Here is a 56572-nt window from a genome sequence, read left to right as displayed (position 1 = left end):
GGGAGAGTTCGGGGTGCGCGTGGATGTGCCGGAACCAGGCCACGACGTCCGCCGCGTTGGCCGCCAGCCACTGGTCCAGCCACTCCGGTCCGCGTCCCGCGCCGAGATCTTCCACAGTGGGCATAGTGACCCCGCCCGGGGTGATCAGCACGGCAGAATCGGCGGCCGGGGCGGCGGCGCGGCTGCTGCGGCCGCTGTCGAAGGGCAGGTCAGGCCGGGAATCAAGCACTGTCACGCGGCCCTCCGGGCGTCGGGTCGTTCTCGGTTGCTGTCTCCATTTGCACTAATCGTGCCGCATCGGCACTACAGGTCCCTACGGACTGTGCCCCCTAACCGGTCCGCGGTAGCGCATCTGCGGTAAACGGACGCGTGGCGTTCGGCTTGGCTATCAGGGTGATCAAGACGATCGGCGCGGACTCTGAGCCAAGCTGCGCTGGACGGTGCGTAAGCGAGCGAACGTGGTATCACGGTCGGCCGACGCCTGCCTGCACTCGTTCGGGTTGCCGCGGCGGGCAACCGGCGGCCGGGGACCCGCGAGCGCCACGACCCGCCCCGGCTTCCCCTGGTCGCGCGCGGTTGCCGCCACCCGGGTGGCGGCAACCGGTGACCGGCGGGGTCAGCCCTTGTTCTTGCGTTTGGCCCGGATTTGGTGGCCGTAGACGACGATGCCCAGCAGCACGACCGCCACCACCCCGATGACCAGCTTGTTCTTGCTCTCGGCCGCGTCGGCCTCGGAGGGCTGGCTGGGGAGGTCGACGCTGGGGGCGGTCGTGGTCGGCGGCTGCGCCAGGTCGGTGGCCGAGGCCATGGGGGCGGCACCGAACAGTACGACGATGCCGAAAAGGGCTGCGAGCAACAGCCGAGTCGCGCGGACGGACAACTGCCGGCCCTCCTGGGTCAGGGAAGATGAGGCTCGCACCAGGTTAGTCGGACCGCTCCGGCTCCGCGAAGGCCGAAAGGATCTTCTCGGCCGCCAGGGTCGCGGTGAGCTGCCCGGCGCGCACCTGGCGCTCGACCTCCGGGGCGAGGGCGCGCACGGCCGGGTGGTCGCGCAGGCGGGTCAGCAGGGTGTCCTGGACCATCGCCCAGGTCCAGTCGACCTGTTGGCGGGTGCGCTTCTCGGCCAGTTCCCCGGTCTCGGACAGGGTCCGGTGGTGCTGCTCGATCTGCGTCCACAGCGCGTCCAGACCGATGTTCTCCTGGCCGCTGCACGTCAGCACCGGCGGGTTCCAGCTCGCGTCCGGGGAGCGCAGCAGCCGCAACGCCCCGGCGAGCTCACGCGCGGCCTTCTGCGCCTCGCGGGCGTGGTCGCCGTCAGCTTTGTTAACCGCGATGACGTCGGCAAGCTCAAGGACGCCCTTCTTGATGCCCTGGAGCTGGTCGCCGGTCCTGGCCAGGGTCAGGAACAGGAAGCAGTCGACCATGTTGGCCACCGTGGTCTCGGACTGGCCGACGCCGACCGTCTCGACCAGCACGATGTCGTAGCCCGCCGCCTCCATCAGCACGATCGTCTCGCGGGTGGCCTTGGCGACCCCGCCGAGCGTGCCCGAGGTGGGCGAGGGGCGGATGAACGCGGCCGGGTCGACCGCCAGCCGCGCCATCCGGGTCTTGTCGCCGAGGATGCTGCCGCCGGTCCGGGTGGACGACGGGTCGACGGCGAGCACCGCGACCTTGTGCCCGGCCGAGGTCAGGTTGCTGCCCAGCGCGTCAACGAAGGTCGACTTGCCCACGCCGGGGACGCCGGTGATGCCGACCCGGTGCGCGCCGCCCGCGTGCGGGAGCAGCTCGACCAGCAGCTCCTGGGCGAGCGCGCGGTGGTCGGGGCGGCGGGACTCCACGAGGGTGATCGCCCGGGACAGCAGGCCGCGGTCCCCGGCGAGCACCCCCTTGGCGTACTCGCTGACGTCGATTGTTTTAGCCAAGCTCGTGCCCGTGCTGCTCAGCGAGCTTGCGCAGCAGTTCGGCGGCGGCGTCGGCGATCACCGTGCCGGGCGGGAAGATCGCCGCCGCGCCCGCCGCGCGCAGCTCCTCGAAGTCCTGCGGCGGGATGACGCCGCCGACGACGATCATGATGTCGTCGCGGCCCAGCTCGGCCAGCTCCGCGCGCAGCGCGGGCACCAGGGTGAGGTGGCCCGCGGCGAGCGAGTTGACCCCGACGATGTGCACGTCGGCCTCGACGGCCTGGCGCGCGACCTCGCCCGGGGTGGAGAACAGCGGGCCCACGTCGACGTCGAAGCCGAGGTCGGCGAACGCGGTCGCGATCACCTTCTGGCCGCGGTCGTGGCCGTCCTGGCCCATCTTGGCGACCAGGATGCGCGGGCGACGCCCTTCGGCTTCCGCGAAGGCGTCGACAACCTTGCGCGCTTCCTCCACATTGGACACTTGGCCAACCTCGTCCCGGTATACCCCGGAGATAGTCCGGATCTGCGCGGCGTGGCGGCCCCAGACCTTGCCCAGCGCCTCGGAAATCTCGCCGACCGTGGCCTTCTCCCGAGCGGCGTCGATGGCCAACTCCAACAGGTTCCCGTCGGAATCCGCGGCCCGGGTCAGCGCGTCGAGCTTGCGCTCGACGGCGTCGTTGTCGCGTTCCTCGCGCAGCCTGCGCAGCTTCTCGATCTGCTGCGCCCGCACGCCCGCGTTGTCGACCTTGAGGACGTCGATCTGCTCCTCTTCGGCCACGCGGTACTTGTTGACGCCGATGACCGGCTGCCGCCCGGAGTCGATGCGGGCCTGGGTGCGCGCGGCGGCTTCCTCGATGCGCAGCTTGGGGATGCCCGCGTCGATGGCCTGCGCCATGCCGCCCGCGGCCTCGACCTCGCTGATGTGGCCCCACGCCTTGCGGGCGAGCTCGTAGGTCAGGCGCTCGACAAAAGCGCTGCCGCCCCACGGGTCGATGACCCGGGTGGTGCCGGATTCCTGCTGGAGCACCAGCTGCGTGTTGCGGGCGATGCGCGCGGAGAAGTCCGTGGGCAGAGCCAGCGCCTCGTCCAAGGCGTTGGTGTGCAACGACTGCGTGTGCCCCTGGGTGGCGGCCATCGCCTCGACGCAGGTGCGGATGACGTTGTTGTAGACGTCCTGCGCGGTCAGCGACCAGCCCGAGGTCTGGCAGTGCGTGCGCAGGCTCAGCGACTTCGCCGACTTCGGCTCGAACTGCTTGACCAGCTTGGCCCACAGCAGCCGGGCCGCGCGCATCTTGGCGACCTCCATGAAGAAGTTCATGCCGATCGCCCAGAAGAACGACAGCCGGGGCGCGAACCGGTCCACATCCATGCCCGCGCCTCGGCCAGCCCGGATGTACTCCACGCCGTCGGCCAGGGTGTAGGCCAGCTCAAGGTCGGCAGTCGCCCCGGCTTCCTGCATGTGGTAGCCGGAAATCGAGATGGAGTTGTACTTGGGCATGTTCGCCGAGGTGTAAGCGAAGATGTCGGAGATGATCCGCATCGACGGCCGCGGCGGGTAGATGTAGGTGTTGCGGACCATGAACTCTTTGAGGATGTCGTTCTGGATGGTCCCGGCCAGCTTGTCCGGCGTGACCCCCTGCTCCTCGGCCGCGACGACATAGAGCGCGAGCACCGGCAGGACGGCGCCGTTCATGGTCATCGACACGCTCATCTTGTCGAGCGGGATGCCGTCGAAAAGCTGGCGCATGTCGTAGATGGAGTCGATCGCCACCCCGGCCATGCCGACATCGCCCGCGACGCGCGGGTGGTCGGAGTCGTAGCCGCGGTGGGTCGCGAGGTCGAACGCGACCGACAAACCCTTCTGTCCCGCGGCGAGGTTGCGGCGGTAGAAGGCGTTGGACTCCTCGGCGGTGGAGAACCCGGCGTACTGCCGGATCGTCCACGGCTGGTTCACATACATCGTCGGGTACGGGCCGCGCAGGAACGGCGCGATGCCGGGGTAGGTGTCGAGGAAGTCCAGGCCCTCGGTGTCCTCGGCGGTGTAGACCGGCTTGACGCCGATGCCCTCCGGGGTCTCCCACGCCAGCGCGTCCGCGTCCTTGCCGGTGCTCGTCAGCAGGGCTTCCTGCCATTGCGCCGCGGCGCCCTCGGTGGGCTCGCCAAGCTCGACGGCGGAGAAATCGGGGATGCTCATGCGGGTACTCCCAGCGTCTCCAGAGTGGCGCGCAGGACCTGCAGCGCGTCGCAGCCGGTGAAGACGAAATCGTCCACTCCGGACCGCAGGTGGTCGTCGGACGGCTTGCCCGCCAACAGGACGCGGGTCGCGCCCGCCGCTTTCAGCGCCTCGGCGACCGGCCCGGCCAGCTCGCCGTAGGACTTCTCCGAGCCGCACAGGCACGCGATCGCCGCGCCGCTCTCGGCCAACCGCGCCACGGCGGTCTCCGCGTCGGCGATCACCCCGCCCGCCACGGTCTCGATGCCGCCCGCCTGGAACAGGTTGGCCGCGAAGGTGGCGCGCGCGGTGTGCGCGGCGACCGGGCCGAGCGTGGCGAGGAAAACCTTGGGGCGCGCGCCAGTCTCCGCGAGTGTCCTATCGGAACGGTCGCGCAGTTCCTCGTACGCCTCGGCGTAGCGCACCGCGGGGAGCCCGCCGGTCGGCGCGGGCGGCTCCGGCTCGCGCACCGGGGACTTCTCCGCCAGGTTGGGGAACTCGCTGACGCCGGTGATCGCGTCGGCGCGGGTGGCCAGGTTCGCCGAGCGGGCCTGCCAGGTGGCGGCGAGCCGGTCGGCGACCAGGCCGGAGTCCAGCGCGGCGAGCAGCCCGCCCGCGCGCTCGATCTCGGTGAACCAGGCCCACGCCGCCTTGGCCAGCTCGTCGGAAAGCGTTTCCACGTACCAGGAACCGCCCGCCGGGTCGATGACACCGGCCAGTTTGGACTCTTCGAGCAGCACCGACTGGGTGTTGCGGGCGATGCGCCGGGCGAACGCGTCGGGCAGGCCGAGCGCGGCGTCGAAGGGGAGCACGGTGACCGCGTCCGCGCCGCCGATCCCCGCGCCGAAGCAGGCGAGCGTGGTGCGCAGCATGTTCACCCACGGGTCGCGGCGGGTCATCATCGCGGGCGAGCTGACCGCGTGCTGCCGCTGGGCCGCTGACGCGCCGCTCACTCCACTCACCGTGGCCACGCGCGCCCAGAGCCGCCGCGCCGCGCGGAACTTGGCGATGGTCAGGAACTGGTCGGCGCTCGCCGCGTAGCGGAACTCAAGCTGCGCGGCCGCGGCGTCGACGCTGAGCCCGGCCGAGGTGAGGGCGCGCAGATAGGCGACGCCCGCGGCGAGAGACGCGCCCAGCTCCTCGGCGTCGGACCCGCCAGCCTGGTGGAACGGCAGGCCGTCGACCACGATCGACCGCAGCCGCGGGTACTCGGCCGCGGCGACCGCGAGCGCGGCGGCCCCGTCGAGGTCGGCGCCGGAGTTGGTGCGGGCGTGGTGGCCGATCGGGTCGGCGCCCAGGTTGCCCTTGACCTCGCTGGCCGGGATGCCCTTGTCCGCGTGCAGCCGCAGCAGCTCGTCCGCGGCCTCCCGGAACTGGGCGCCCGCGTCGAGGGTGACCGGCGCGAGGTCGAGGTAGACGTCCTGGAGGACGTCGCCGAGCGCGCCGACCGGCAGGCCGCCGTCGCCGACGACCAGCCACAGCGACGACACGCCGTTCTCCAGATCGGCCAGCACCGCCTTGCGGGCGGCCTCGGAGTTCGGGTCGGCGTGCCGCTGCCGCACGTCCCACCCGGTCGCCACATAGCCCTCCGGGCGGCTGCCGCGCAGGAACGGCGGCAACCCCGGGTAACCGGCCGGGGGCGCGGCGTTGTCCGCGGTGTAGAGCGGGTTGACGACGATGCCGTCGTAGGTGCGGCTGCTCAGCAGCGTCTCGACCGGGTGGGCGTAGCCCTCCGGGATCGCGTCGGACTTGCGCAGCACGCCCTCGACCAGCTTTTGCCACTGCTCACGCGCGGCATCGTCGAACTCACCCGCGAGGATCAGGTCGTCCGGCTCGGCGTGCGGCGCGGAGGGGGGTGTCATGCCCCGCAATGCTACGGAAACCCGCGCTCAACACCAGGCGACGGACGTGTGAGGCTGATCGCGGTCTCACTTTCACCCCGGCCCCACCGCCGGGTCGGCGACAATGGCCGTGTGTCCACCCCGGATCCCGCCGATCGCCTGGTCGCGGGCAGATACCGCCTGCGGCGGCTGCTCGGCCAGGGGTCGATGGGCATGGTCTGGGAGGCTTACGACGAGTATCTGCGCAGACCCGTCGCCGTGAAACAGGTGCGGCTCCCACCCGGGGTGCCCCCCGCCCAGGCCGACGAACTACGCGAGCGCACGCTGCGCGAGGCGCGCGCCATCGCGGTCGTCTCGCACCCGAACGTGATCACCCTGCACGACGTCGCGCTGGAGGACGACGAGCCGTTCGTCGTCATGGAGTTCATGGCCGCCACCAGCCTCGCCGAGCTGCTGACGGCCAACGGTCCACTCGACACCACCCAGGCCGCGATCGTCACGGACGCGGTGGCCGCGGGTTTGGAAGCCGCGCACGGCGCGGGCATCACGCACCGGGACGTCAAACCGGGCAACGTCCTCGTCGGCCCGGACGGCCGGGTCAAGCTGACCGACTTCGGCATCGCCCGCAACGTCTCCGAGCGCACCCTCACCCGCACCGGCGTCATGCTCGGCTCCCCCTGCTACATAGCCCCCGAAATCGCCTCCGGCGGCGAAGTCACCCCCCAGGCGGACCTGTGGGGCCTGGGCGCCACCCTCTTCGCCGCCGTCGAGGGCCACGCCCCCTACGACCCGAACGGCGCCGTGGTGGAGACCATCGCCAAAGTCGTCGACGGCGACGTCCCCCAGCCCGCGCACGAGGGTCCGCTGCGGCCGATCATCACCGGCCTGATGGTGAAGGACCCAACCGCCCGCCTGCCGCTGCGGGAGGTGCGGGAGCGGCTGTTCCCGCTGCTGCCCGCGCCAGGAAGCCCGGCATACCGAAGCTTCGCGGTGACCGAGGACACCCCGACGGTGGTGACCAAGCCGATCACGCCGCGGCCCACGCCCCCCGGGGAGACGAGCGCCCCACTGGCCCCCGCCCCCGGCCCCCTGCCATTCGCGGCGCCCCCGCGGCGGCCGGGAACCACGGCGCTGGCGATCGCGGCGGTGCTGCTGTTCATGGTGGCCGCCGCCGCGGGCTTCGCCCTCACCCGCGTGGTCGGCGGGCAGCCCATCCTCCCCCCGGACCCGCATCCCACCTCCCCACCCGCCTCCGCTCCCCTGCGCGACTTGGTGCCGCGGACGGCGGACGCCGCCACTCTCGCGGGGGAACAAGGTGGGGGATTCACTGTCCCGGTGCCCGCGGACTGGGTGAAGTTCGTGGAGCAGCGCACGGCTAAAACGCTGCCGAACAGCACCCGGGTGCACTGGGTGTCGCCGGACGGGGCGGCGGAACTGGTGGTGGAACGCTTTCCGAACTTCTATCCGAAATACACGGTCGAAATATACGTCCGCGCTATGGCCGATCGTGTTCCCGGATATCGGGTCGTCGGAGACATGCCGCTTCCCGATCCCGCCGTCCCGGAACCCGCCCGGCAAATCACTTACCGGAGCGTGGAAACAGCCACCACGGGGAGCGACGTGAACCGGGTTTCGTTCGCGAATATCCTTCCCCGATCCCAAGACCTCTGGGTAGTCAGCGTCACGGTCCCCATTGACCAGGAAGACTCCGGCAGACGGGACCTGTTCGCCCGCATCGCCCCGGAGTTCCAGCCAAGCGGCTGAACTTCCCGCCCAGTTTCCGGATTCCTGCCCGCGACCTCCTGCCGGTTGCTACTTTCGCGGCTGACCAGGGGAGGACACTTGTACGTGGACAGAGGCAGCTCCGACTTCAACGCCGTCGGTTCGGGCATCACCAACTTCCTCAACGCCGCCAAGAGCGGCAGCTTCGCCATCAACGAGCACGGCGGCCAGGCCCTCCTGCGAGCAGCCCGGGAGATGCGCGACTGGTACGACGAGAACCAACACCGCATGAACCTCCTGACTCAGGAGCCACGACTGGGGTCCAGCAACAACGCGCAGGTCATGAAGCCTTTCATGGTGAAAGTGGCCACTGACGAGCAAGGATTTCTCACACAGCTGGTGGCCTTCAAAGACACACTGCTCAAGTTTGAGGAAGCAGTGAAGATCGCTATGGCAAACTACAAGCAGGCCGACGACGACGCCGCGAGGACGCTCGACCAAGACGGGTAGGACGACCACCACCGATGACCGCACCACTATCCGCTGTCCGAACAGCGGTCTTCGCCATGTTGCTGACCGTCGCGGCGTGTTCCACCGACACCCCGGGAAGCCCGGTCCCTGGAGTGTCGACCTTCCCCACCGACACGACAACCGTGTCCAAGCGGCCCACCAGCACCACACCAAACCCGGCCAACAGCCCACTGGCCGAGGTCGACCCCTGCGACCTGCTCACCGAGGACGGCAAGACCCAACTCGGCGTCAGTGGCCCAGGCGAACCAGACGACACCGGATCAGGGCGAAACTGCGTCTGGCGACTCCGAGGACCAGAACGCACCTTCATCTTCAGCGCAGGGGTCAACGACAAACACGGCCTCAAAGACCTACCCCCCGATATCAACAACAAAGACCTCACGCCCATCGAAGGCCGCAAGACCGTGCAGACCAGCCTCGGGCATGGCACAAGCGCCTGCACGGTCCATCTGTACGTCACTGAAACGACCAGAGCATCTGGGTCCGCTGTCACGGGCGACGACCAGGCCAAAGCCTGCGGAGTCGCGCTCCAGATAGCGCAGCTCATCGAGCCCCAACTGCCCCGATGACCAGCACCCGAGTCCGCGGCTGTCCCACTGATCATGCGGAATCCGGTTTCCGCCTGCCATAGCGCTTGCCGGATTCGTTCGCCTCGGCCAACCTGCGCAAGGCCATCATCGCGGAGTCGCCCAGAACTGTGCCGATGACGACGCTTTCGAGCATGTCGTCCACGGTTTGGGCTTGGGCGACGTAGTCCAGGTCGATCGCCGCCACTGATTCCATGGCTTCGGCGTAGCCGCGGACGGCGTCGAGGAAGCGGCTGTGGCCTAGGGCCTGGGCGGTGACCAGGACGGTGGCGAGGGCGCCGACGGCGGGGTGTTCTGCGCCGCAGTTCCAGCCGCGTTCGGCGATGAGGTCGACCACTTCCTGTTCCGCGGCGGCCTGGATGGCTTCGTCGGCGGGGTCGGGGACAAGAAGGACGGCTTTTTGGACGGTGCCCATGAGGCGGTCGAGGTCGCGGGCGGGCATGTCCTCCGAGGACGAGTCGACGGTGGCGAGGACGTCGCGGACGGCGGCGACGGACAGGCCGCCGACGTCGATGAGGGCGCGGACGAGGCGGAGGCGGTGGACGTGGGTCTCGTCGTAAAGCGCCTGGTTGGGGCTGGTGCGTTCGCCGGGGGGCAGCATTCCTTCGCGCAGGTAGTACTTGATCGTCGGCACGGCCACGCCGCTGCGCCTGCTCAGTTCCGCTATCCGCACACCGCTCCCCACGCTGGACACCCCTCGCCGACTAGTGTACTTATGGATAACAGACAGTGCTGCTATCCATTTGAGGGGGAGTCATGCTGAAGACCTGGAACCGACCGTTAGTGCTCTTCTCCGGGTTGATGGCCGTGTGGGCCCTGGCGTCGGTGATCGGGCTGATCGTGGACGACCGGATGTTCCTCGGCGCGCCGATCTGGGCGAAGCCGCTCAAGTTCAGCGTGTCGTTCGCCCTCTTCGGGCTCAGCTGGGCGTGGCTGGTGTCGCTGCACCCGACGCCGCCGCGCGCGCTGAACCGGATCTCGGTCGTGCTGGCGACCACGTCGCTGATCGAGATGGTGATCATCACCGGGCAGGTGGTGCGGGGCACGGGCAGCCACTTCAACAACCTCACCCCCCTCGACGCGACGCTGTTCCGGATCATGGCCATCACGGTCGCCGTGCTCTGGGTGAGCACGCTGCTGCTGGCGCTGAGCGTGGGCGCGCGGCGGCTCGCACCCGCGCCGGAGCTGCTGGCCATCCGGTTGGGGATGGCGATCTCGCTGGTGGGGATGTTGCAGGCCGGGCTGATGGTGGTCAACGTCAGCGGCGTCGACGGCTTCCAGGGCGGGCACAGCGTCGGCGTGCCCGACGGCGGCCCGGGGATGTTCCTGACCGGCTGGAGCACCACCGGCGGCGACCTGCGCATCGGGCACTTCCTCGGACTGCACGCGCTGCAACTGCTGCCGCTGGCCGCGATGCTGCTCCGCGGCCGGGCGAGCGAGCAGGCGTCGGTCCGGGTGATCTGGTCCCTCGGCCTGGGCTACGCGGGCCTGGTCGCGCTGGTCACCTGGCAGGCGCTGCGCGGGCAGCCGCTGATCGCGCCGGACTGGATCACCGGGACGGCCTTCGGCGTGCTGGCCGCGGCGGTGGCCGCGGGCCTGGCCAGCGCGCGGGCGAAGGCGGTCGTGTGATGGGGATGATGTTCGACCTGGCGTTCTGGCTCGCCGCGCCGTTCTGGGCGCTGATGGTCCTCGCGCCGAAGTGGCGGTGGACGCGGACGATCGTGGGGTCGCCGTGGATCGTCGCGCCGACGCTGGTGGTGTGGGCGGTGCTCGCCGTGCCGCGGTTCCCGGAACTGTGGGCGGAGGTGACCTCACCGTCCCTGACGGGGTTCGCCGCCTTCCTGCGTGACGACGGCGCGGTGGCGCTGATCTGGGCGCAGGTCATCGCGTGGGACCTTTTCCTCGGGCGGTGGATGTACCTGGAGAGCAGGCGGCGGGACATCCACCCGCTGATCATGGGGCCGCTGCTGGTGTTCACCATCCTGCTGTCCCCGATCGGCTTCCCGATTTTCCTTGCCCTGCGTAGCCGCTTCCCGACGCGGGAACCCGCCGCCGCGTAAGCTCCCGTCGTGACCGGTACCGACTTCGACACAGATCCCCGCGCGGTCGCCGACCAGGCGGCGAAAGCGCTTGCCGAGCGCACCGGGGCCGACTCCCACGATCTCGCCCTCGTGCTGGGCTCCGGCTGGCGGCCCGCCGCAGACCAGCTCGGCCCCGCCGAGGCCGAGGTGCCGATGGCGGACCTGCCTGGTTTCATCCGGCCGACCGTCGAGGGCCACGGCGGGACGATCCGCTCGGTCCAGGTGGGCGACAAGCGGGTGCTGGTCCTGTTGGGCCGCACCCACGTCTACGAGGGCCACGGCGTGGCGCGCGCGGTGCACGGGGTCCGCACGGCGGCCGCGGCGGGCGTGCGGACGGTCGTGCTGACCAACGCGGCGGGCTGCCTCAAGACGGGCGTCCGGGTGGGGCAGCCGGTGCTGATCAGCGACCACCTGAACCTCACCGCGAAGTCGCCGCTGGTGGGCGCGGAGTTCGTGGACCTGACCGACCTATACTCGCCGCGCCTGCGGCTGCTGGCCCGCGAGATCGACCCGTCGCTGATCGAGGGCGTCTACGCGGGCCTGCCTGGGCCGCATTTCGAGACCCCGGCGGAGATCACCATGCTGCGGGTCCTGGGCGCCGACCTGGTGGGCATGTCGACGGTGCTGGAGGCCATCGCCGCGCGGGCGGCCGGGGTCGAGGTGCTGGGGCTGTCGCTGGTGACGAACCTGGCGGCGGGCATGACCGGCGAGCCGTTGAACCACATCGAGGTCCTGGAAGCGGGCCGTGAGGCGGCGAGCACCATGGGCGGGCTGCTGCGCGAGCTGGTCGTCCGGTCGTGACCCGGCTCGCCCCCGACCTGCGCGACCGCGCGTTCCGCTGGCTCGCCGACGACCCGGACCCGGATAGCAAACTGGAGCTTCAGCGGATCGTCGCGACGGCGATGGGCGGCGACGCGGCCGCGGTCGGCGAGCTGGCCGACCGGATGGCGGGGCCGTTGACGTTCGGCACGGCGGGCCTGCGCGGCCCGGTCCGGGCTGGGCCCAACGGCATGAACCGCGCCGTGGTCATCCGCACGACGGCCGGGGTGGCGGCGTGGCTGGCGGCGCGGGGGCACGCGGGCGGGGTCGTGGTCGTGGGCCGCGACGCCCGGCACGGGTCGGAGGCGTTCCACGCGGACGCGGCCGGGGTGCTGGCCGCCGCCGGGTTCGACGTGCGGGTGCTGCCCCGGCCGCTGCCGACGCCGGTGCTGGCGTTCGCGGTGCGGTCGCTGGGCGCGGTGGCCGGGGTGATGATCACCGCGTCGCACAATCCGCCCGCCGACAACGGGTACAAGCTGTATGTGGACTCCGGCGCGCAGATCGTCCCGCCCGCCGACCGCGAGATCGAAGCCGCCATCGCGGCCGCGCCCGCGGCGATCTCGGTGCCCCAGGCCACGAGTTGGACGGCGTTGGGCACGGAGGTGCTGACCGCGTACCTGGACCGGGTGGCGAGCCTGCCCCGGGGCAGCGCGCGGGAACTGCGGATCGCCGCGACAGCCCTGCACGGCGTTGGCGCCGGTCCACTGGCGCTTGCCTTGCACCAGGCGGGTTTCACCGACGTCAGCATGGTCGCCGACCAGACCCAGCCCGACCCGGATTTCCCCACGGTTCCGTTCCCGAACCCGGAGGAACCCGGCGCGACGGACCTGCTGGTGGCCACGGCGTCCGAATTGGACAGTGACATCGCGATCGCCCTGGACCCGGACGCCGACCGCTGTGCCATCGGCGTCCGCGACCGCGACGGCGCGTGGCGGATGCTCTCCGGCGACGAGACCGGAGCCCTACTCGGCCAGCACATCCTGTCCACTTCGGACAGTGCTAACCGGTTGGTAGCCAACACAATCGTGTCATCGTCGCTGCTGGCGTCGATCGCCACCGCCCACCACGCCCGCCACGCCGCGACGCTGACAGGCTTCAAATGGCTGGTCCGCGCGGGCGAAGGCTTGGTCTACGCCTACGAGGAAGCCCTGGGCCACTGCGTCGACCCGGATTTCGTGCGCGACAAGGACGGCATCTCCGCCGCCGTCCTCGCCTGCGACCTCGCCGCCACCCTCCGCGCCCGCGGCCGCACCCTGCTCGACGCCCTGGACGACCTCGCCGTCACCCACGGCCTGCACCTGACCCGGCAGGTCTCGCTGCGCGTGACCGACCTCGGCCGCATCACCGCCCTCATGGCCGCCCTGCGCGCCGCACCCCCCGACGAGCTGGGCGGCGTGGCCGTGACAGCGGAAGACCTACTCCCCCAGGCCGACGTGCTGCGCTACACGGGCGAGGGCGTGCGGGTGATCGTCCGCCCCTCGGGCACGGAGCCGAAAGCCAAGGCCTACCTGGAAATCGTCGCCCCCGTCCCCGACGCCGCCGCCCTGCCCACGGTCCGCGCGGAAGCCTCCCAGCGCCTCGCCAGCCTGGCGGCCGAGGTCGAAGACCTGCTGAGCACCTAAGAGAGACCTCCACGTTGAGGGGAACCCGGTCCAATTGCGGTTTCGCGCTGCCCAGGTCACGGCGTGTGCAAGCTTGACGCCTCAAGCAGCCAGTCCACGGCGTCGACAGATGTGCGGTCGGCGGGCTTCGAGGACAGCGTGACCGCTACGCACCACTCATCCTGGGCGGTAGGTCACATGAGAACCGGTGCTGGGGCAGCCTCGTGGCGAGTACGATCCAACCCGATCGTGTTGCAGGTGCAGCGCGGTGCGCATGGGGGGACGGGGATGTCGTTCAAGGTCGATTCGTTTTATTTGGGTATGTACGCCGGTATCCTACGCAACCATCATGAGGATGTGGTGGCAGCGAAGGAGTTCGCAACGAAGAACGTGCATATCGGTAGCCAGCCGGGATGGTTGTTGCCTTTCGCGGGAAGCCAGGAGCAGATCCAGGGTGAAATCGTCACGGCACTGGGTGCACTAGCCGCGGTGTGCGAGGTTTGTGCGGCCGAATTGGATCGCACGTGGCGAATGTATGACAGTGTCGACAGGGCTGAGGCGGAGCGCCTGGACGGCACCTACCCTGACCCTGGCGGGCCCGCGCAACCTCTGCCACTGCCTGGTCATTCCGTGGAACCGATACCTACAGCAGTTCAGCAACACCATTATCCAACTGGCAGATTGAGCGAACCGACTCCGCTGGGTAGTTTTTCGAACCCATTGCAGCCGATCAATGACATCGGCAATATGATCAGCGTAGGATACTGGGCGCAAAAGTTTCTTGAACTCACGATCCAGGTAAACCCTGTTCAAGAGGCCGCACAATGGGTGGCTGGCGACTGGGAACAATTCGCGAAGGCCGCTGCCGCACTGAATTCGTTGTCGTGGTTCTGCGCCGATGTCGCCAACGATCAGCGCGTCAACATTACTGCCCTGCTCGACCACTGGCAAGGCAACGCGGCCAATAACGCGTTCCATTACTTCAATAACCTCGGTCTTCGGGTCGAGGAATACAGCAGTGCGCTGGCCACACTACGAGACAAGTACATGGAAGCCGCGAAGGGCGCCTGGGAAGCGTCCGAGGCGCTCGCCGACATCATTCAGAATATCTTCGACAACATCTTCTGGGCCACCATGGCCGCAGTTGCGGGCGGCGTATTGGCCGAGACCGTCGTCGGCCCGGCTTTACTGTGGAGCGTGGCCGCTTTCGAATGCAAGAATATTGTCGAGTTATGGCAGGACGCCACGAGGTTGCTGATGCGCATCCAGAACACTATCCGCCTGATCCACGGCGGCGTACTTGAAGTCGTCGGCACGAATGGCGCCTTCCAAGCCCACCCTTTGCCCGCTGGCTATGATCATCCGGGAGTGTGATCATGAGCCAAGACGGTCTCCGTTTTTCCGATGATCCGGTACGCGATCAGGCACGCGCACAGTTGCTCGCTCGGCTGACAACGAACACCGTTAACCCCGCTTTAGCGGAACTTGCCCGCGAGTTGCTTGCAGGCAACCTCACCCCTCGTGCGATCGTCGAGTCGTCCACCTACGATGAAGTCCTCCACGTCGGGGTGGAGAAATTCGCCTCCTGGTACAACGATCTCTCCGAACAGGACAAGGACACCGCCGCAGCAAACGGCGAACAAGCAGTCCATGACCTGGCTCAAGATCCCGACATAGTGCCTGCCGCTCAACCCTTTACCCGCCAGTCCCGCCATAGGAACTCGACCGAGGACTACGGCGAGGACTTTTCCGAACGGACAACCTGGCTCAGTGACCGATAACCGACGACTCGATAACGACGACAGCGAAGTCCCGTTGATCTGGCAAGACGCGCTCGTCAAGAACGGCAGCTTCAATGCCGCGCTCTTCGCCTTGGTTCTTGGCGGACTTGCTGCCTTCGGACTCTTCAAAGCTCCCCATTGGCTTTGGGCCGCGCCTCTTGCCTGCGTCGCCGGGGCCCTCGCCGTCAACCACCGTCTGCGGTCGGCGACCCGCTACTCCCAAGTCGCCATCCTCGGTGCCACCACTCTCATCCTGCTCGCCGGAGCTGTCGCACTCGGCACACTCACCATCAACACCGTGCGCTGAGCAAGGCGCGTCGGAAGTCAGGCTCCCGCCGGGTCGGCGAACCGCTGTCCCCGTTGGCCGGGCTGGGTGACCACACTCGCGCTGGCGGCACGGCACGCGACCTAGTCGGGGACCGGCCCGGCCGTCTTCAGTCGGTGGTCACCGGAGTGGTGAGTACAACGGCACGTTGGGCGCCAGGCCGGGTTTCATCCCTGTGTCGCTCTTGTCCGCGCAGGTGGTGCAGAGCCGGACCATGACCGTGACCTCACCGGGGGGCGGCGCGTCCGGGGTGTACCCGGGTGGCTCGGAGACCAGGTGTTTCGCGTCGGCTTCGGGCACGCCCACCACTATGAGTCCGGCTATCGCCCACTCGCGGGGGCCGCGCCAGCCGATGCCGGTGTCGGTGCCTGTCGAACACACGACGCATGAGCCCCTGAAGGTGCCGTCCAGCCCGGCCATATGGCGTTCCCCTGGTATCCAGTCGGATTGTCGTCGGTTGTCGCGAGAGTTGAGAGTACCGGTATCAGGGTCTCATCGGTCGTGGCCCACGGCCTGTACCCGACCGGGTGAAGCGCTCGATCGGCCGGGCGCCTAGACCTGGCCGACGAACACTGCTTTGTCGGCCCCGAAGGCGGGCTGGAACACCAGTTGCATCTCGCCTGGTTGCGCCCCCACCGCGTAGGCGACGTCGTAGCTGTAGGTCTTGCCAGGCAGGACCGTGGCGCTCTCGAAACCGGCCGAGCGGCACCCGCCGCCGGAGTCGAAGACGGATTCGGCCTTCTTGCCCGCGAATTGGGCGTCGCCACCGATGGCCAAAGTGCCCACGGAGAACGGTTTGTCGGTGCCGTTGACGACGAGGACGGTGAACTTCACCGCCCGCTCGACCTTGGCAGGTATGGCGTTTTCGCCGGGAGTGCAGGCGACCGGGGTGGAGACCTCGACGGCCAGGCCGTCCTGCCAGGTGTAGCGCTTGCCCCAGGTCGGGGCTTCGGCTGGTCCGCCGCCGCTCACCGTTCCGCTATTGGCGGTGCCGGAGAGGGCGTCGTTCAGGGAATCCACAGCGGCGTTCTGCGCCATGACGGTGAAAACGATCGCCAGCACACACAAGACGACGCCGATGCCAGCGAGGATCTTCTTGCTGCCGAACAGCGCGATGACCCCGAGCACCACCCCCACCCCAGCGGCTACCGCTGTCACGATGTTCAATATGATAATCCATGATCCGATCACTCCGATGATTCCCAGAATGAGCGCTGACCAGGCAAGTCCGGCGAACTTGCGGGGTGCCGCGACGGCGGGTGTGGACTCGGTGGGCGGCGAGGTAGTCATATTTCTCCTTTCACGGCGTTACCCAGAGCGTCGCGGAATCCGAAATGATCGTTACCCAGGGAGCGCGACTCAACGCAGAGAGTAAAAATCTTGAGGAATCCGTGACATACCGGCAAGAAAGGAAAAGCCCCCGAACTTCGGAGGAGTCGGGGGCTTCTCGGTCGCTGGGATCAGCGGGCGAGCCTGCTGATCAGCTCACGCACAGCGTCATGGGACAGCGGCAGGGACACGGCTGGGTGCTTGCTGTCGCGCACCGCACCGAGATCCTGCCGCACCTCGACACAGTTGATCTCGTTCGAGCGGGACGACTTGCGCCAGTCCATCATCACAACCTCTCCATCAGTGCCTTGATCATACGGCGACTCTCCGCGCCCGAGAGAGCTATGCGGTCCAACTCGGCGAGGACAGCCTCGTAGGGGGCGACCTCGGCGTCGTGGAGGTACACACTGCTCCTCAGCAACTCGATGTGCACCACCGGCGGAGCCTGCGGGAACTCCAGCAGCATCCACGAGTAGAGCAGCGCGGCGTTCGGAACGTGCTCCCGCACGACGCGGACACTGTGTCCCCGGAGATGCGCCTCGTGCAGGTGCTGCAACTGCGTTTTGAGGGCTGCCCACCCGCCGAAGGGCGTCCGGAGCGCGCCTTCATAGACGTAGGCGACATAGTCGACCTTGGTCAACACCTGTTGCCGCCGCAGCCGCGCGTTCCACCGCGCCTCGATGCCCTCCGGGCTGACGCCTTGACCACGCATCAGTCCGGCCGCGTAGTCGTAGGTCTGCATGAGGCCGGGGACCACGGCCACGGACCAGTCCGTCAGGGCGCGGGCGGTCGACTCGTAGCTGGCCAGGGTGCCGACGTCCGGCAGGATGCCGGGGACCGGCCGCGACCACCAGCCCGCCTGCGCCGCCGCCTTGGCGGTCTCGATGAGCTGGGTGCGCTGCGCCACGGGCACGTTGTAGATGGTGAGCAGCACCGCGACGTCATCGCTCGTGACGTGCCTGCTGCCGGTCTCCGTGCGGCTCATCGTGGCCAGGGACCACTGGGCGAGGTCCGCGGCTTCCTGGAGGCTCAGCGAGGTCTGCTCTTCCCGGATCGCCCTCAGCTGCGCGCCGATGGTCCTGTCCCTCGCCCGTGACGGCTTTCGTTCACCAGACACGACTACCTCTTTTTCCGCATTCGCAACGGTCAGCGCCCCGTTCGCCGCGGCCCTACCGTTGACGTGAACCGAAGGGAGGCTCGGCCATGGCCGAGGACAGCAGCGACGTCGACTACTGGTTGACCAAGCTTTGTGAGCGTAAGTGGTACATGCATTTCTTCGGAGAGCGAGACGACACGCGAGAAGTCGGGGCGATTCTCACCTGGCCGGACGTATGGGACGTTCTCGTTCTCCTGGGCGAGCAGCACGCGCTCGCCTACCGGATGCCCCGCGCCGACGGGGTGGATCCGTTCTGTCCCAACCATATTCTGGATTCCTACGCGGGTCCGGCCACCTGGACTCTCCGCTGGGTCTTGACGCTCCCCGCCCCCGGTGAGCACTTGCCCCCGTTGAAACCGGTGCCCGCCGACTTCGCGATCCCGCGCGAACTGCGGCGGCCGGTCACCATCCGGGCCGTACGCCCACGCCACTGAGATTGCCATCAGAATCCGCAATTTGAGAAATCACAGAGAAACCACACCTGATGCCCCAGCACGAACCCACCCCGTATGCCCGGCGACTCGGGCAGCGCCTGGCGCGGCTGCGTGAGTCAGCCCGCCTGACACAAGAGGAAGCCGGTAAACCACTGCGTTTCGGCTTCCGCAAGATGAGTCGGATCGAGAAAGGCCAGATCCCGGACTACGCGGGTCTGACCGCGATGCTCGACGTCTACCAGGTGCCCGTCAACGAGTGGGACCCGTATGTCCGCTTGTGGGAGCAGGCAAGGGAAAGAGGCTGGTGGCACGGCCTCGGCCTGGCCGACGCCGGGTACGTCAGCCTGGAACACCACGCCACCTCCGTGCGGGTCTACTCGCTCACCGCCATTCCCGACCTGCTCCAAACCCCCGAGTACACCCGCCGCACCCTGACCGACCCCGTCACCGGACACCAGCGCTGGAACAGCGAGAGCGAAGCCACCGCCCGCGCCCAACGGCAACAGCGCCTCACCGACGACCCGCCGCTGGCCCTGCACGCCGTCATCCCCGAACACCTGCTCCACGCCCCCGACCCCGTGCTGGACCGCCAGCTCCGGCGCCTCGCCGATCAGGCCCGCCTGCCGACCGTGACCATCCAGATCCTGCCCAGCGCGGTCGGCGGACACGACGGCTCGTTCACCATCCTGTCCTTCCCCGACGACGAGGACACCGACACCGTCCACGCCCACCACGCCTTCGGCGCGATCACCACCGACAACCGCGACCGCGTCACCGCCGCTGCCCGCCGATTCCGCCACCTGACCAAACAAGCCCTCAGCGAACCCGACTCCCTCGCCCTCATCGAGCGCAGGACCAGCCATCGCCTGCCCGACACCGGGTGAGGCGATACGATCGCGGGCGGCCGACACCGCTGGATGGGGACCATGCCGACACTGCTGATCGTCCACCACACGCCCTCACCCGCGTTGCAGGCGATGTTCGAGTCGGTGCTGGCAGGCGCGAACGACCCGGACCTGTCCGAGGTCGACGTGGTGCGGCGCCCCGCGCTGTCGGCCACCGCGTCCGACGTGCTGGCCGCCGATGGTGTCGTGCTGGGGACGCCCGCGAACATCGGCTATATGTCCGGCGCGTTGAAGCATTTCTTCGACACCATTTACTACCCGTGCCTCGACGCGACGCAGGGGCGGCCGTTCGGGTTCTACGTGCACGGCAACCAGGGCACCGAAGGCGCGGTGCGCAGCGTCGAGTCGATTGCCAAGGGGCTGGGGTGGACACCGGTCGCCGAGCCGGTCGTCGTCTTGGGTGAGACAAGCAAGGACGACCTCCAGCGGTGCTGGGAGCTGGGGGCCACCGTCGCGGCCCGGCTGCTGCCGTAAAGGTTTCCACCAAGCGTTCCGGCAGTCGGTGACCGCGCGCCGTCACCGTCCGAATCGGACAGAGCACGCAGCGAAGGAGTGCGCCGGGATCGGAAACGGGCGCGGCGCGGGGAACGATGGGGCGGTCAGCGGCAGTTCACCGCCGAACTGGAGGTTTCCCCGATGACCACTCGCGTCCGAGTGCTGTCCGTATTGGCTATCGCGGCCACGACGCTGGCCGTGACGGCCGTTCCGGCCTCGGCCGCGAACCCGATCACGTTCGCCCCGCGCGTCGACTACTCGACCGGGAACCACCCGGAGGCGGTGATCGACGCCGACCTCAACGGCGACGGCAAGACCGACCTGGTCACCGCGGACCGCTACCAGTGGGAACTCACGGTGCTGCTCGGCGCGGGCGCGGGCACGCTCGGCGCCCGCGCGTCGGTGTTCCCCGGCGAGGAACCGACCGGCCTGGCCGCGGCCGACTTCAACCGCGACGGCAAGACCGACGTCGCGGTCACCGTGGCGGGTGGCGTCTCGATCCTGCCCGGCAACGGCGACGGCACCTTCGGCGCGCGCACCGTCTTCCCGGTCAGCGGCGGCGCCGAGGGCATCGCCGCCGGTGACGTCAACGGCGACGGCAAGGCCGACGCGGTGATCAGCAGGCCCACCGGGGTCACCGTGCTGCTCGGCGCGGGCGACGGCACGCTCGGCGCGGGCGTCGACTTCCCGGCGGGCGGCTACTCGCGCGGCGTGGTGCTGAGCGACCTGACCGGCGACGGCAAGACCGACATCGCGATCGGCGGCTTCTTCACCGGCACGGTCTCCGTGCTCGCGGGCAACGGCGACGGCACGTTCGGCGCGGCCACCGCGTTCCCCACCGGCACCAACCCGATCGACATCGCCGCCGGTGACTTCGACGGCGACGGCAAGACCGACCTCGCCACCGCCGACTACGGCGCAGGCACCGCCTCGGTCCTGCTCGGCGCGGGCGGCGGCGTCTTCGGCGCGCCCACCGCGCTGCCCATCGGCCCGAACCCGTTCGGCGTGGCGGTGGCCGACCTCGACCTCGACGGCGACCACGACCTGGCGGTGTCGGTGTCCGGCGCGGACTCCGTCGCGGTCCTCGGCAACGGCGACGGCACGTTCGTCGCGGCCGACTCCCTGGGCACCGGCACCACCCCCACCGAGGTCCACACCGGCGACGTCGACAACGACGGCCGCCCCGACCTGGTGACCACGAACCGGTTCGCCGACGGCATTTCGGTGCTGCTCAACCGCACCGTGCCGCCCGCGAGCGACCTGTCGGTCGGCCTCAAGGCCACCCCGCGCCTGGGCCTGCTGGTGCCCGCGATCGAGTACACGATCACCGTCCGCAACGCCGGGCCGGACCCGCTGCGCACCGGCACCGTCACCGCGACCCTGCCCGCCCGCATGACGGCGACGGCCCTGTCCGGCTGCACCACCGCCGGTCAGACCGTGACCTGCCCCGTCGGCGCCCTCGCGGTCGGCGCGTCGACCACGAAGACGTTCCAGGTTCCCGTGCGGCCGCTGACCCTCGGCACCTACCACGTGACCGCCCAGCGCACCGCCAGCGCCCCGGCCGACCCGAACGCCGCCAACGACAAGGCGAAGGCGACCTGCTCGCTCATCGGCAACATCGTCGTGAGCTGCCAGTAAACGACGGATGGCCCGTCGCGGCGATGCCCCCACCGCGACGGGCCACGTCCGCTTCACCGGGGAAATGGCGAAACGCTCGGGAATCCCACCGAGTGTTTCGCCATTTCCGCTCAGCCGTTGATGAGCTTCATGCCTTCCTCGTAGTAGCGGTCGCCCGCCACGGCGTCGGCGGGGACGGCGTTCTCGATGGCCTTGATGTCGGACTCGGAGAGGGTGACGCCCACGGCGGCGACGTTCTCGACCAGGTACTTGCGGCGCTTGGTGCCCGGGATCGGGACCACGTCGTCCCCCTGGTGCTGGACCCACGCCAGGGCAAGCTGGCCAGGGGTGACACCGCGCTCTTCCGCGAGTTGGCGCAGGGCCGCCACGATGGCGAGGTTCTTCCGCAGGTTGTCGCCGACGAAGCGGGGCATTCCGACGCCGCGGAAGTCGCCTTCCTCGAAATCGTCGGCGGAGGTGAACTTGCCGGTGAGGAAACCGCGGCCCAGTGGGGAATACGGCACCAGGCCGATGCCCAACTCGCGGGCAACCGGCACGATTTCGGCCTCGATGTCGCGGCTCCACAGCGACCATTCGGTTTGCAGCGCGGTGATCGGGTGCACCGCGTGCGCGCGCCGCAGCGTTTCCGGTCCCGCCTCCGACAAACCGAGGTGCCGGACCTTACCTTCGGCGACCAGTTCCGCCATCGCCCCAACGGTTTCCTCGATGGGCGTGTTCGGGTCGACGCGGTGCTGGTAGTACAGGTCGATGTGGTCGACGCCCAAGCGGCGCAGCGACGCCTCGCACGCCTGCTTCACATACGGCGCGTCGCCGCGGACGCCGCGGGCGGTCGGGTCTTCCGGGTCGCGGACGATGGCGAACTTGGTGGCGATGACCGCGTCGTCGCGCCTGCCCTTGATGGCCTTGCCGAGCAGGATCTCGTTGGTGTGCGGACCGTACATGTCCGCGGTGTCGAGCAGGGTGACGCCCAGGTCGAGCGCGGCGTTGATGGTGGCGATGGACTCGTCGTCGTCGCGGGAGCCGTAGAAGTCGCTCATCCCCATGCAGCCCAGGCCCTGCGCGCCGACGGTCAACTCGCCGAGGCGGCGGGTGTGCAGTGTGCTCATTGTTGTAACTCCCCTTGTCTTAGTTCTCGACGGCGCGCTGCAGAGCGGGGGTGTACCGCTCGCCCGTGAAGGCGCTCGCCGGGGCCGCCGACTCGACGGCCGCTATGTCCTCTTGCGACAGTTCGATAGAGACAGCCGCGACGTTTTCCGCCAGGTACTTCCGGCGCTTGGTGCCCGGAATCGGCACGACGTCTTCCCCCTGCGCCTGCACCCACGCCAGCGCCAACTGGCCCGCGGTCACCCCGCGCTCGGCGGCGATGGCCTCCAGCGCGGCCACGATCGCCCGGTTGCGGTCGAAGTTCTCCGCGCTGAACCGCGGCAACCCGGCGCGCAGGTCGCCGTCGCCGAGTTCGCTGGCGTTGAGGCGCCCGGTCAGGAAACCGCGGCCCAGCGGGGAAAACGGCACGATGCCGACGCCGAGTTCGCGGCAGACGGGCAGGATCTCGGCCTCGATGCCGCGCGTCCACAGCGACCATTCGCTCTGCAGCGCCGCGATTGGGTGGACCGCGTGCGCCCGGCGGATGGTGGCCGCGCCCGCCTCGGACAGGCCCAGGTGCCGGACCTTGCCCTCGGCGACCAGTTCCGCCATCGCCCCAACGGTTTCCTCGATGGGCGTGTTCGGGTCGACGCGGTGCTGGTAGTACAGGTCGATGTGGTCGACCCCCAGCCTGCGCAGCGACGCCTCGCACGCCTGCTTCACATAGGCGGCGTCACCGCGCACGGTGAACCCGTTGACCGGGTCGATGCCCGTGATGCCGAACTTCGTGGCCAGCACGACCTCGCCGCGGCGGTCCGCGATGGTCCGGCCGACCAGCTCTTCGTTGTGGCCCCCGCCATAGACATCGGCGGTGTCGAGCAGGGTCACGCCCAGGTCGAGCGCGTGGCGCAGGGTGGCGACGGCCTCGTCGGCGTCGGCGGCGCCGTAGCCCATGCTCATGCCCATGCAGCCGAGGCCCTGCGCGCTGACGGTCAGGGAACCGAGTCGACGCTGCGGAAAGGTCATGCCGACGCCTCCCGGTGGCTCGATTCGGCGGCCATGAGGGTGGCGTAGTTGTCGATCTTGTAGTTGAGGACGTCCAGACAGGACCGCAGCTCCTCAATGCGGGCGAGCACGTCCTCGCGGTGGCGCTCCAGAATCCGCTTGCGCGGCCCCGCCGAGGCCAGGCCCTGGTGCCGCAGCCGGGCGTACTCGCGCATCAGCTTGATGGGCATGCCGGTCGTGCGGAGCTTGGTGAGGAACCCCAGCCAGGCCAGGTCGTCGTCGGAGTAGGCCCGCCTGCCGCCGGAGTCCCGAGCGGGCGGGTCGATGAGTTGGATGCGTTCGTAGTATCGGAGGGTGTCGATCGACAGCCCACTGCGGTGGGCCGCCTCGGCGATCGCGTAGGTCATCGGCTGGGTCGACTGGGTCACGGTGTCGACGGTAGAAGCTGGAGTGCGCTCCAGGTCAACCGGAAAACCGCGTCAAGGTGACTTCGGCAGCGCCCACGCCTCCAGATGCGCGGCCATCTTGGGCACCTCCACGGCGCCTTTGCCCACCTCGCGGACCACATCGAGGGCGTCGTCGGTGTCCGCGTCGATCCACCACCCGTTCAGATCACACATCGTCACCGCGGCCACCCACCCCAGCCGCCAGTTGCCCTCGACCAGGGGACGGGTGCGCACAATCGAATCAAGCAGCGCGGCGGCCTTAAGCCAGAGCGTGTCGTAAGCCTCCACCCCGAGCACGGTCGCCCTCGGCCGGTGCGCGGCGGAGTCGAGCAGGCCCAGGTCGCGCACCACCAGATCGCCCCCGGTCACGGCGGCGGCGAGGACGAGCAGGTCACTGGCGTCCAGGTAGGCGGTCACCAGTCGATGATCACACAGGGCCCAGACGGTCCAGCAGGGCCCGGTAGCGCGGCAGGACCCGGCCAAGCACCTCGCCGAGCTGCTCCTCCTTGTGCAGGCGGGCCCAGCGGTCGGCGAGCGCCAACCGGAGGATCTCCTGCTTGGAACGCCCCTCGGCGACGGCGAGTTCGTCGAGCCGGGCGTTCTCCTCCTCGGTCAGCCGCAGAGTCATCGCCATAGCGGTCACGGTACCACCGCGATACCGCCGTAACGGTGTTACCGAACTTCGCGTGGTTAGACTGCCCAGGTGCCCAGGCCGAAGACCCACGACGAGGCGCTCCGGACGCGACTGCTCGACCGGGCCGGGGAACTGCTGTCCAGCGAGGGCGTCGCCGCCCTCAGCCTGCGCAAACTCGCCGCCGACGTCGGCACCTCCACCACCGCGGTCTACTCCCTGTTCGGCGGCAAACCGGCCCTGGTCCGCGAGCTGTACATGGAAGCCTTCCGCCGCCTGGGCGACCGCCTCCAAGCCGTCGAACCCACCGGCGACCCCGCCGAAGACCTCACCCGCCTGGGCATCGCCTACCGCGACAGCGCCCTGGCCGACCCGCACCTGTACGGCATCATGTTCGGCGGCCACCCCGGCTTCGAGCCGGACGAGGAAGCCGCCGCCCAGGCCAGAGCCGCCCTCGAACCCCTCCTGAACGTCATCGCGGCTGGCGCCCGCGCGGGCGTCTTCCCCGACACCACCCACACCATGGCCATGGGCTGCTGGGGCATCGTCCACGGCCTGGTCAGCCTCGAACTCCGCGGCAACCTCCCCCCGGACATGGACGTGGCCGCGACCTACGAACGCGCCATCCGCGCCAACACCTCCGGCTGGAGCCGCTGAGCTCAGCCGCCAGGTTGTCGAGGGTTAGACAGCCCCGTACTGCCGGTCGCCCGCGTCGCCGAGGCCGGGGACGATGAAACCCGAGTCGTTCAGGCGCTCATCGATGCTGGCCGTGACCAGGCGGACCGGGAGACCGGAAGACGCGAGGTGCTCGATGCCCTCCGGGGCCGCCAGCGCGCAGATGGCGGTCACGTCGGTCGCGCCGCGGTCAGTCAGCAGTCGGATCGTGTAGGCCATGGAGCCGCCGGTCGCCAGCATGGGGTCGAGGACGAAGACCGGGCGGTTCGACAGGTCTTCGGGCAGGGACTCCATATACGGCGTCGGCTGCAACGTGGCCTCGTCGCGGGCCAGGCCGACGAAACCCATCTGGGCGTCGGGGATGAGCTTGTGCGCCTGGTCGGCCATGCCCAGGCCCGCGCGCAGGACCGGCACCAGCAGCGGCGGGTTGGCCAGCCAGTGGCCGTCCGTGCGGGCGACGGGGGTGTGGATGCGCTCGACGCGCAGCGGGGCGGCGCGCATGGCCTCGTAGGTGAGCATCACGGTCAGCTCGTGGAGCGCGGCCCGGAAGGTGGCGCTGTCGGTCCGGGCGTCGCGCATGACGGTGAGCCGGGCCTTGGCCAGCGGGTGGTCCACGGTGAGCACGTCCATGAGCGGACACGGTAGCTCAGCGGCGGGCCAGCACCGCGAACATCGTGACGGACATGTGGAAGTCGCCGACCCGGGCGCCTTCGGCGAGGTCGGCGATGAAGTGTTCGCGTTGTTCGGCGGTGATGGCGCCCGCGGCGAGGGCGCGGTCGGCGATCATGGCGACCATCGGGCTCTCCACCGCCTCCGGGCCCTGCAACAGCGCCTGCGAGCCGATGTCGGTGACCCGCAATCCCGCGGCGGTGAGCCAGCCCGCGAGCCTGCGGCCCGCGTACGGGTTGGCGACGTTGGCCAGCATCGTCTCCGTGATCGCGCGGATCACCGCGGGCTCGCCAGGGTGCATGATCGCGGTGGCCCAGTCGGTGTCGATCAGCACGACGCGGCCGCCAGGGCGGACCACGCGGGCGATCTCGGCGGCGGCACGGACGGGGTCGGCGAGGTGCTGGAAGACGCGTTCGCTGCGGACGGCGTCGAAGGTGGCGTCCGGGAACGGCAGGTCGGTGGCCTCGCCGTGGACGAACCGGGCCGACGAGTCCGCCCGCGCCGCCCGTCGTTCGGCGACTTCCCGTATGGCCGGGTTGGGCTCGACGCCGACCGCCTCGCCGTCCGAGCCGACGGCCGCGGCCAGGGCCTGCGTCTCGGTGCCGGTGCCGGACCCGACGTCTAGCACCCGTTCGCCGGGCTGGGCGGCCAGCGCCTGCCGCCCCCAGGCCCGCAGCCGCACGATCCCGGGCAGCCCGGCTTGCAGGTCGAGGACTTCGACCAGCGGGTCGATCGGCGTCGTGTCGATGCGGTCGCTGCGGAAGGACGGCACACCCGAGGACATGCCGCCACGGTAACCCGGTGGGGCGTTCGGTACTGCTGATCACCCGATCGCGCTACTCTCGGGCTCGTGAGTGAGCAGCCCAGTCTTCCCGGCCCGCACGAGATGCGGGTGTCCAACGCGGACCGCGAGCGCTTCGCCACGGTGCTGCACGACGCGATGGCCGAGGGCAGGCTCACCCTGGGCGAACTGGAGGAGCGACTGGACCAGGTCTACGCCGCGAAAACCTTCGGCGACCTGGAACCACTGGTCCGCGACCTGCCCGGCCACCAGATCACCCCGCACACCGCCGCGCCGAGCACCCCTGGCCGAGTGGGCGGCCGGGGCACCTCGTCCAGCGCGATCGCGATGCTGTCCGGCGCCGACCGCACCGGCGTCTGGACCATCCCCCCGACCTTCAACGCCGTCGCGTTCATGGGCGGCGTGAAGATCAACCTCATGCAGGCGCGGTTCGAGGCGCAGGAGACGGTCATCAACGCGTACGCCCTGATGGGCGGCATCGACATCATCGTTCCCCCGGACGTGACCGTGCACGTCACCGGATCGGGAATCATGGGCGGTTTCAGCAACCGAAGCACAGAAGGCACCCCCGGCGGCCCGATCCTGCGAATCACCGGCTTCGCCTTCTGGGGCGGCGTGGACGTCCGCACCCCGAAGCGAAGCAAGAGCAGCCGCAAACACCTCGGCCACTGACCACGGCCCGATGGTCCGGATCACCGCATCCGCGGAATACGACGTTCTCACCGTTCCCGAGTCAGATCTGCCCCGAGCATTCGACGCGTTCACCACCTGGCTCGCCGCACACGACTTCGTCGTCATCAACGACAACCGCCCCAAGGAACTACATGTCCGGGCGGAACATCGACACGACGGATTCCGACTCGGATTTGCGTTCTCTCCCTACACCCGGACCGTACTTCATAACCGACTCGCCATGTGTATGGCCGAACGGAACCCCCGCTCCAGAACGGTGACACTTAGCCGACGGCAACGCCATCAGACTTCCTCTACCACCGCGACCCCGCCGACCACCGGTTCAGCGGTCGAGTCTTCACCTCAGCGCAAGCACCTCGGCCAGTGAGCCTCGCCGGTAACCCGGGCGCCTGATCCGGCACGGCGCTTCTGTCCCTCAGTCGAGACAGAACTCGTTGCCCTCGATGTCCTGCATCACGATGCACGACTCGTCGTAGCCATCGGCAGGCAGCAGTCGCACGCGCACCGCGCCAACGGCGACCAGCCGTGCGCACTCGGCTTCGAGTGCGGCCAGACGCTCGTCACCCACGAGCCCGGCGCCGACCCGCACGTCAAGATGCACCCGATTCTTGACGACCTTGCCTTCGGGAACGCGCTGGAAGAACAGTCGCGGGCCCACACCTGCGGGATCACCGCAGGCGAATGCCGAGCCCTGACGCTCGGGCGGCAGCGAGCGATCGAAATCGCCCCAGGTGGCGAACCCCACCGGTGGCGGCGGTACGACGTACCCCAGCACCTCGCACCAGAAGCGAGCGACGCGCTCGGGTTCCGCGCAGTCGAAGGTGACTTGGATCTGCCTGACCGACGCCATCAGCCCACCATAGCGGCGCGTGCGGTTCCCCGTGCCCCGGTCACATAGGGCCCCGAAGACGGCTCTGCGAGGCGCCGACGACCGCCATCACTCCGCGCAGCCGTCGAGCAGGGCCCGCAGCGCCCACCGGAACTGCTCCTCGGTGTTCCACGTCGCCGCCGTCGACCAGGTGGCGGCCGTGAGCGGGAACATCTCCGGATCGATCACGGCCGACGCGCGGTCCCGCGCCAACTCCGCCTCATCGCGGCCGTCCAGGTCCGCCGCGGTCAGCGTCGCCGAGCCCAGGACGTGAACGATGACCGCGTAACTCGCCCGCGACGCCGCGACCGGGTCCAGCCCGGCCGAGGTGAACGCCGCCAGTAGCCGCTCACCGACTAGGGCGGCGTTCGGACCGTCCATCGGCGCGGTGTGCAGCAGCGCCGCCGCGCCGCGCCGCCGGAGCAGCACCGCGCGCAGCGCGCAGGCGTAGTCCTCGATGCGCCGCCGCCAGGACCGCCGCCCGATCAGCAGGTCGGGGTCGGCCTCGGCCAGCAGCCGGTCGACCAGCGCGCGCTCCAGCGCGGCCCGGTCGGGCAGGTAGGTGTAGAGCGTGTTGGGGCGCACGCCCAAACGCGCGGCCACCCCCCGAATCGAGGGGCTTTCGCCGTCGAACAACTCCAGGGCCGCGTCCACGATGCGCTCGGTCGACAGGCTCCGCTTCGGGCCGCGGCGAGCGGTCTTCTCCTCCATGGATCAATACTGTACGGTGTCCAATATTGTACGGCGTACAGAGAAAGGTGCTCTTCATGCGACCCGGAGTCCTCATCGCGCTGCTGCTGGCGGGCGCGCTCGGCAGCAACCTCGCGTTCCTCGGCCTCGGCGTGGTCTTCGACTACCCCGACGTGCTGGGCCACCCGCCCGCCGACGTGCTGGAGTCGTTCCATCGCAACCAGTTCGCGGTGTCCGCGCTGTTCGTCCTGCTGGCCGTGTGCGCCGGGCTGCTCGCCCCAATCTCGATCGGCCTCGCCGCCCGCGCGGCCGACGCGCGCTGGATCGTGCCGGTGGGCGTCGCGGGCGCGGCGGTCCAGGTGATCGGCCTCGCGCGCTGGCCGCTGATCGTGCCGTTCGTCGAGGACCCGGACACCTTCCGCGCGCTGTCCACGGTGCTCGGCACCATCGTCGGCGAAACCCTCGGCTACGCGGCCACCGTCATCTGGACAATCCTGGTCGCCCGCCAGTTCGGCGTGCGGTTCCTCGCCTGGCCCGCGGCCGCGCTAATCGCCGCAGGCGTCCTCGTGCCCCTCGACGTGCCCGGCACGGACCTGGCGAACTTCGTCGGCTATCTCCTATGGACGGCGTGGCTGCTGGTCCTGGCCGCCCAGGTGTGGCAGCGCACCCGCACGGTCACCACGCCACAACGAGCACGGCAGCACCTGCTGAATGAGGCGAACCCGGCAAGATGAAGTAGCTCACGGGCGGCCGCTTTCGGAGTCGGTCAACACATCGACAGACCATACGAACCATTGTGCCCGCCATGAACCATGGCGGGCACAATGTGGATCACACTGAAGATTCGTTAGCTTGAGACACCGGAGGCGCCGCTTCGATCAGGGCGCGGAAACGAGCAAGAATGTCCTCAAGCGAAAGCGGATCACAAGCCGCGGTGAACGTCTTCCCGTCCGCATCCCACCTCTGCCAACGACCCCCCGCCAGCTCGATGTTCTCGTCAGCGAAGATCCGCCCCTCGAAGTCCGAGTCGGTGAGGTCAATCTTCACGTGCCACCCGGGATTGTCCAGCGTTCCGATTTTGATACCGAATTCGTGCTCCCAATCCTCATTGCATTGGGACAGGTACCAATCCTGCAGAAAGCCCAGCGGACTCTCAGACTTGTTCACGGACATTTTTTCGGTTTCTCCCCATTTTCAAGACTCCGAGCTTCCTCAGCATCCGGGTCCGGACTGTAGCGCCGCCCGCCCAGAACAGTCGACTTGAATACGTCAGCCGAACGCAGCCGGTCACCCACGGTCAAGCTGACCGATGGCCACGAACGCGGCCTCGATCTTGCCGGCGCGGATCGCTCCCCAACCCGCTTCCCAGAACCTTCCCACCTCTGCCGATCGACGCCAGATCGATGATCATCGACGTGGGACGCGCTGACATCGCACTGTCAACGCCGCACAGGACGTCGGGTGGATCAACCGCCCAAATGAGCGTGATGCGTCTTGGAGGCAAGTGTTTCTTGGACGCCGATTTCCCCCTGGTCCGCCAAGAGAACCAAATCGGAAAGCAATGCCGCGTAATCAGCGGCGGCCACGACATCTACCGCCCAAAGAAGTCCCGTGTTGTGAATCTCCCAAGAACACCATCCCGTCGCAGCACTCCATCGAGAACATCCGCGACGCCATCCCGCATCAGTATCAGCCGAAGAGTGGAATGTTCAGACCTGGCCGTGACCGTTCCATCGAAAACCAGTTCACGACGATCGTGGCCCACCCGAACCTCAACATGTTCGCGAACGCGATCCCGGTCACGTAAAACGGCACGTTCTGCACCCGGACCACCATTTTCACGTCCGTCTTCGCACTCCACAGTGTTTCCACCGCGGCTGGCGCCCACTTGGCAACCTCGGCAGGCAGGTCAAACGCCACCCGAAACAGCCTCCGAGATCCGTCCGACACTTCTTCGTCGAGAGGAACAGCACCACCGACCCGCGATACACGATCGCCAACACCACTCGAGGTACTCGCGAAGCTCATTACCGCAACCCTCCAAAAAAAATTTGCCCAATTACCGTGTTTGCGCCGACAACAGTTACCTCACCATCGCGATTCCTCCCGTGGCCACCATCGACCCGAGGAATTTTACGGATCTAGATCACGTCGGCCTCCAGTTCCGCACGGTGCACGGCTACCGGCGGGCTTCAATACCCGGTAGCGGCCCTGCCATCCTGTTGGCACACGGCATCAGCGACACTCGGGCACCTAGTTACGTCTCCCGTCCCGCCTGGCCCGCGATCACACCGTCATCGCCCCCGACTTACTCGGCCACAGTAAGTCCGACAAACCACGCGCAGACTTACGCTACCGCCGCCTACCCCTGCAGGATGCGCGACCTGCTTATATCCTTGATATAGACTGGGTAACCGTCGTCGGTCGCCCCCTCGGCGGCGAAGTGGCCATGCAGTTCGCTTACCAGTTTCCCGAAGAGATGCGAACGCCTGGTCCTGGTAGGCAGCGGCGGCGTGGGCCGAGATGTGCACCCACTGCCGCGCCTGGCGGCCATGTCACGGGCGGAATGGCTGTGCCCGTGCTCGCCTCAACGCCCGTTCGCGAGATCGTGTCCCATCTGATGACGTTCGTTCCCCGCCTCACCGGCCTGGATTTCGGCCCCGAACTCGGGTACGCCCTGGAGCGCTACACCCCGCCCTGCTCATTTCGGGTGCCAAAGACCGCACACTTCCATTCACATATTCGCGGTCCAAAAAAAACTTTCCTTCGCGACACCGGTCGGCTACGACAATTGGCTCGATACCGAGGGTTATTCAGAAGTCGATCATGCATTTGAACAGGGCAACAGCCCCGCCGGTAGGGTCGTGTCCTTCCACAGAAACGATCTTTGGCGGGGCTGTTGCGGTATCACAGTACTACCGGTCTTGATCACGACCAGATCCGGGACCTCGTGGCCCGCGTCCATCACCGGTTGGGGCCCGGCCCGGTGCGGGGGCGGAAACCGGCGTTGGGGTTGTTCCGGTCGGTGGTGACGGTGTTGGTGCTGCTGCGGTCGAACATGTCCCAGACACTGGCCGGTGACCTGCTGGGAATCTCGCAGCCCACCGTGTCGCGGATATTCCGCCGCCTGGCCCCGGTCATCCGCGCCGTGCTCGACCCGCACGTCCCGGACCTGGGGGAGGTGGTGGCGGGCAGGGTCGTGATCGTGGACGGCACCCTGGTGCCCACGTGGGACTGGGCCGCCCAGGAGGGCAACTACTCCGGCAAGCACCACCGCACAGGGGTCTCGGTGCAAGTCCTGTCCGACCTCGGTGGCAGCCTGCTCGCGGTCTCGGCCCCGTTGCCGGGGCGGACCCATGACCTGACCGCGTTCGCCGAGACCGGGTGGAATCACGCCCTGACCGAGGTCGACGTGCTCGGGGACAAGGCGTATCACGCCTCCCACGTGGTGACCCCGGTCCGCAAAGAGCGGGGGCGGCCCTGGAACCCGGTGCAACGCGAGGCCAACAAATCCCACTCCCGACTACGGGTACCGGTGGAACGGTGCATCGCGCACCTGAAGAACTGGAAGATCCTGGCCACCGGCTACCGAGGCCGCCTCGCCGAGCTCCCCGAGGTGATCGCCACCATCACCGCCCTGGAGTTCTACCGCCTGGGCTGGACACCACGTTATGAATAACCCTCCCCATGGTGGGCGATGTCAAAATCCAAAACGGGAGACTATCTCCGAACTATCTCCTCATGCAGATCACAGAATTCCCGATTACCCCTTAACGTCGGATACCGTTCGACCAATTCATCGGCAACCGAAAGGACGAACCGACGACTCTCACGGACAAGATCATCACGCCTAACCGACATGATTCCCGGAGAATAACTACAGGAGACATATACCAGATCCCCACTACACAGTAGAGATATCCAGTCACCAGATTCCTTGAATGGATACTCGGCGCTGCTACCGTCCACAAGTCTCGAGCATATGCGCCACATCGACACTCCGAAATCGAGAACGGTCACCCACCCAAACTTCGTCTCGAACTTCACCTCCCCTTCGATGATATCCACGTCACCGCAGAAGAACGACCAGGTCAACTCGCGTAAAGTAGCCTCCCCTGGATCACGGCGATATTCCATGCCCAATGGATCAGACGAGCACTCCGGGCGGAAATTGAACCTCACCATGGGATATTCACCTCACTGGATGCATCGTTTCGACTTCCTTGGTCGCATCATTAACCCAAACACGAACCGACGAGGTCGGGTATCCCTTCACAGTGCCAACCACCACGTCATCGAAGGTGTAATCGTGAGCATGAGTGTTGTTGTCGGCATCGACTTTACTCGGAACTGGACTTCCGGACACCACTCGGTTGGCCATGTCCTCGTAATCATAGGGGTCGATCCCGTCGGCGAACTTGGAGCCGTCAGCGGGCGTGCCCGGACCATGTCGTGCCACAACATGAACCCCCAGGGTGTAGTCGCTGAGAGTCACCGGACCACCGCAGTTGTGGACCAGTATGGCAAAGGAGCCAGCCACGACATGGTAGGTGTGAACCCCGTCGATGGTCAGGTCGTATACCGGCTCGACGCGGGTGTATCGGCGAACCTCGGCGACCACCGGACCGCGGCCGTCGGCACCACGCAGTTGGTCACCAGCCTTGACATCGGCGATGTCTACGAAGCGACCCTGCGCATCCACCCAGATCGGGTGCCACGAGGTGGCGTCAACCTTGGCCTCGACGCCGTCAGCGGTGACCGTCAACTCGGTCATGTCAGCCTCGTCGGCGTGCACGATCGTTCCCACGACCGCACGTGAACCCGTCTCACCGGTCACCGGATCGGTCGCCACCACCTGGTCGCCGATGTCGACGTCCTCGATGGGCTTGCTCGAACCGTCCGCCATGAGGACTCGGGTGCCCGCGATGAAGCTGTGGCGGGCACAACTCGTCACAGCCTGAGCTTCTTCCCGGATCGCGTCGACCTTGTTCAGCAGGCCGCGGGCGCGTTCCTGGATCTTGTCGAACGAGCGGATGGCGCGGAACGCTTCCCAACCCGCTTCCAAGATCTTCCCGACCCTGCCGATCGGCACCAGGTCGATGATCAAGCCGACGCAGGACGCGATGGCGCCCTTGGTGAAGCAGTCAACGATGTCGTTCCAGCCGGAGATATCCTTGAGCAGATCCCAGGCGACTTCCTTGACCACCTGCCACTTCGTCTTGTGAACGTCCCGAAGAGCCTGCTCGTATTCGGCCTCGCTGATGTTCGCCTCGCGCATCTTCTGCGCGGTGTACTGCTTGACCTTATGTTTCGCCTTCTCCTTGGCCTTCTTCTTGCTCCACCGATCCCACTGCTTGGACGTCAGATACTTGGCCGCGTCACCTTCACTGAGCACCGAACCGTCAGCGTTGTGCAGGATGTTGTCGCCCTTGAAGCGGTCCGAAGGACAACCACAGTCGAGCCACAAGCCGGTCGGATCGCTGAAAGTGACTGGGCTGTTGTTGCTGTAGGCATAGCCATTGAGCTGCTGCGGATCATTATGATCAATGACCGGATCGACCGAGAGGAACCTGCCAGAGGACTCGTCGTACAACCGGGCGCCGATGCGAGTGATGCCAGACTCGTCTTTGCTGCCGCCGACAAACCCGTGGCGGTCAGGCCAAGACGCGGGGGCTACACCGCGTTCCCCGCCGTAGGGCAGCATCCTGCGCTTGGTCACCGCGAGCGTGTTGGCGTTGATCACACTCTGGTTGGTTCCCTGATGGTCGGGCACCAGCCAGGACAAGCCGGTCACGCTGTTGCGCATGGCTATTGCGCGGCCGTTGTGGCTGTAATACCGCGTCCAACTCGGCGTTGTCGTCCCCGTCTCAAGCCTGATTTCCTGGCCGAGCGCGTACACCGTCGTCGCCGAGGGCTCGCGGGCGATCAGGCGGTTGCCATCCGCGTCGTACAGATAGGTGGAGACTTTGCCGTCCGCATGGGTGATCTTCGAAACCTGGCCCTCGGCGTCGTACTCCAGGGTCCGGGTGTCTCCGCCGACGACACGCGACACGGTGGCGCCGACTTCGTTGTAGGCGAACGTGTCCCGGGACGCGCCGTTGGGGCCGGTTGTGTCCACCGAGCGCACGGTGTGCGGCTGTGCGCTGCCCGCGGCCGGGTACGCCGATGTGCGGACGGTGTCTCCCGCCGTGGCGTGCGCGGTTTCGGTGACCCGGTTGCCGGTCTTGTCGAAGGTCCAGGAACGCCAGTACGGCGCCGCGCCGCCCAATGCGCCCGCCGACTTCGCCGCCGCACAGTCACCGGTCGACGGGGTCCACGCCTCGGTCATCCGACGCAGGTGGTCGTAGGCGAAGCACTGGATGTCGGCCAGGCTTCCCTCCGGGGTGTCGGTGATCTTGGTGATGTTGCCCGCGGGGTCGTAGGTGTGCAGACGGTTGGCGACGTCGTAGAGAGTCTGGGTCTCGCGCTGCGTCCTGGATTGCAGCAGCCTGCGGGTGCCCATCTCGTAGGTGTTGTTGAGCCACACGTTGTTGGAACTGTTGGCGTCGTTGTAAGTCTCGTGCAGGACTTCGCCGTAGGGCGAGTAGTTCGTCTTCGACACATAGACGCCTTGTCCGCCGATCAGCGTGCTCGGCAGGCCCATGTTGTCGTAGCCGGTGCCGATGCTCTCCTCGGGAACGATGGTGGCCCCGGCGGAGACCGTGTTGCGGTACCAGACGTCCTTGGCCTTGCCTGTCCAGGTGTAGCTGTAGGTGGCCTCGTACGTCGTGCCGAGCTTGCCCTCCGCGGCCGCCGGGATGATCACCTTGCGCCCGGTCGGCTGTCCGGCATTGTCGTATCCAGTGACCTTGTCGGTGTAGGCGAATCCGTTGGACCAGCGGCGCGACAGGGTCAGCAGACCCCGGCCGTTCAGCGCACCCGCTGCGTCCTTCGAGGTGTCGAACTCCCACTCGGCGAGCTTGGTCCCGGTCAGCGAACCCTCGTACCTGCCCACCATGCGACCGAGCTTGTCGTAGGCGTAGGCCAGCGTCTTGTTGCGGCCGTCGGTCGAGGTAAGCAGCCGTCCCGCGGCGTCGTAAGTGAAACTGCTGTGACCGCTGTCCGGGTCGTCCGCGCTGATCTTGCGGCCACGCAGGTCGTACCCGTAGCGCCACTGGTTGCCCGCGGGGTCAGTGACCGTGGCGAGATCTCCCAAGGGCGAATAGGTGTATTTGGTCGCGTCGAACGCCGTCCCGACCGCACCGGTGTACTGACGTTTCTCAGTCGTGCGCCCGAGAACGTCGTTGATCACCGTGGTCGCCGTGCCGCCCGCGGGCGGTGTGGTGTGCACGCGGTCGCCGCCGTACGCGGTGGTGGTGCGCCACTGCTCCACGCCGTACTTCTTGTAGATCGACGCGGTAGGCCGCTCCAGCGCGTCGAACTCGGTGAGCGTCTGGTTGTGCACCTGCTCGTCGAGAACGCCCGCCAGCACGGCGCTAGCAGGCTGGTCGTTGTAGTACGCGGCATTCTGCTTGTGCGCCAAGCCGCGCGAGTCGTAAAAGGTGTCCGCGATAATCCTGCCGCCGCCGGGTGCGGGCGTCTGGGTCTGGCGCTCCCGCAGAAGTCCGTCGTAGAGCGTGTACGCAGTCAGATAACTGTTGTTGTCCTGCAACTGCTTAGTCGCGACGACGCTGGGCGTGGTCGTGTTGTGGGTGTACTCGTAGATCGCGTCGGCAAGGTCGATTCCCTTGCGGTGCCCCGGGCTCCATACCCGCACGACCCGGCCAAGGGCGTCGAGGTCGATATCGGAGCGCCTGCCGTTGGCGTCGACCGAAGCGACCGTGGCGTTCCAGGCCGGGTCGAGGTACACCTTCGAGACGTGGCCAAGCGGGTTGGTGCTGGTGATCGAGGTGACCGGACCGGTGGCGGGCGTGTACGCGGTGGTGGTCTTCTCACCCGCCGCGTCGACGACCTCGGTGGGCCTGCCCTGTGCGTCGAACACGGCGGTGGACGCGGTGATGAAGCGCTTGCCCGCCCCGTCCCAGGCGTCGAGGGCCTCGGCCTTGGTGACATCACCGTGGATTGGCGCCGCGCCGTGGGGTTGGTTGTCGTAGAACGAACGCGCTTCCGATTTGATCGTCGCGCTCGTCGCCTGCACCGCGCAGGTTCCGTTCACGGCCTGCACTGTGCTCGCGTAGGTCAGCATCCACGCGGGCACGTTGCGGGCATAGGTCGTCGTGGTGCAGGTCTCGTCCCCGGTGACCGCGGTGTCGCCACGGTCCTCGACCTTGTCGACGAGGCCGTAGTCGCCGAAGGTCTTGACAACCGCGGTGCGCCGCCAGACGCCGCCGTCGAGCAGCGTCCGACCGCGAACGCCCGCGATGCCCGACATCGTGGCCTGCGTGCCGTCCGGGCCAGTGGCAGTGGCCCCGGAGACCCACGGGTCGTTGACCGTCGCCGAGACTAGCGTGGCGCCCGCGTATTGGCGGGTCTCGCGGAGGAAACCTTGCAGGCGAAGCACATCCTGCACTGGCTCGCCCTCGCTTGTGGACACCGAAACAGTTCGAGTGCCCGAAGGAAGCCGATCCCCGTGCATACCGCGCAAAAACACCGCCTCGGTGACGCTCTGCGGCCCCGTCGGTTCGCCGGTGACGGTCCGGACAGTGCCGTAGCCATGCCACTGCGACCATGTACGCCGGGCCGGGTCCGCCAGGTCGTTGTCGTCGTAATGCCAGGCGCCACCGCCCAGATAGTCGTAATGGATCTTGAACAGGCTGGAGCCACCGACCCGCTCATCGTCGGTCACATCGGTGACGACGTACTTGTGGAACCAGTCCATGACTGGCTCGGTGGAGAACTCCGGCGTCCACCAAGTCGGATAGCAGCGCATGGTGTTGGACTCCGGCGACGCGGGCATCCTGGTGCCCAGCGCGCAGTCCATGTCGCTGTACCTGACTTCGGTGTGCGCGCCGCTCTCGGCGGTGATCCCAGTGACCCGATAGCGGGTCAGCGTCCAGTCATAGTTGTCGTTCACGTCGACCCGGTTGCGCATCGCCTTGCGGTCGAACGTGGTCGGCGGCAGAGCGATGGTTCCGCCGACGTGTCCCGTATGGACGATTGAACGGAGGTTCAGCACCGGCATGGTCCGGTCGCCCGGGTTGGGGAAGTCCTGAGTCAACGCCCAAGAGTCGACGTCGCGGTAGCCGCCGGAGCCGTTGCCCACTTGGGCAACCACTTTGGTGAGTCGCTTGCGGGTGAAGAAAGTCGGAGTGAACCGGTCGGTGCACTGCTCGCCCGCGTTGCAGATCTGGTCCGCGGGCACGTCCGGCCACGCGCTGGCGGTGGAGCTGTTGAGCTGCGCGGGGTCACAGGTGATCGTGCCCGCGGGCACGCACCGCTCGGCGGTCTCGAAGCGAACTCGCCCAGTAGCCGGTCCGAACATGTCGTTCGCGCGCAGGCCGTACTCGATGCGGTCGAGAGTGCCGCCGCGCACGTAGGAGGTTCCCGCCGCCGCGGAGAGATTACGGCCGTAATGGTTGATCTCGGGCGCGTAATAGTAAGCCGTGGCGTTCCCGTGCGGATCGACCACATAGTCAAGGTTCCACCGGTACGTCTGCTGGCACCACGAGACCTCGTAGGATCCGAAGTTGCATGGCTCGTTGGCGTTATTGCCATATACGGGGACGTTCCAGGCCGATTTGGTCTCCGGCTTGCCCGCGGTCCAGCCGGGAAGACGGTTCAAGCCGAGGAAGTACTGCGTTCCATCCGGTGTGGTGACCTTCCAGTACTCACCGTCGTTGTCACCATTGGCTTTCGATGTGTCGTAGAGGCGCTCGATCTTCGCGCCGTCATCGTTCTTGGCCCGCCACAAACCATCCGAGCCCTTGACGAGCTTGCCGGACACACCAGCGACGCTGATGCTCGCGTTGTCGGTCGCCCAGCACTGGTCGCCGGTCTTACGCTGCCCGTTCGACCCGCCGAGATCTTCTCCACAGGACTTGTAGGCGCGTTCGACGAAGCCGCCTGGAGCCAACTCCCAGCCATCGCCAACCCAGGACGGCTGGTTGTTGGTCGCCGACGTCCGCCCGTCCAGGCTCTGCGACGAGTACCCCATCACCACCGACGGGGCGATGCCGCCCGCGGGAGCGGGAACTCGCATGGGATAGGAGTAGTTGAAGTCGCCCGCCGAACCACCACCGGTCCACGTTCCAGCAGGGGCAAGGGGACTCGCCGCGAAGGAACCGGCGATGCCGGAGGGCGCCGCGGTCACCGCCAGCACAGCGGCCCCAGACTCCGAGGTGGAACTGCCCGCACGTTGACCGGCGAGGGTGATTTCGCCCGACACCGTCGTGGTTTTGCCGTCATTCATCGCGTTCGTGACCGGAGTCGTGGTTCGGCACTCGGCGCGGTCGGGTGTCCGCAGCGCGCATTCGGGCAACGACACCAACCGAAGCCGGGCTGCGTAGTCACCACCGTAAGCGCCCGCGAAGGCCCCATAGTCCACGTCCAGCCGCACGCGTCCGCCCGAACCTGTGTCGGCGACGCTGAACACCATGCCGCGCACGCCCACTGCCTGGGCCGCCCGCTGGTCGGCGACCTGGACGCGCACGGCCCTCGCGTCCGAGTCGGCCGCGTCGGCTCGACGCGCCGACACCGGCGTCCGCCCGGCCCGCGCTGCCGCCGCCCGCGCGGGCGGCAGAGCGATCTCGGCGACGCCTGACTCCGGCCACACTGGCGGGGCCGCGACGGCCTGCGGAACGCCGTCGTCAGCCGGAAGCGGTCGGGGCGCGACGACGGTGACCGGCACCGACGGCTCTTTCTGCGGTTCAGGCAGCTTCCAGCCGAAACGGTTGGCAGGCGCGGCGACGGCAGGCATCGCGGAGGCCAGCATCGCCGCGGCGATAAACCCCACGGTCGCCTTGCGCAAGAACCGGGGGCGTCCGCCAGTGGCACGGGCGCGAGCAGTCATGACCGAACTCCCTGAGAGAAGTCTGGATAGGCGTTCGAGAAGTGGGGCGGCTGTGCTCAGGCGTGGCGAGACGACTGATAGGTCTCGGCCACTTGGGCGTTGGTCAGCACGCCGGTGTGGAGTTGGACGTCGTCGACATCGCCTTTCCAACTATCGGAATACCCGCCGTTGTAGGTGCCCCGACCAATGAGCACCGAGCCGTCGGAGTGCGCGCTAGTGACGCCGCTGCCGTCGGTCGGCGATGTGGTGCCGTGGAAAGTGTTCTGGCGCACGCCATTGACGAACAGGGCGATCGACCCGGTGGCAGCGTCGTAGGTCGCGACCAAGTGAACCCAGGTCCCCGCCACCGCGGACTGATTCGAACACGCCGACTTCTCCGCGCCGCTGGCCTGGAGTTGGAAGCACCAACGGCCCGAGTCCGGCCGATAGCCCAAGACGAAGGGAGACGCGGGCGAGAGATCGATCGACACCGCGGCGCGATATGCGGCGTCGAGGCCGCCATGGCGCACCCAGGTCGAGACCGAGTACGACTTGTCGGTGCGCAGATTCGTCGGATGCGGGCCGACGATCTGCCCCGTCCACGAGTCGTCGAAGCTCGCCCACTTGTCCTGGCTGGTGATCACCTGGTTCGGGTCGTCAGGATCGATGGCGGTGCCACCCCACGACACGCCGCCGCCGCCGAGCACGCCGCTCGCCGACGAGACGCTGTCCTGCGCGGTTGTGCCCGATCGCTCGTCGAGGTGGTACCTGGCGCGCAGGACCGTCTTGTTCGCTTCGGCCGCCGCTTCCGACGGGCTGATCACTCTGTCCCAGACCTGCACACGGTCGATCGCACCGGGAAGACGGTCCGTCCTGTTCCCGTTCCACTTCGCCGCGCCGACGACGAAGCCGCCCGCTTGGGCGTTCCACAGCGTCGCCGTGCCGGTTCCCTCAAGCCTGCCGTCCACGTAGATCGACAATTTGCCCGTGTTCGGCTCGTAGGTTCCGACGAGATGCGTCCAGACTCCCAGCCGTGGCGACGACGCCGACGACGCGCGCCGGGTCGGCGGGGAGTCCACATCCTGGGTCATCGTGTTCAGTGCCCACCGGTCGATATCCACCGCGTACTGCAGATAGAAACCACTGGCGCGATTGCCGTCTTGACTCGCCACGGTGTAGTAGGCGTTCTTGTTGTCGAGCTTGACCCACGCGGACACCGAGAACGCCAGATCCGTGCGCACAACCGGACCGTTGGTCGAAGCGAAGCCGTTGGTGTTGACAATGCCGTTCTCCGCGTATGCCTGACCGAGGGCGGCGCCGCTGGTCAGCGTGAGCGGGCGGTTGTTCCCGCTGGTGTCCGCCGCGGTCGTGCCCGACGCTTCGGACATCTCCCAGATCCCGATCGGCCTGGAGAGGTCTGCGGCGGAGAACCGATAAACGGCAGGGTTTGTCGCGGGCCGGTTCGCGCGGTCGAAAGCCTGGACGTACAGGGTGTTCTGGCCCGCCAGCGTGGGCGTGATCGGCACCGCGACCACGCCGTCTGCTGTGGACACCGAAACCTTGTTGGCGAAGGTGTCGGTGTTCAGGGACCACTTGTAATAGATGACATCCATCGAGTTGTTGCGGCCCGTGTTCCCGTTCGGCGAGAAGGTGAAAGCACCGGTACGGCCGACACTGCCGTTCAGTCCGGTCGTCGGGTAGTCCGAAGAGGACACGGCAGGCGTGTTCGGCGGAACCGTGTCCACCTCGAACTCGCACACCCGCGACCAACTAGAGGTGATTCCGTCGGTGACGTAGAGGTGCCATGCGAACACCGCGTCCCGGTTGACCACCTCAGTCGGTGTGACAACCTCGGCGAACGACCCTGATGGCACGTTGTTCTGGGTGTAGTCCTTGCCGTTCCACGTATGGCTTCCCGCGGTTCCGTCCACGAAGCGGAACCCTGCCGACAACATGCCCCCGTCGGGATCGGTTAGCCGCGCCCGTACTCGGGGATCGCGCTTGGCGACTACTGGGCGCGACGCGCCGGTCACACAACCGATCGAGAAGTCTCCGGTCGGGCCGGAACCCTCCATCCCGAGATCACCCGGCGCGTTGGGCGCGTTGTTCGGCGGCGGCGGAGTGAAAAAGTCGACGTAGATGTGTGGGACGTTGGTCGATTCCGACGAGGTGAACTTCTTCCAGGCGTTGCTGTTGTTCTCGTCCTGGGCCTTGAGCATCACCGCGACGACGCCCGACCCGTTGTTGGACCACGCCTGGGTCAGGTTTTTGATGTCGACGTTGGTCCACCGGGCGCCGCACGCCGAGCTGTAGCCCCAGGTCTCACCGCTGGTTGCCCAGTTCCGCCAAGGCGCGGGCTGGTTGGCCCAACGGGTGCCGGACCCGACCAATGGCGCGTCCCAGACTTCCCAGTTGTGCGTCGCGCAGGTCGCCGAGTGGTGCGTCCACAGCCGCAGCCTGCTTTCTACAATGGTCGCGCCACGGAACTGGGTGACGTCGAAGTGCAGGTACGATCTGGCCTTGGTCGCGCCCCCGTCATAGGTCCCGATCCGCAACTCACCCATTGTGGAGTGGTCGGTGTTCAGAATGTTCGACTGGACGAAGGTGTCGAAATTCGTGTTGATGCTCGGCGTGGGATCGATGGTGACCGGGTAGCGAATGTCGGGGTCGTCGAGGAAGCCCTCGGCAGGCTCGACGGTGACGTCGACGCGGCCAGTGTCTCGGGCAGGCGGGCGCTTGTCGTGGCGCTGCTTGGCCCTGACCCGTTTCGCGGGCTCGCCGCTGGCGGGATTCCAGCGTGCGTCCCACATCTGGGCGGCCGGGATCGTGCCGACGATCTTGCCCGCGCGGTTGACGATCTCACTGTTGCCGTCGGCGTCGGTGCGTAGGTCGACGCCGGTCGTGGTCAGCGGGAGGGTGAACGTAGCCGGGGAATCGGGCCTGCGCTTGAGCACGAGCAGTTGCTCGAAACCGGTGCGGGTCGCCCGCACGACGAGGTCGATGCCTGGCCGTACCTCGCTGTAGGTGGCCGTGTCGCCGTCAAGTCTCGGTTCGGGCAGGGCGTCGGTCCACTGCATCGCGAGTCGGCCGTCCTCGACCGACAACGCCGCCAAGTCCCGTGTGGACGCTGAGCCCGCAGGTGCGAGCACGAGGCCACGCGGGTGCGCCTTCGGCGTAATCGCCCCGTCCGCGCCCTTGACGAGAGTGAGGTCGACCGGCTGCCAATCATCGCCGCGCTTGACACGAACCGGGCCGTTGGCCAGTTCCGTGGTGAAAGTGCCGTCCGGATTCGCCCAGGTGAGGGAGTTCTCGGTCGTCGCGGAAAGCACTTCGACGCGCTTGTTCGACTTCCGCGCCAAGTCCAAGCCGGACGCCATGTCCCCGGCACGGCCAGTTCCCGGGCTGTCCGCCGCGACGGCCGCTGGGCTGGCCGCGAGGGTGAAACCGATCATGGCTGCGACTACCGAGAACGTCAGCGGCGCGCGGAAACCGCGCCGCGATCTCGCGGCGATATTCATCTGCAATCCCCCAGCCGGCGAACGCCGACGTCTCATCAGGTCCCCGACCCGGGTGCAGACAGTGCCTCATTTGCGAGTCTTGGTGAATGCCGCCAAAGGGACCAATCACTCAAAGTGACGATTCCGCCCGTCGAATCTGCGCTTTTACTCGGACGCGACCGCGTTAAGTGACACCGCGTTCCATCAACTGCGAGATGCGTCACAACCACATCGCCGCCCGTTTTCCCCGATCGGCAGGGCGTGCGGGGCCCGGGAGCGGGCCTAGACTCGCCGGTATGGCCGAGACGACGACGTCGACCTCCGAGGCGGGCGGGTCACCCCCCGAGTTCGCCGATGTGACCCGTGACGAGACCTCGCTGCGGCGGTTCCTGCACGGACTGCCCGGGGTCGACGCGGTGGGGGTGGAGCAGCGCAGTGCGGGGCTGGCCACGCGCAGTATCAAGAAGGCCAGCAAGATGCGGGCCATTGACCTGGCGATCTCGATGGTCGACCTGACCACCCTGGAGGGCGCCGACACTCCCGGCAAGGTCCGGTCGCTGTGCGCGAAGGCCCGCCGTCCCGATCCGGATCGGCCGGAGGTGCCCAAGGTCGCGGCGGTGTGTGTTTACCCGGACATGGTCGAGACCGCCGTCGCCGAGGTGGGCGGGACCGGGGTGGGGGTGGCCAGTGTCGCCACCGCGTTCCCGTCCGGGCGGTCGAGCCTGCGGGTCAAGATCGCCGACACGGAGTTCGCCGTCGAGGCGGGGGCCACCGAGATCGACATGGTGATCGACCGGGGCGCGTTCCTGTCCGGGCAGTACGGGCGGGTCTTCGATGAGATCCGCACGATCAAAGCCGCCTGCGGGAACGCGCACCTCAAGGTCATCCTGGAGACCGGTGAGCTGGCCACCTACGACAACGTGCGGCGCGCGTCCTGGCTGGCGCTGCTCGCGGGCGGCGACTTCATCAAGACCTCCACCGGCAAGGTCTCCCCCGCCGCCACGCTCCCGGTGACGCACGTGATGCTTCAGGCCGTGCATGACTGGCACGCGGCGACCGGCGAGCTGCGCGGTGTCAAGCCCGCCGGTGGTATCCGCACCACGAAAGACGCTATCCGCTACCTGGTCGCGGTAAACGAGGTCGCCGGGCCGCGATGGCTGGACCCTCAGCTGTTCCGTTTCGGCGCGTCAAGCCTGCTCAACGACCTTCTGATGCAGCGCCGCACCCAACTGGAGGGCCACTACAGCGGCCCGGATTACGTGACGGTGGACTAGATGACCTGGGAATACGCCCCCGCGCCCGAGTCGCGGGGCATCGCGAACCTCAAGGCGAGCTACCGCATGTTCCTCGACGGCGAGTTCGTCGAGGGCGCCGGTGAGCCGCTCAAGACGGTCAACCCGGCCACCGAGGAGGTGCTTGCCGAGGTCAGCACCGCGAGCGCGGCCGATGTCGACCGGGCCGTCAAAGCCGCCAAGCGCGCGCAGGACAAGGTGTGGGGGCGGATGCCCGGCGCCGAGCGCGCGAAGCACATCTTCCGGATCGCGCGGATGATCGCCGAGCGCGCGCGTGAGCTCGCGGTGCTGGAAAGCCTGGACAACGGCAAGCCGATCAAGGAGTCGCGCGACACCGACGTGCCGACCGCCGCGGCGCACTTCTTCTACCACGCGGGCTGGGCCGACAAGCTCGACTACGCGGGCTTCGGGCCCGACCCGCGCCCGCTCGGGGTGGCCGGGCAGGTCATCCCGTGGAACTTCCCGCTGCTGATGGCGGCGTGGAAGATCGCCCCCGCGTTGGCGTGCGGTAACACTGTCGTGCTCAAACCAGCGGAGACGACTCCGCTTACCGCGTTGGTCTTGGCCGAAATCATTCAGCAGGCAGAGCTACCGCCGGGCGTTGTGAACATCTTGCCGGGCGCGGGTGACATTGGCGCGGAACTGGTAAACCACCCAGGCGTGGACAAGGTGGCGTTCACCGGCTCCACGGAAGTCGGCAAGCTCATTCAGCGGTCGCTCGCGGGCACCGGCAAGAAGCTGACCCTGGAACTGGGCGGCAAGGCGGCGAACATCGTCTTCGATGACGCGCCGATAGACCAAGCGGTGGAAGGCATCGTCAACGGCATCTTCTTCAACCAGGGTCACGTGTGCTGCGCGGGCTCGCGGCTGTTGGTGCAGGAGTCGGTAGCCGAAGAGGTGCTGGACAAGCTGCGCAAGCGCGTGGCGACGCTGCGGATCGGCGACCCGCTGGACAAGAACACCGACGTCGGCGCGATCAACTCCCGCGAGCAGCTCGCCAAGATCCAGGAGCTGGTGGCCTCCGGCGAGGACGAGGGCGCCCTCCGCTGGACCAGCCCGTGCCCGGTGCCGGACAAGGGGTTCTTCTTCGCCCCCACGGTCTTCGCCAACGTCAGCCAGGCCATGCGGATCGCGCGCGAAGAGATTTTCGGACCGGTGCTGTCGGTGCTGACTTTCCGCACACCGGACGAGGCGATCGCCAAGGCCAACAACACCCCGTACGGCCTGTCGGCGGGCGTGTGGACCGAGAAGGGCTCCCGCATCCTGTCGATGGCCGACCGGCTGCGCGCGGGCGTGGTGTGGGCCAACACGTTCAACCGCTTCGACCCGACCGCCCCGTTCGGCGGCTACCAGGAGTCGGGTTTCGGCCGCGAGGGCGGCCGCGCCGGACTGGAGGCGTACCTCGATGTCTGACCGTGTGACGGTAGCGAAGACCTACAAGCTCTATCTGGGCGGCGCGTTCCCGCGCTCCGAGTCCGGTCGCACGTACCCGGTGACCGACGCGCGCGGGAAGTTCCTCGCCAACGCGGCGCAGGCGTCCCGCAAGGACCTTCGCGAGGCGGTCGGCGCGGCCCGCAAGGGGTTCGGCACGTGGTCGGGAGCGACCGCATACAACCGGGGGCAGGTGCTCTACCGGGTCGCGGAGGTCCTGGAGGGCAGGCGCGAGCAGTTCGCCGCCGAGGTCGCCGCCAGCGAGGGCGTGCCGCAGAAGCGGGCGCAGTCCCTTGTGGACACCGCGATCGACCGCTGGGTCTGGTATGCGGGGTGGACCGACAAGATCGCCACGGTCCTGGGCGCGGCGAACCCGGTGGCGGGCCCGTATTTCTCCTTCTCCGTGCCCGAGCCGACCGGGGTCGTCGGGGTGCTGGCTCCGCAGAAGTCGTCGCTGCTCGGCCTGGTCAGCGTTCTCGCGCCGGTGTTGGCCGCCGGGTGCGCCGCGGTCGTGGTGACCAGCCAGAACCGGCCGCTGCCCGCCGTCACCCTGTCCGAGGTGCTGGCCACCTCCGACGTGCCAGCGGGGGTGGTGAACCTGCTGACCGGCCACACGGCGGAGCTGGCGCCCTGGCTGGCCACGCACGCCGACGTCAACGCCCTCGACCTCACCGGGGCCCCGCCGGAGCTGCGGACGGACCTGGAACGGGCGGCGGCGGGCACGGTGAAGCGGGTCCTGCGGACGCCCATCGAGGAGCCGGACTGGACTTCCCGCCCCGATATCGCGCGCCTGCGCGCGATCCTGGAGACCAAGACGGTGTGGCACCCGATGGGTGCCTGAAACCGGCCGCCGTGTCAAGGGCGCCGCGAAATCTGTGGATGAATCCGGCGACTGTGGATAACTCGACGCTTTCCGCCCCGCCGCGCCCGAGCGGTGTCCTAACCTGAAATCCGAACGTCAGGGGAGCGATCGGAGCGGGGCGCACGTCCCAGTGCCGAACGTCAGGAGGGGAGCACATGACCGAGTCGGATGTCGGGGGCTACCGCGGCGAGGGCGATGCCTTCCGCGCGTACACGGCGGGGGTGAACCCGCTCGCCGAGCAATTGCGCGGCGTGGTGGACAAGGATCTGCGCGGCCACGCCGAGTTCGGCGAGCACGCGTTCTCCAAGATCGGCAGCGAGGTCGGGCTCAGCCAGGCCATCCGCGCCGCGACGCAGCGGCAGATGAGTCGCGTCCAAGGGCTCGCCGACAGTCTCGGCGGGACCGCGGAGGCCGTGCGCAACACGTGGACGAACTTCGAGGGCTCCGAGCAGGACGCCGAACAGCGGCTGCGGCGCGCGGCGGGTGAGCTGGCATGACCGCGCCCGTGCGCGATTTGCTGGAGCCGATGATCCAGCCCGCTGCCACCGCGCAGCGGCACCTCGCCACCGACGACAACGCCATCGACGGGGTCAGCCAGGCGCACGCCGGGGTGGCCAACACCCTGACGACCGTCGGCTACGACGCGACCAGCCACGCCAGCGGCCTGCGCGAAGGCTGGACCGGGCAGGGCGCGGTCCGCCACGAGCAGGACGTCACCGCCCAGAACGCGGCGAGCACCGAGCTGAGCCAGTACAGCGCCGAGGTGCAGCAGGCGGTCCGGGAAGCGGGCGACATCCTCAAGGTCGGCCAGAAGGTCAACCAGGACCAGATCGATGACTTCAACCGCAAGGCCGCGGAACTCCTGCAGGCCGCCGCCGCGCTGCGACAGGCGGGCGACCCGGCGGGCGCGCAGCAGAAGCTGACCGAGCTGGCCCAGTACGCCGCCCAGCTCACCGGCGACACCTCGACCAACCTTGAGACCGTGATGACCCAGCTCAGCGGGGTCGTCACCAAGCTCACCGGCGGCGACGCGGGCTCGACTTCGACCGCGGGCGCGACGAGTCCGCCGCCCGCGGCCTACAACGACCGCCAAAGCGGCGGCGGTGGGGGCGGCGGCGGAAGCGGGGGTGGCGGCGGAGGTGGCGGAGGTGGCGTGGCCACCAAGCGCAGGCTGCCGATGGCCATCCCACCGCAGCCGGGCACGGGCGTCGCGGTGAACCTGCCCGACGGCAGCACTGTCCAGGCCCCGAACGAGACGGCCGCGCGCGCGGTACGGGCGGCGCTGAGCCAGCTCGGCGTGCCGTATGTCTGGGGCGGGACCACGCCCGGCTCCGGCCTCGACTGCAGCGGCCTGACCCAGTACGCCTACGGCGAGGGCGGTCTGGAGATCCCGCGCACGTCCCGCGAGCAGGACATCGGGGCGGAGGTGCCCTCTGCCGACCAGTTGCTTCCCGGCGACCTGGTCTGCTGGGAGGGGCACGTGGCGATGTACATCGGCAACGGGCAGATCGTGGAGGCGGGCGACCCGGTCCAAGTCGGGCCGCTGCGCACCACGAACTCGGGGATGCCGTTCGTCGGCTTCTACCGACCCACCGGCTGAGCCTGCGGCACACTGTCGGCTGAACGAAAGGCGGGGGCGTGGAGATCGACATCGAGCACGAGCTGGACACGGTGGCACAGCGGGTCGAACGGACCCGCGCGGAGGCCGAGCAACGCGCGCACCGGGTCGGGCCGATCACCGGCAAGGCCATGAGCGGCGACGGCGCGATCAGCGTCGAGGTGCGCCCCGGCGGGCTGCTGTCCGAGGTGAAGCTGACCCCGGCGGCCCTGTCCAGCGGGTCCGACGCGTTGGCCGCGCAGATCATGGCGCTGGCCGAGCGCGCCACCCGCCGCGCCGGGGCGAGCATGTACCAGACCCTGGCGCCGGTCCTCGGCCCCGCTGGCGAGAAGCACCTCACCTCCCTGGGCTACGAGCCCACCGACGAGGACGACGAAGACGAGGCCTTCGACAGCCCTCTGGGCCCCCTCGCTCCCAGAGGCGGACGGCGGCTGCCCCGATGACACCCACCCGCCCCCCGCTGCTCCCCGCGCGAGCCCCCGCCCAACCGCGCCACCCCGCGCCCCCACCCCGACCGCCCTGTGCACCCCCACCAGCACAGGCGTCCGGACTAGCAACGCCGTCCCGCCCCACCACGGCGCCGCACCCCAACCGGGCACCCCAACCCGCCACCCTGTCCCGGCCCACCGGGACACCTCAACCCACCGGGCCGACCCGACCGACCAGGGCGACCCAACCCACCGGGGCACCCCAACCCACCGGGGCGACCCGACCCACCGGAGTGACCTACCCGACCAGGGCTCCCCTACCCATCAGGGCTAGCCAACTGGCCAACACGCCTCAACCCACCACGCCGTCCCTACCCACCACCGCACCCCAACTCATCAGGGCGACCCACCCGGCCAACGCAACCCGACCGGCCAGGACAGCCCAACCGGTCACCCCGTCCCGCCCCACCGGCGCGCCCCAATGCACCGAGGCACCCCAACCAGCCACGGCAACCCAGCCCACCAGGGCACCCCAACCGGCCACGGCAACCCGGCCAGCCAGGGCTCCCCGCCCCATCCGGGCGACCCAACCCGCCAACACGCCCCAAGCCACCATGGCCACCCAGCCGGCCAACGCGGCTCAACGGGCCAACGCGGGTCGGCCCGTCACGGCACCCCTGCCCGCCACGACTTCCGGGGCGACCGGGACAGGCTCGGCGACCGGACCGGCTGCTGCCGCCGGGACGCTGGTGTGGACGGTCGGCCTGGTCACCACCAGTGGATCGCTCTGTCTGGCCGGGATCACTGGGGGCCGCGCGTCTGGAGGTCGGCCAGCTATCGGCTCGCCGGTCGGGCCCGCCGCCATGGCGTCCCGCGATAATTCAGGTGACCCGTGCCTCGACCCGCCCGGTGAGCGGTCATCCGCACCAGGCTTAGAGCCGTCTCGGCCGGTCGGTGATTATCCCGCCCGGATCGGGGAACGCTGCCGTCGTCCGCGCGGCGGATCGGCCCGCCGTCAGCGGGGCCGGGGCGCCGTCGTCACTCTCGTCCAGTCCACCCACCGCACACCGAAAGCGGCCAGATGACAGACCGTCAGCCGTTGGAGCGCAGCACCCGCCAGCTCATCGAGGACGGCCGGGCGCGGCAGGAGGCGCTTGCCAACATCGACACCGTGCTGCAGAACGTGCAGGGCACGGCGTATGACAACCACGGGAGTGTGCGGGTCACCGTGGACGGGCGCGGGAAGCTGGTCGACCTGTGGTTACGCCAGGACGCCGTGCGGTGGGGCGCCGACCAGTTGGGCAGGCTCATCGTCATGGTCGCGCAAGCGGCCATGGACGAGGCGACGCAGGCCGGGTACAACAAGCTGGCCCCGCTGCTCGGGGACAACATGACCTACGCCATCGAGCTGATCTCCGGCCGGGCCGCTCCGGCGCGCGCCGGGGCTGGCTCGGGGATCACCGCGGAGGAGTTTCAGCGCAGGCGCGACGAGCGGATGCGCAAGGCTGACGGGGCGGCGGAAAGCACCCGTGGGCCCGTGGAGGATGATGGCTTCGATCCCGACGACCCGCTCTCGTTCGACCTGTCATCCCTACGTTCCGACAGGTGATCCGTACCCCGTAGGCTGCCGACGCGTCGCGCGTGTTCGCGCGAGCACGTACGCCGGTGGCTGCGCGACCAGGAGGACCTCCAATGGCCCAGGACATCGTCCCGATCGAACTCGGGCTGCCGAAGGGTGACCTTGTCACGCTGTGGGCTCCCCGGTGGCGGGAAGACGGCGAGGAATGGGAGGCGTTCCTCGGACACGAGGACGACCTCTACGCCTTCCCCGACGCCGCGCATCTGGCGGCGTTCGTCCGCACGACCGAAGAGCACGACCTGTCCGACCACCCGGCGTGGCACCTGGTGCCCGCGCTGTCGGTGGCCGAGCTGATGCCCGACGAGGCGCACCAGTACGACCTGGTGGGCGTGCCGGAGCTGGCCGCGGAGGAGCCGGACACCTGGACGGTCGGCGAGCTGGCCGACATCGTGGCGATCGTGCGTGCCCTCGCCGATGTGTGCGAGCTGGACGAGGTGCACGACGTGCTCAACTCCGCCGACGGGTTCGCCGTCCTGGAGCAGGGCACGTTCCCGTTCACCGGGCGCGACGGCGAGCGGCTGTGGACCGACCTGGCCGAGACGATCTCCGAGCGCTGGGACGAGGTCCTCGACGCGCTGGATTCGGTCGTGGCGACCCCGGACGTCGATGAGACCGCGTTGGAGAAAAGCGCCGAGGAGCTTGTGGCCTTCCACGCCGAGGCGGCCGAAGCCGCCGCCACCGACGACGACCTCGACGCGGCCGACGACGCGGAAGAGGACGAGGCCGACGCCGCCCCGACCGGTTTCTGGGCCGAGGTCGGCATCGACCCCATCAAGATCATCACTGATGGGGCCGAGTACTACACGCTGCGCTGCTACCTCGATGACGAGCCGGTCTTCCTCGGGTCCGACGGCAAGATCGACGTCGCCACCTCCCCGCGCGGCCTGGCCAAGTTCCTGGCGAACGAGGACCTCTCCGACAACGACCTCGCCGAGGTGTCCACCTGGGGCGACGTCGCGACCAAGGCCACCGACGGCAGCCTCGACCTCGACGTGGACACCGACAACACCTACGTCCTGCAGGGTCTCGGCGACGACCTCGCCGAAGGCGTCGACGCCGTGGACCCGGTCCAGCTCGACCTCGCGGTGGAACTGCTGACCGACGCGGCCGACTGGGCGGGCGACGAGAGCGTCGCCGAGGCGCTGGGCCAGTCGGAGAGCCTGGGCTGGTTGGTGAGCTTCATCCTCGCCCCCGACCCGACCCGGATGGCGCCCAGCGCGCCGTTCGACACCGAGGCCGCGGTCTGGCACAAGCTGGTCCAGAACCTCGAAGACCGCTTGGTCGTTCACTAGTCCGGCAGGGGCCGCCGCCGGGCCGGGCTCGGCGGCGGCCGCGGAGCCGCTAGGGCGAGATCAGCTGGGCGTAGCCGGGCTTGATCACGTCATCGATGATCGCCAGCCGCTCCTCGAAGCCGATGAACGCCGACTTCATGGCGTTGATCGTGAACCACCGCAGGTCCTCCCAGCCGTAGCCGAACGCCTCGACCAGGGCCGCGAGCTCGCTGGACACGGTGCAGCCGCTCATCAGCCGGTTGTCGGTGTTCACCGTCACCCGGAACCGCAGCCGGGTCAGCAGCCCGATCGGGTGCTCGGCGATCGAGGCCGCCGCGCCGGTCTGCAGGTTCGACGTCGGGCACATCTCCAGCGGGATGCGGCGGTCCCGCACGTAACTGGCCAGCCGCCCGAGGTGCACCGTCCCGTCGCCCGCGACCTTGATGTCGTCCACGATGCGGACACCGTGGCCGAGCCGTTCCGCGCCGCAGTGCTGCAACGCTTCCCAGATGGAGGGAAGGCCGAACGCCTCACCGGCGTGGATGGTGAAATGCGCGTTCTGCTGGCGCAAATATTCAAACGCGTCGAGGTTGCGGGTCGGTGGGAACCCGGCCTCCGGCCCGGCGATGTCGAAGCCGACGACACCCGCGTCGCGGTAGCGGACGGCCAGTTCCGCGATCTCCAGCGAGCGCGCGTTCTGCCGCATCGCGCACAGCAGGGTCCCGATTCGGATCGTGCGCCCCGCCTGGGCGGCGCGCCGCTCGCCCTCCCGGAACCCGGTCTGGACGGCCTCCACGATCGCGTCGAGGCTCATCCCTCGTTCGGTGAACAACTCCGGTGCGTAGCGGACCTCGGCATAGACGACCCCGTCCGCGGCGAGATCTTCCGCGCACTCCGCTGCCACCCGGACGAGTGCGTTCTCGTCCTGCATGACACCGCACGTGTGCGCGAAGGTCTCCAGGTAGCGCTCCAGCGAGCCGGAGTCGGCCGACTCGCGAAACCACGCGCCGAGATCGTCGGCGTCGGTGGTCGGAAGGTCGCGGTAGCCCGCGGCCTCGGCGAGGTCGATGACCGTGGCGGGCCGCAAGCCGCCGTCGAGGTGGTCGTGCAGGAGGACTTTGGGGGCGCTGAGGATGGCGGCCGGGGTCACCGGCGCCGATGTGGACGTCGACATGCGAACACGGTACTCACCCTGGCACCACTCATTCGGGTAGCCAAAAGCTCACGTATGGTGTGGGGCGAGGCGCGGCATCCGCTGGAGGGGTGTCCGCCGAATGGTCCAATCGTCCGTGTCAACACCGACGAACAAGCTACGGGTGGTGTATGGACGCCTTCTGGGACTGGCTAGGCTCCCCTTCATCTCCACATCCCCTCACCAGGACGAAGGTCACCTCCGTGAACGAAAACAACCCCACGGTGTCGTTCGACCGGATGCGCAACATGCTCACGCGCGCGGCCGAGATCCGTGAGAGTGAACAGCAGCAGATCTTCGACGCTCTGGACGAGATCCACGCCAGGCTGTCGCCGCTGGAGTCCATTGGATCAGTGCGCAAGCGCCTGTCCGAGATGCCCGACCGCACCGAGGTGAGCGTCCTCGCCGAGCGGTTGGACGAAGCGATGTCCAAGCTGGAGGCGCAGGACACCGCGATCGCCGCCATCGGCCGCGCGGTGGAGAGCATCGTGGACAAGTTGGCCACCCCGTTCGCCCAGCTCGACGGCCGTCTCGACGGCGTCGCGGGGCGCTTCGAGGGCGTGGCGGGCCGGATGGACGGCCTGGAGGACAAGCTGTCGAGCATCCACCGTCGCATCGACGAACTGGACAGCCACCTGGACAAGCAGGACGGCAAGATCGACCTGGTGCCCGGCTCGGTCCACGGCCCGGTGCGCGAGCGCATCGAGATCATGGAGACCGCGCTGCGCGGCCGCCTGGACGAGGTGGACGAGGGCGTGCACGAGCACCTCGACGGCACCAAGGACGCCCTGGCGCGCGTGGTCGGCGAGACCACCGACGCGGTGCAGGGCAAGGTCGCCGCCGTGCACGGCGCGGTCAACGACTCCACGAACGCCCTGCACGGCCGCTTCACCGAGACCTCGGACTCGCTGCACGGCAAGCTCGACACCGTCGCCTCCGCCATCGCCGCCACCCGCGACGCCCTCGGCTCCTCGGTCGGCGAGTCCCGCGAGGCCGTGCACGCCAAGCTGGACGAAGCCACCGACGCCCTGCGCGACGCGCTGCGCGAGACCAAGGAGACCGTCGACGCCAGCGACCGCCTGGAGTTCCTGGCCGAGCGCCTGGAGAAGGTCACCGCGCGCCTGGACGAGATGGCCACCCGCCTGGACACGGTCGAGGACGGCTTCACCGCCAAGCTGGGCGACCTCGGCGCCGCGGTCGAGCGCGGCCTGAGCAAGGTCGAGGGCACCCTGTCCAACCGCCCCGACTCGGAGTCCGTCGAGACCCTGGTCCGCCGCGGCAACGAGGAGTCGGTCCGCCGCATCGGCGGCCACCTGGACGAGGCCATGGCCACCTTCGCCGAACTCATGCTCGGCGGCGGCCAGCCCACCCCGCCCCCGCCGACCACCCTCCCCCGCCAGGGCAACCGCCGCCGCACCAACGGCAAGGGCCCCAAGTCCGCGGACAAGGTGCGCGACGACAACCCCGAGGACAACGACATCGCCGCGGGCGCCTGACCCGCTCGCTCGGCACCGGTAGGGCTATCTCCGCACGGAGGTAGCCCTACCGCTTTTCGGGGCCATGGTTCACTCGCCCGCTGTGTTGGGTCGAGGTCTGCACGTGGTCAAGGTAGGCGTGCAGCGCTGCGGCACCCGCGAGCATGGCTCGACCGCGGGCCGCGAGCCGCGCGTGCCAGTCATGCAGGGTTGACTCCAGCGGCACGACGCCGCCCGCGAAGCGAACCTGGCCGATCAGCGGGGCGATCTGCTCCAGCAGGTAGCCGCCCCTCCTGAGCTGGTGAACCAGGTGGGCGTCGCGCACGTCGGCCGGACTGTAGACGCGGTACCCCGTCCGCGGATCCCGGCGCGGCTGAAGCAGTCCCGCGTGTTCCCATTTGCGCAAGGTGGCCGGGCGGACACCGAGCTTGTGCGCCAAGGGGCCGACGAACGTGTCGCCGCGCCCGGACGGCATCGGCCTGAGATCGCGCAGCGCCGTTTCGACAGCGCGGAGGGTCCGGCGGTCATCAAGAAGCTGGACGTGACTCTCATCGATGATCCCGAGCCCGGCCTCGACGGCCCCCTGGTTGACCGCCCGCATGATCGACCTCGCCGTCTGGTGACCATGTCCAGGCACAAGGGCGAGGAACGCCCGCAGGGCCTGCGCGTGCAGCGGCGTGTAAGCGCGATAACCGTGCGGGCTCCGTTCGGCGACCGGAAGAATGCCCGCCGCCTCGTAGTTCCGGACCGCCTGCGCGGACAACCCATGCTCACGCCCGAGATCAACCGGCCGAAGCCGTCCACCACCTTGAAGGTCGCGCCGCACTGCCCTGCCAATTTCGCCAAAAGCCTCAACCGAAGTTTCAACGATACCGTTGACGAAGTGCCGGACAAGCCCCTGATGATCGACCTCAGCATGACCGAACTACGCGAGATCGCCGCCTACGCCGTAGCCTGCGCCAACCCCGCACTGACGATCTACGAGCACACCCACCCCAACGACCCCCGCCCCCGAGCCGCGATCACCGCAGCACAGTCGTTCGCAAATGGCGCCAACCGAACCAAAGCACTCCGCGACAGCGCCTGGGCGGCCCTGCGCGCCTACCAGGAAACCCGAGACGCAGGCCAACCAGCGGCAAGCGAAGCCGCCCGCGCTGCCGCCGCCACAGCAGGCGCCCCATTCCTACACCCCATAGCCAAAGCGACTCAGGTCCTGCACATCCTCGCCCCAGCAGCCCACACAGCCAGAGCCCTAGAACTAGACGCACACGACAACCACAACATCGGCGCCGACTACATCAGAACGGCAAGGGATCTAGCCACCCCCACCGTAATCAGCGTCCTCACCCGCTACCCCCACGCCCCAAACACCCGCAACCGCCTAGGACAGCTAGTGCGAGACCTGGACACAGCCTTACGACAGCCACCAACCACCCACTAACCCACAACCGTGGCGCCACGCCAGGCACACCCGCCCCCAGGAAAGCCGCACCGGCCCGGCCAAGTCCTCATGGTGCGGACCAAGCAACGAACCCGCACCCACACCTGCCAAGTGCCCGGTGGGCCCGGCAAGGAGGACAGCCACCCCTGTCAGGCCGCACCCAACTCGCCAGATGCTCGATGAGGTAGACCGAGCAGCGAACCCACCCCCAGCCGACCACACCACACCATCAGGTGCTCGATGAGGCAGACCAAGCAGCGAACCCGCCCCCAACCAGGCCGCACCTAACGCAGCCAGGCGCTGGAAGGGTGGAACGAGTAGCAAACCCACCCCCTGCCAGGCCGCACTCAACCCTGCCAGGTGCTCGATGGCGCGAAACGAGCAGCGAACCCGCCTCCCACGAAGCCGCACCCGCCCCTAACCACCTCCCTGCCAGGCCGCACCTACGCCCGCCCAGTGCTCGATGGGGTGGAGTGGTTTCTTTGGCTCTTCGTACTGATGTGTGGGTGGTGTGCCCTGGTAGTTGGGGGGCACGTCGTTGCTGGGTCTAGGTTTCTGAGCTGTCGAGGAACAGGAACC

53 protein-coding genes (1 of these 53 cut by a window edge) are annotated in these 56572 nt (G+C 68.4%); 28 read left to right on the top strand and 25 right to left on the bottom strand.

Translation table 11 applies throughout. The annotated features are described in order from the left end of the window. The 5 genes from ACZ6SD_RS07575 to ACZ6SD_RS07555 form a co-directional block, all read right to left on the bottom strand. Positions 1-235 carry the beginning of a M20 family metallopeptidase gene (locus ACZ6SD_RS07575; protein WP_465316102.1) on the bottom strand. Its footprint begins 1070 nt before the window's first position, so the window shows 235 of its 1305 coding nt (coding positions 1-235); it begins with the start codon at positions 233-235; the stop codon falls past the left edge of the window. Positions 236-616: 381 nt separating this feature from the next. After that, entirely contained in the window at positions 617-880 is a 264-nt protein-coding gene (locus ACZ6SD_RS07570; protein ID WP_465316101.1) for a hypothetical protein, read from the bottom strand. 43 nt (positions 881-923) lie between these two features. Further along, positions 924-1922 (bottom strand): methylmalonyl Co-A mutase-associated GTPase MeaB, encoded by a 999-nt coding sequence (gene meaB / locus ACZ6SD_RS07565; RefSeq protein ID WP_465316100.1) that lies wholly within the window; start codon positions 1920-1922, stop codon positions 924-926. After that, entirely contained in the window at positions 1915-4095 is a 2181-nt protein-coding gene (gene scpA, locus ACZ6SD_RS07560) for a methylmalonyl-CoA mutase (protein WP_465316099.1), read from the bottom strand. The genes meaB and scpA overlap by 8 nt, the downstream gene beginning before the upstream one ends. Continuing rightward, the gene (locus ACZ6SD_RS07555) at positions 4092-5975 is read right to left on the bottom strand and encodes a methylmalonyl-CoA mutase family protein (protein ID WP_465316098.1); all 1884 of its coding nucleotides are present in this window, start codon (positions 5973-5975) and stop codon (positions 4092-4094) included. Before ACZ6SD_RS07555 ends, scpA begins: the two co-directional genes overlap by 4 nt. 111 nt (positions 5976-6086) lie before the next feature. On the opposite strand from ACZ6SD_RS07555, the gene ACZ6SD_RS07550 reads away from it, so the two are divergent. From ACZ6SD_RS07550 to ACZ6SD_RS07540, 3 genes are all read left to right on the top strand, one after another. Further along, a complete protein-coding gene (locus tag ACZ6SD_RS07550) occupies positions 6087-7718 on the top strand; it encodes a serine/threonine-protein kinase (protein WP_465316097.1) in 1632 nt (543 codons plus the stop codon). Positions 7719-7802: 84 nt separating this feature from the next. Then, on the top strand, positions 7803-8186 hold the full coding sequence (locus ACZ6SD_RS07545; protein WP_465316096.1) for a hypothetical protein: 384 nt from the start codon (positions 7803-7805) through the stop codon (positions 8184-8186). 14 nt (positions 8187-8200) lie between these two features. Continuing rightward, positions 8201-8776: a DUF3558 domain-containing protein gene (locus ACZ6SD_RS07540; protein WP_465316095.1), complete on the top strand. Its 576-nt coding sequence runs from the start codon at positions 8201-8203 to the stop codon at positions 8774-8776. Positions 8777-8807: 31 nt separating this feature from the next. Here ACZ6SD_RS07540 and ACZ6SD_RS07535 read toward each other — a convergent pair whose 3' ends face one another. Beyond that, positions 8808-9479: a MerR family transcriptional regulator gene (locus ACZ6SD_RS07535; RefSeq protein ID WP_465316094.1), complete on the bottom strand. Its 672-nt coding sequence runs from the start codon at positions 9477-9479 to the stop codon at positions 8808-8810. A gap of 71 nt (positions 9480-9550) precedes the next feature. Here ACZ6SD_RS07535 and ACZ6SD_RS07530 point away from each other — a divergent pair, with 71 nt between their 5' ends. From ACZ6SD_RS07530 to ACZ6SD_RS07500, 7 genes are all read left to right on the top strand, one after another. Then, positions 9551-10423, top strand: coding sequence for a hypothetical protein (locus ACZ6SD_RS07530; protein ID WP_465316093.1), 873 nt, complete (start codon positions 9551-9553; stop codon positions 10421-10423). Continuing rightward, positions 10423-10854: an ABA4-like family protein gene (locus tag ACZ6SD_RS07525; protein ID WP_465316092.1), complete on the top strand. Its 432-nt coding sequence runs from the start codon at positions 10423-10425 to the stop codon at positions 10852-10854. The genes ACZ6SD_RS07530 and ACZ6SD_RS07525 overlap by 1 nt, the downstream gene beginning before the upstream one ends. 9 nt (positions 10855-10863) lie before the next feature. Beyond that, entirely contained in the window at positions 10864-11676 is an 813-nt protein-coding gene (locus ACZ6SD_RS07520) for a purine-nucleoside phosphorylase (RefSeq protein WP_465316091.1), read from the top strand. Then, complete coding sequence (locus ACZ6SD_RS07515) at positions 11673-13316, top strand: phospho-sugar mutase (RefSeq protein WP_465316090.1); 1644 nt, start codon at positions 11673-11675, stop codon at positions 13314-13316. The genes ACZ6SD_RS07520 and ACZ6SD_RS07515 overlap by 4 nt, the downstream gene beginning before the upstream one ends. Positions 13317-13544: 228 nt before the next feature. Continuing rightward, positions 13545-14669 carry a hypothetical protein gene (locus ACZ6SD_RS07510; RefSeq protein WP_465316089.1) on the top strand — a complete coding sequence of 375 codons (1125 nt, stop codon included), beginning with the start codon at positions 13545-13547 and terminating at the stop codon, positions 14667-14669. Positions 14670-14671: 2 nt separating this feature from the next. Further along, entirely contained in the window at positions 14672-15076 is a 405-nt protein-coding gene (locus ACZ6SD_RS07505) for a hypothetical protein (RefSeq protein WP_465316088.1), read from the top strand. Then, positions 15066-15383 (top strand): hypothetical protein, encoded by a 318-nt coding sequence (locus ACZ6SD_RS07500; protein ID WP_465316087.1) that lies wholly within the window; start codon positions 15066-15068, stop codon positions 15381-15383. The genes ACZ6SD_RS07505 and ACZ6SD_RS07500 overlap by 11 nt, the downstream gene beginning before the upstream one ends. Before the next feature lie 138 nt (positions 15384-15521). On the opposite strand, the gene ACZ6SD_RS07495 is transcribed toward ACZ6SD_RS07500, so the two are convergent. From ACZ6SD_RS07495 to ACZ6SD_RS07480, 4 genes are all read right to left on the bottom strand, one after another. Next, a complete protein-coding gene (locus ACZ6SD_RS07495) occupies positions 15522-15782 on the bottom strand; it encodes a hypothetical protein (RefSeq protein ID WP_465316086.1) in 261 nt (86 codons plus the stop codon). Between the two features lie 171 nt (positions 15783-15953). Beyond that, positions 15954-16559 carry a hypothetical protein gene (locus ACZ6SD_RS07490; protein WP_465316085.1) on the bottom strand — a complete coding sequence of 202 codons (606 nt, stop codon included), beginning with the start codon at positions 16557-16559 and terminating at the stop codon, positions 15954-15956. A 302-nt stretch (positions 16560-16861) separates the two neighbouring features. After that, positions 16862-17014 (bottom strand): DUF397 domain-containing protein, encoded by a 153-nt coding sequence (locus ACZ6SD_RS07485; protein ID WP_465316084.1) that lies wholly within the window; start codon positions 17012-17014, stop codon positions 16862-16864. A gap of 2 nt (positions 17015-17016) precedes the next feature. Next, on the bottom strand, positions 17017-17847 hold the full coding sequence (locus ACZ6SD_RS07480; RefSeq protein ID WP_465316083.1) for a helix-turn-helix domain-containing protein: 831 nt from the start codon (positions 17845-17847) through the stop codon (positions 17017-17019). Positions 17848-17933: 86 nt separating this feature from the next. Here ACZ6SD_RS07480 and ACZ6SD_RS07475 point away from each other — a divergent pair, with 86 nt between their 5' ends. The 4 genes from ACZ6SD_RS07475 (at position 17934) to ACZ6SD_RS07460 (ending at position 21358) form a co-directional block, all read left to right on the top strand. Next, positions 17934-18320 (top strand): hypothetical protein, encoded by a 387-nt coding sequence (locus tag ACZ6SD_RS07475; RefSeq protein WP_465316082.1) that lies wholly within the window; start codon positions 17934-17936, stop codon positions 18318-18320. Positions 18321-18370: 50 nt separating this feature from the next. After that, on the top strand, positions 18371-19204 hold the full coding sequence (locus ACZ6SD_RS07470) for a helix-turn-helix domain-containing protein (RefSeq protein ID WP_465316081.1): 834 nt from the start codon (positions 18371-18373) through the stop codon (positions 19202-19204). A gap of 42 nt (positions 19205-19246) precedes the next feature. Further along, complete coding sequence (locus tag ACZ6SD_RS07465; protein ID WP_465316080.1) at positions 19247-19699, top strand: flavodoxin family protein; 453 nt, start codon at positions 19247-19249, stop codon at positions 19697-19699. 162 nt (positions 19700-19861) lie between these two features. Then, positions 19862-21358 (top strand): FG-GAP-like repeat-containing protein, encoded by a 1497-nt coding sequence (locus ACZ6SD_RS07460; RefSeq protein ID WP_465316079.1) that lies wholly within the window; start codon positions 19862-19864, stop codon positions 21356-21358. A gap of 110 nt (positions 21359-21468) precedes the next feature. On the opposite strand, the gene ACZ6SD_RS07455 is transcribed toward ACZ6SD_RS07460, so the two are convergent. The 5 genes from ACZ6SD_RS07455 to ACZ6SD_RS07435 form a co-directional block, all read right to left on the bottom strand. Then, complete coding sequence (locus ACZ6SD_RS07455) at positions 21469-22464, bottom strand: aldo/keto reductase (protein WP_465316078.1); 996 nt, start codon at positions 22462-22464, stop codon at positions 21469-21471. 19 nt (positions 22465-22483) lie between these two features. Further along, positions 22484-23467, bottom strand: a complete 984-nt coding sequence (locus tag ACZ6SD_RS07450; RefSeq protein WP_465316077.1) for an aldo/keto reductase — start codon at positions 23465-23467, stop codon at positions 22484-22486. Then, on the bottom strand, positions 23464-23853 hold the full coding sequence (locus tag ACZ6SD_RS07445; protein WP_465316229.1) for a MerR family transcriptional regulator: 390 nt from the start codon (positions 23851-23853) through the stop codon (positions 23464-23466). Before ACZ6SD_RS07445 ends, ACZ6SD_RS07450 begins: the two co-directional genes overlap by 4 nt. Positions 23854-23925: 72 nt before the next feature. Then, the gene (locus ACZ6SD_RS07440; protein WP_465316076.1) at positions 23926-24309 is read right to left on the bottom strand and encodes a type II toxin-antitoxin system death-on-curing family toxin; all 384 of its coding nucleotides are present in this window, start codon (positions 24307-24309) and stop codon (positions 23926-23928) included. 10 nt (positions 24310-24319) lie between these two features. Beyond that, positions 24320-24526 carry a ribbon-helix-helix domain-containing protein gene (locus ACZ6SD_RS07435; protein WP_091452006.1) on the bottom strand — a complete coding sequence of 69 codons (207 nt, stop codon included), beginning with the start codon at positions 24524-24526 and terminating at the stop codon, positions 24320-24322. Between the two features lie 69 nt (positions 24527-24595). Here ACZ6SD_RS07435 and ACZ6SD_RS07430 point away from each other — a divergent pair, with 69 nt between their 5' ends. After that, complete coding sequence (locus tag ACZ6SD_RS07430; protein ID WP_465316075.1) at positions 24596-25180, top strand: TetR/AcrR family transcriptional regulator; 585 nt, start codon at positions 24596-24598, stop codon at positions 25178-25180. A 24-nt stretch (positions 25181-25204) separates the two neighbouring features. Here ACZ6SD_RS07430 and upp read toward each other — a convergent pair whose 3' ends face one another. Then, complete coding sequence (gene upp, locus ACZ6SD_RS07425) at positions 25205-25828, bottom strand: uracil phosphoribosyltransferase (RefSeq protein WP_465316074.1); 624 nt, start codon at positions 25826-25828, stop codon at positions 25205-25207. Between the two features lie 16 nt (positions 25829-25844). After that, positions 25845-26651, bottom strand: coding sequence for a methyltransferase domain-containing protein (locus tag ACZ6SD_RS07420; RefSeq protein WP_465316073.1), 807 nt, complete (start codon positions 26649-26651; stop codon positions 25845-25847). A gap of 66 nt (positions 26652-26717) precedes the next feature. On the opposite strand from ACZ6SD_RS07420, the gene ACZ6SD_RS07415 reads away from it, so the two are divergent. Next, positions 26718-27341, top strand: a complete 624-nt coding sequence (locus ACZ6SD_RS07415) for a DUF1707 SHOCT-like domain-containing protein (RefSeq protein ID WP_465316072.1) — start codon at positions 26718-26720, stop codon at positions 27339-27341. A 436-nt stretch (positions 27342-27777) separates the two neighbouring features. Here ACZ6SD_RS07415 and ACZ6SD_RS07410 read toward each other — a convergent pair whose 3' ends face one another. Together ACZ6SD_RS07410 and ACZ6SD_RS07405 are read right to left on the bottom strand one after the other, a co-directional pair. Beyond that, a complete protein-coding gene (locus ACZ6SD_RS07410; protein WP_465316071.1) occupies positions 27778-28212 on the bottom strand; it encodes a VOC family protein in 435 nt (144 codons plus the stop codon). 87 nt (positions 28213-28299) lie between these two features. Next, positions 28300-28941 (bottom strand): TetR/AcrR family transcriptional regulator C-terminal domain-containing protein, encoded by a 642-nt coding sequence (locus ACZ6SD_RS07405; protein ID WP_465316070.1) that lies wholly within the window; start codon positions 28939-28941, stop codon positions 28300-28302. Between the two features lie 56 nt (positions 28942-28997). On the opposite strand from ACZ6SD_RS07405, the gene ACZ6SD_RS07400 reads away from it, so the two are divergent. Next, on the top strand, positions 28998-29654 hold the full coding sequence (locus ACZ6SD_RS07400; protein WP_465316069.1) for a DUF4386 domain-containing protein: 657 nt from the start codon (positions 28998-29000) through the stop codon (positions 29652-29654). Between the two features lie 97 nt (positions 29655-29751). On the opposite strand, the gene ACZ6SD_RS07395 is transcribed toward ACZ6SD_RS07400, so the two are convergent. Next, on the bottom strand, positions 29752-30093 hold the full coding sequence (locus ACZ6SD_RS07395; protein WP_465316068.1) for an immunity 53 family protein: 342 nt from the start codon (positions 30091-30093) through the stop codon (positions 29752-29754). A gap of 516 nt (positions 30094-30609) precedes the next feature. After that, on the bottom strand, positions 30610-30840 hold the full coding sequence (locus ACZ6SD_RS07390; protein WP_465316067.1) for a hypothetical protein: 231 nt from the start codon (positions 30838-30840) through the stop codon (positions 30610-30612). A gap of 1138 nt (positions 30841-31978) precedes the next feature. On the opposite strand from ACZ6SD_RS07390, the gene ACZ6SD_RS07385 reads away from it, so the two are divergent. Continuing rightward, entirely contained in the window at positions 31979-32599 is a 621-nt protein-coding gene (locus ACZ6SD_RS07385) for a transposase family protein (RefSeq protein ID WP_465316066.1), read from the top strand. Positions 32600-33112: 513 nt separating this feature from the next. Here the strand turns inward: ACZ6SD_RS07385 and ACZ6SD_RS07380 are convergent. Together ACZ6SD_RS07380 and ACZ6SD_RS07375 are read right to left on the bottom strand one after the other, a co-directional pair. Next, complete coding sequence (locus ACZ6SD_RS07380; RefSeq protein ID WP_465316065.1) at positions 33113-39868, bottom strand: polymorphic toxin-type HINT domain-containing protein; 6756 nt, start codon at positions 39866-39868, stop codon at positions 33113-33115. Between the two features lie 56 nt (positions 39869-39924). Beyond that, on the bottom strand, positions 39925-43365 hold the full coding sequence (locus ACZ6SD_RS07375) for a LamG-like jellyroll fold domain-containing protein (protein ID WP_465316064.1): 3441 nt from the start codon (positions 43363-43365) through the stop codon (positions 39925-39927). Between the two features lie 275 nt (positions 43366-43640). Here ACZ6SD_RS07375 and deoC point away from each other — a divergent pair, with 275 nt between their 5' ends. The 8 genes from deoC (at position 43641) to ACZ6SD_RS07335 (ending at position 51906) form a co-directional block, all read left to right on the top strand. Next, complete coding sequence (gene deoC / locus ACZ6SD_RS07370) at positions 43641-44618, top strand: deoxyribose-phosphate aldolase (RefSeq protein WP_465316063.1); 978 nt, start codon at positions 43641-43643, stop codon at positions 44616-44618. Beyond that, positions 44619-46049 (top strand): aldehyde dehydrogenase family protein, encoded by a 1431-nt coding sequence (locus ACZ6SD_RS07365; protein ID WP_465316062.1) that lies wholly within the window; start codon positions 44619-44621, stop codon positions 46047-46049. After that, positions 46042-46908: an aldehyde dehydrogenase family protein gene (locus tag ACZ6SD_RS07360; protein WP_465316061.1), complete on the top strand. Its 867-nt coding sequence runs from the start codon at positions 46042-46044 to the stop codon at positions 46906-46908. The genes ACZ6SD_RS07365 and ACZ6SD_RS07360 overlap by 8 nt, the downstream gene beginning before the upstream one ends. Positions 46909-47084: 176 nt before the next feature. After that, the gene (locus tag ACZ6SD_RS07355) at positions 47085-47426 is read left to right on the top strand and encodes a hypothetical protein (RefSeq protein ID WP_465316060.1); all 342 of its coding nucleotides are present in this window, start codon (positions 47085-47087) and stop codon (positions 47424-47426) included. Beyond that, entirely contained in the window at positions 47423-48529 is a 1107-nt protein-coding gene (locus ACZ6SD_RS07350; protein WP_465316059.1) for a bifunctional WXG100 family type VII secretion target/C40 family peptidase, read from the top strand. The genes ACZ6SD_RS07355 and ACZ6SD_RS07350 overlap by 4 nt, the downstream gene beginning before the upstream one ends. A gap of 38 nt (positions 48530-48567) precedes the next feature. Next, complete coding sequence (locus ACZ6SD_RS07345) at positions 48568-48990, top strand: YbaB/EbfC family nucleoid-associated protein (RefSeq protein ID WP_465316058.1); 423 nt, start codon at positions 48568-48570, stop codon at positions 48988-48990. 1066 nt (positions 48991-50056) lie between these two features. Beyond that, positions 50057-50584 (top strand): YbaB/EbfC family nucleoid-associated protein, encoded by a 528-nt coding sequence (locus ACZ6SD_RS07340; protein ID WP_465316057.1) that lies wholly within the window; start codon positions 50057-50059, stop codon positions 50582-50584. An 83-nt stretch (positions 50585-50667) separates the two neighbouring features. After that, on the top strand, positions 50668-51906 hold the full coding sequence (locus ACZ6SD_RS07335) for a primosomal protein (RefSeq protein WP_465316056.1): 1239 nt from the start codon (positions 50668-50670) through the stop codon (positions 51904-51906). Between the two features lie 49 nt (positions 51907-51955). On the opposite strand, the gene ACZ6SD_RS07330 is transcribed toward ACZ6SD_RS07335, so the two are convergent. Then, a complete protein-coding gene (locus ACZ6SD_RS07330; RefSeq protein ID WP_465316055.1) occupies positions 51956-53059 on the bottom strand; it encodes an adenosine deaminase in 1104 nt (367 codons plus the stop codon). Between the two features lie 257 nt (positions 53060-53316). Between ACZ6SD_RS07330 and ACZ6SD_RS07325 the strand changes: the two genes are divergently transcribed. Next, positions 53317-54573, top strand: a complete 1257-nt coding sequence (locus tag ACZ6SD_RS07325; RefSeq protein ID WP_465316228.1) for a hypothetical protein — start codon at positions 53317-53319, stop codon at positions 54571-54573. 46 nt (positions 54574-54619) lie between these two features. On the opposite strand, the gene ACZ6SD_RS07320 is transcribed toward ACZ6SD_RS07325, so the two are convergent. After that, positions 54620-55315 carry a TioE family transcriptional regulator gene (locus tag ACZ6SD_RS07320; RefSeq protein WP_465316054.1) on the bottom strand — a complete coding sequence of 232 codons (696 nt, stop codon included), beginning with the start codon at positions 55313-55315 and terminating at the stop codon, positions 54620-54622. 3 nt (positions 55316-55318) lie between these two features. On the opposite strand from ACZ6SD_RS07320, the gene ACZ6SD_RS07315 reads away from it, so the two are divergent. Further along, positions 55319-55993 (top strand): putative immunity protein, encoded by a 675-nt coding sequence (locus ACZ6SD_RS07315; RefSeq protein ID WP_465316053.1) that lies wholly within the window; start codon positions 55319-55321, stop codon positions 55991-55993. Positions 55994-56572: the final 579 nt, after the last annotated feature.

This window comes from Actinokineospora sp. NPDC051303, from assembly GCF_055586285.1.
This window is presented reverse-complemented; position numbering and strand designations above follow the sequence as displayed.

What these genes read in the sequence shown, in the direction of transcription:
- scpA (WP_465316099.1), bottom strand. Translation starts at nt 4,095, where the DNA reads ATGAGCATCCCCGATTTCTCCGCCGTCGAGCTTGGCGAGCCCACCGAG.
- ACZ6SD_RS07555 (WP_465316098.1), bottom strand. Translation starts at nt 5,975, where the DNA reads ATGACACCCCCCTCCGCGCCGCACGCCGAGCCGGACGACCTGATCCTC.
- ACZ6SD_RS07540 (WP_465316095.1), top strand. Translation starts at nt 8,201, where the DNA reads ATGACCGCACCACTATCCGCTGTCCGAACAGCGGTCTTCGCCATGTTG.
- ACZ6SD_RS07530 (WP_465316093.1), top strand. Translation starts at nt 9,551, where the DNA reads ATGCTGAAGACCTGGAACCGACCGTTAGTGCTCTTCTCCGGGTTGATG.
- ACZ6SD_RS07525 (WP_465316092.1), top strand. Translation starts at nt 10,423, where the DNA reads ATGGGGATGATGTTCGACCTGGCGTTCTGGCTCGCCGCGCCGTTCTGG.
- ACZ6SD_RS07505 (WP_465316088.1), top strand. Translation starts at nt 14,672, where the DNA reads ATGAGCCAAGACGGTCTCCGTTTTTCCGATGATCCGGTACGCGATCAG.
- ACZ6SD_RS07485 (WP_465316084.1), bottom strand. Translation starts at nt 17,014, where the DNA reads ATGGACTGGCGCAAGTCGTCCCGCTCGAACGAGATCAACTGTGTCGAG.
- ACZ6SD_RS07475 (WP_465316082.1), top strand. Translation starts at nt 17,934, where the DNA reads ATGGCCGAGGACAGCAGCGACGTCGACTACTGGTTGACCAAGCTTTGT.
- ACZ6SD_RS07470 (WP_465316081.1), top strand. Translation starts at nt 18,371, where the DNA reads ATGCCCCAGCACGAACCCACCCCGTATGCCCGGCGACTCGGGCAGCGC.
- ACZ6SD_RS07465 (WP_465316080.1), top strand. Translation starts at nt 19,247, where the DNA reads ATGCCGACACTGCTGATCGTCCACCACACGCCCTCACCCGCGTTGCAG.
- ACZ6SD_RS07460 (WP_465316079.1), top strand. Translation starts at nt 19,862, where the DNA reads ATGACCACTCGCGTCCGAGTGCTGTCCGTATTGGCTATCGCGGCCACG.
- ACZ6SD_RS07455 (WP_465316078.1), bottom strand. Translation starts at nt 22,464, where the DNA reads ATGAGCACACTGCACACCCGCCGCCTCGGCGAGTTGACCGTCGGCGCG.
- ACZ6SD_RS07450 (WP_465316077.1), bottom strand. Translation starts at nt 23,467, where the DNA reads ATGACCTTTCCGCAGCGTCGACTCGGTTCCCTGACCGTCAGCGCGCAG.
- ACZ6SD_RS07445 (WP_465316229.1), bottom strand. Translation starts at nt 23,853, where the DNA reads ATGACCTACGCGATCGCCGAGGCGGCCCACCGCAGTGGGCTGTCGATC.
- ACZ6SD_RS07435 (WP_091452006.1), bottom strand. Translation starts at nt 24,526, where the DNA reads ATGGCGATGACTCTGCGGCTGACCGAGGAGGAGAACGCCCGGCTCGAC.
- upp (WP_465316074.1), bottom strand. Translation starts at nt 25,828, where the DNA reads ATGGACGTGCTCACCGTGGACCACCCGCTGGCCAAGGCCCGGCTCACC.
- ACZ6SD_RS07420 (WP_465316073.1), bottom strand. Translation starts at nt 26,651, where the DNA reads ATGTCCTCGGGTGTGCCGTCCTTCCGCAGCGACCGCATCGACACGACG.
- ACZ6SD_RS07410 (WP_465316071.1), bottom strand. Translation starts at nt 28,212, where the DNA reads ATGGCGTCGGTCAGGCAGATCCAAGTCACCTTCGACTGCGCGGAACCC.
- ACZ6SD_RS07405 (WP_465316070.1), bottom strand. Translation starts at nt 28,941, where the DNA reads ATGGAGGAGAAGACCGCTCGCCGCGGCCCGAAGCGGAGCCTGTCGACC.
- ACZ6SD_RS07400 (WP_465316069.1), top strand. Translation starts at nt 28,998, where the DNA reads ATGCGACCCGGAGTCCTCATCGCGCTGCTGCTGGCGGGCGCGCTCGGC.
- ACZ6SD_RS07395 (WP_465316068.1), bottom strand. Translation starts at nt 30,093, where the DNA reads ATGTCCGTGAACAAGTCTGAGAGTCCGCTGGGCTTTCTGCAGGATTGG.
- ACZ6SD_RS07385 (WP_465316066.1), top strand. Translation starts at nt 31,979, where the DNA reads ATGTCCCAGACACTGGCCGGTGACCTGCTGGGAATCTCGCAGCCCACC.
- ACZ6SD_RS07380 (WP_465316065.1), bottom strand. Translation starts at nt 39,868, where the DNA reads ATGACTGCTCGCGCCCGTGCCACTGGCGGACGCCCCCGGTTCTTGCGC.
- ACZ6SD_RS07375 (WP_465316064.1), bottom strand. Translation starts at nt 43,365, where the DNA reads ATGAATATCGCCGCGAGATCGCGGCGCGGTTTCCGCGCGCCGCTGACG.
- deoC (WP_465316063.1), top strand. Translation starts at nt 43,641, where the DNA reads ATGGCCGAGACGACGACGTCGACCTCCGAGGCGGGCGGGTCACCCCCC.
- ACZ6SD_RS07365 (WP_465316062.1), top strand. Translation starts at nt 44,619, where the DNA reads ATGACCTGGGAATACGCCCCCGCGCCCGAGTCGCGGGGCATCGCGAAC.
- ACZ6SD_RS07360 (WP_465316061.1), top strand. Translation starts at nt 46,042, where the DNA reads ATGTCTGACCGTGTGACGGTAGCGAAGACCTACAAGCTCTATCTGGGC.
- ACZ6SD_RS07355 (WP_465316060.1), top strand. Translation starts at nt 47,085, where the DNA reads ATGACCGAGTCGGATGTCGGGGGCTACCGCGGCGAGGGCGATGCCTTC.
- ACZ6SD_RS07350 (WP_465316059.1), top strand. Translation starts at nt 47,423, where the DNA reads ATGACCGCGCCCGTGCGCGATTTGCTGGAGCCGATGATCCAGCCCGCT.
- ACZ6SD_RS07340 (WP_465316057.1), top strand. Translation starts at nt 50,057, where the DNA reads ATGACAGACCGTCAGCCGTTGGAGCGCAGCACCCGCCAGCTCATCGAG.
- ACZ6SD_RS07335 (WP_465316056.1), top strand. Translation starts at nt 50,668, where the DNA reads ATGGCCCAGGACATCGTCCCGATCGAACTCGGGCTGCCGAAGGGTGAC.
- ACZ6SD_RS07330 (WP_465316055.1), bottom strand. Translation starts at nt 53,059, where the DNA reads ATGTCGACGTCCACATCGGCGCCGGTGACCCCGGCCGCCATCCTCAGC.
- ACZ6SD_RS07325 (WP_465316228.1), top strand. Translation starts at nt 53,317, where the DNA reads ATGCGCAACATGCTCACGCGCGCGGCCGAGATCCGTGAGAGTGAACAG.
- ACZ6SD_RS07315 (WP_465316053.1), top strand. Translation starts at nt 55,319, where the DNA reads ATGCTCACGCCCGAGATCAACCGGCCGAAGCCGTCCACCACCTTGAAG.